Consider the following 57,671-nt stretch of genomic DNA (forward strand, 5'->3'; position numbering starts at 1 on the left):
TCTTCAATGATGGTTTGCCATTGCTCTTGGCTACGCGATATTCTCATGCTTATCTCCTAAATTAAGTGAGGAGATAATGTATATGAGATCAAGTTCTAGAGGCAGGTGTCGTTAGCTATACCCTTACCTCCCTTCGGCAGCGTATGCATTGAACAGCTAAGTAGTGTCCGATTTCTGCTCATGGTGCGACGTTCAGTGTTAAGGCTTTAAGGGTAGGCCTATACTAGCTGTATCTTCAAGTTTTTTATTGAAAATATCACCCAATTAAGCACATTCATATACACACTTGCTATATTGAAATGTAGCTGCATTTTTTACGACACAAGTACTTCCTTTAAGCGATGTAGGTTATTTACTAGTCCCCCCCATAGTTATAAATAAGCTGATAGTAAAATAGAAGTAAGTACAGCTGAAATTTAATTAACCTGATTTTGATAAGTACACATAAGTACAGCTATCTCTAAAAATAATCCCCTAAGAAATAAGCTGTTATTCTATTTTGACAGCTTAATATTACTCCATCTGTTGCTGCTGATGGTTAACTGCAACCATATCGACAACTTCACTTTCAATATTATTGTTACGTTAACAAGGAAGGTTATTGGTTAATACTTAAATTGGGTGAGAAATAGACTGGTATAGTAAGAGGTTAAAATAGTATATGTATATTTGTTCTAAGTTTATTTCTGTGGTTACCTATAAGTTACCCAGGCACAAAAAAGCCACTTGAACAGTCATGTCGACTATTACTAAGTGGCTGATTCATAATACTAAATGTGGTCGGAGTAGCAAGATTCGAACTTGCGACCTCACGTCCCCCAGACGCACGCGCTACCAAGCTGCGCTATACCCCGAATCAGTAAACATTAAGAGGGTTAATTTGTTTACTGTTGGTATAATAATGGTTTAATCACTGATTGCAATATAAAATACTGAAAATCAATCTGTTAGTTTATTTATTGCTCAATATCTCTGCCTGTTTACTAAATTGTTTAATAAAGTTGACCCCATCTATCATTAATGGAAAATCTGAGTTAACCATTATCGGAGCGGCTAATTGTCGTGAGTAACTTTGAAAGTTACCATTTTGGTCAATAAACACCGATTTATCTTTACTAAATACCATCATGCCATCATCCATAGTGTTGGCAATAATACGGTCCTTAGTTAACTTCAGCACATCCTTGCCGTTACTATAGGTTTTTTCATCAATGTCACAGTTTAACCATTGATGCATCAGTGTTGGCTGAACATCCATATGACTGGTTAAATGGCTCACTGTTTTACTTTCACTTTCAGGTAAGATCAGCAACGAAGGTTTGATAGCTAAACTAGTCGCTTTCGTTTTATTGCCAACGGAGGTGATCCAAATAATGTCTTTAGTTTGTTTTGTTTTTTGTGCGAGCAAGAGTGCATCCATAAACAATTCAAATTGGTAAGTATTACTGTCAGCAAAATAAAATAAATGTAATCCCGCAGGTAAACTATTAAGTTTATCAGCAAAGACTAATGTTGAAATATTATCAAGTATTGTTTGCTGGTTAAATAAATGTTCAAACCCTTGTGAATCAGGCGTTAGCGCATTTTTTATCTTTTCATTGCCATGGATCATTGTATACGAGCTGGCTAACTTATTTCTTTCTATTAATTGAAATAACAAAGGAATAGCATTTTGTTTTTCCAACCCTTCTTGATAAATACTTGGCAAGCTGTAAAACAAATTAAACCAAGCGTTTTTTGGTAAAGCATTATCAATATGATGTTCGAGTGTTAACTGATTTTGGCTATTTCTCTGTTTAAATTGCTTGATCTGCTTATCAGTTAACGTTACATCGTTAACCACCATAAATACTGATTTTTGTGTTGGTGTTTGGGAAACACACGCTTCGCTCAACAGCGGGTATTGAGGAATAGCATTGGTAAAGGCTAGTGGGCTTGTTGTCCGTTCGATATAGGCTTCACGATCAAACATACCGTATTTGGTAAGTAATGTTTTTGCGGTCGATGGGTACGACAAAGGTAATACAGTGTCTTGTCTTAAAATATCATATTCTAAGTTCGCATCAGCCCAAATATGTAATAAGTGACTAAAGAAAAAAGAACAGACTAAACCGATAACAACAAACTTGGCGAGCACAACTTTTTGTAAGTCTCTTAAATGTTTCCACGCATAATTACTCAGAATTAATTCGAATGCCAAGATAACCAAGGTTAGTAAAATACTTACAAACCAAAAGATACGACTGTTATGCTGAATTTGTGTGCTAATTAAATCAACAATTTGTGCACTTGACGAAGCATTTAGATGGTAACCCAAACTGTTATATATATAAGCATCTAGTAGCAATATTAATAATTGCAGGGTAAAGACCACCGAGGCTGTTGCCCGGATAAAACGGGTATGTGGAAATATTAAGGTGATCGGGAATAATATTAAAACAAAAGTCATAAAGGTTAAAAATCCCATATGACTAAACCAAGTAGTGATTAAATAAAATTGGCCAAGAAATGTCTCCGGACCACCTTCGCTAAAAATATAAAAAGATGATAATCCAATGGCAGCAATTATATTAAAAAAAGTGAACCAATGGCTCCAACTGATCAGGTGTAACAGGCGCTTGCTATACGTTTTTGAGTCAAATGCAACCATAGTAAATTATCATTCTCTTATTATTTTAGTTTATCAGCACTATATTTTATAAATATAGTGATAATTATAGGACTGATTTTTTTAAAGCATTGGTGAAATTGGTTACAATATCAGCTCTTTTCGCTTCTGGAATATTTTTATTAATAATTTCTGTTAAGGTATTTCCTAAGCACATTAGCGCTAGATCAGGGGTTGCAGACTCATTAACTAAAACATCATGCAAATCTTGGATAATTTTTTCTACACGTTCATTGGAATACTTGGATACAATAGGCATCTTAACTACTTAATAGGTTATTTGATAGATTAGTACAAGTTTATCAAATGCCTGAACAATATAAAACTGGCCTTTAACTATGAGCTTAATTATTTCAAACATTGCCCTACATTTTTTAACTAAAAAAGAAGAAACCGGTGAAGTTGTACTGCGTTTAGGGCCAGAATCTATCGAAATCAGCAATAAGATTGAAAACTTTGTTGATGGACTGCATAAAATCTATAATGCTAAGGCTAGTAAAGCTTACGGACATTTTACCACCATGCCAGCAGCAGGAGACGCTGCCCGTTTTATTGATATAATGGAAAGCTATTTAGGTGACTCACAAAGTTTTTATGCTTTTAGTAGTCAAGCGGCTAATTTATTAAAAAATGAATTGGAAAAATATAACCTAGCTGAAACAGGCTACCTGGTTGTTTGTCATTATGAATATATGGGCGGGCGTTATTTACTTGCTACAGTGATCCCTGTTTCTGAACATTACTCTGTTGATGGTGAATTAAATATCTCTGCTGACAAACATCTCGATACTGCGCGTATGCAATTAGCTGCGCGTATTGATTTATTTGATTATAAAGAAAATCAACAAGGTAATAAGTACGTTTCGTTTATTAAAGGTAGAGCGGGTCGTGTTGTTTCAGATTTCTTTTTAGACTTTTTAGGTTGTGAAGAAGGCTTAAATTCCAAAGAACAAACTCAAACATTAGTGCAGGCTGTTGAAGACTATGTTGCCGTTAATCAACTTGATGCGACAGAGAAGCAGAATACCCGCAAAGAGTTATTGAGTTACTGTAAAGAGCAAAAAAGTGCCGCTCAAGATGTCTCAATTCAAGAGATAGGGCAAGTGATCAAGCAAGAGGGCGCCACTCAAGATTTTCATCAATTTTGTCAAGAGCAATCTTATCCGCTTGAAGAATCTTTTCCACATGATCAAACAGTTGTTAACAAAGTCACTAAGTACTCAGGCTATGGTAACGGTATTAGTTTGAGCTTTGAACGCAGCCACTTTGGTGAAGATGTCATTTATAATGCAGCAAATGACAGCATTACTATCTATAAAGTGCCACCAAATTTAAAAGACCAATTATTAGCGTTATTGCAAACAGCTGATAAACAAGAGCAAGAAGCTCATCAATCTGAAAATACAGAATTTTAAAGTTTATAAACAAATTTATAGGTATAAAAATGACAACATTAACCATTACTCGCCCAGACGATTGGCATGTACATTTACGCGATGGCGAAGCATTAACAACCACAGTTCCTGATATTAGTCGTTACTTTGGCCGTGCGATTATTATGCCAAATTTAGTTCCACCCGTTACCAATGCTGAATTAGCGACACAATATCATCAACGTATTATGGCCGCTAATGTTAATGGCTCGACACAAAACACCACGTTTCAACCATTAATGGTGCTCTATTTAACGGATAAAACAACAGCCCAAGAAATATTCGACGCTAAAGCGACGGGTATTGTTTTTGCTGCTAAGTTGTATCCTGCTGGAGCAACGACAAACTCATCTTCTGGTGTTACCAATGTTGATAATATTGCTGATGTGCTGGCAGCAATGCAAGAAGTGGGTATGCCATTATTGATTCACGGTGAAGTAACAGACAGCCACATTGATATTTTTGATCGTGAAGCGATATTCATCGATACTATTTTAACGCCTTTGGTGGCAAAATATACTGACTTAAAAATAGTTTTAGAACATATTACTACTAAAAATGCGGTTGAATTTGTTGAACAAGCGGGCAACAACGTAGCGGCCACAATAACTGTTCATCATTTATTATTTAATCGTAACGATATGTTAGTCGGTGGTATTCGCCCTCATTACTATTGTTTACCTATTTTGAAACGCAACATTCATCAACAAGCGTTAATTGCTGCAGCAACCGGTGGTAGTGTTAAGTTTTTCTTAGGTACCGATTCTGCTCCTCACCCACAAAATGCCAAAGAATCTGCTTGTGGCTGTGCGGGATCTTATACGGCTCATGCCGCAATTGAGCTTTATGCTGAAGCATTTGAAGCAGCAGGGGCCTTGGATAAATTAGAAGGCTTTGCAAGTTTACATGGTCCAGCATTTTATAATTTACCCGTTAATAACGACAAAATAACTTTAGAGAAAGCCCAATGGCATGTGCCAGCGACGATGTCGTTTGGTAAAGATGTTGTTGTGCCTATCCGTGCTAACGATACTATTGCTTGGCAAGTAAAAGACTAGATTTGAATAGGAAGTAATAATGCAATTATTTGTAAATGATTTAACCGTCATTGATTTTTCATACTGTTGCCCGGAACGAGGCATAGTCGGCGAGAGTTGGATCGTTGATGTATTACTTGATGGTGCTCTTAATGAAATGAGCATGGTGCTTGATTTTGCTGTGGTTAAAAAGCAAATTAAAGCCATTATTGATGATGCTGTCGATCATAAATTATTATTACCGATGAAAAACGAATGTATTACCGTGACTGATTCATTACATCAGGAAAACCACGAATACGTTGATTTTATCAGTGAGCGTGCCAGTTACTATTTGCAGTCACCAAAATGTGCTTTTGCGAAAATTATTAGCGATACGATTGATGTAACATCAGTTACTGGGCATTTAACCGCCATAATTCTTGAGCAATTACCGCAGAATGTTCAAGGGCTTAAGTTAACACTTCGACCAGAGAATATTAGTGGCGATTATTATCATTACACCCATGGCTTAAAATTACATGACGGAAATTGTCAGCGTATTGCTCATGGTCACCGTTCAACTATTCATATCTTACAAAAAGGTCAACGGGTCGCTGCATTAGAAAAAGCGTGGTGTTTACGTTGGCAAGATATTTATATTGCATCAGATGTTGATCGTGTAGAAAAAGCAGATATTGAACTGTCAAATTTTGCTCAGCACAATTTGACGTCCGATCACCACTACTTTTCTTACACTGCGCCACAAGGTCGTTTTGACATTGCCGTTGAGAATAAAGTACTAGACGTTGTCGATTGTGACTCAACCGTAGAGCTTTTAGCCGACTTTATTGCCAGACAATTAGTGGCTGATAATCAAGGTGAAGTAACAGTTGTTGCCTTTGAAGGTGTTGGTAAAGGTGCTATTGCAAATGCTTAATGCTAAAAACATTAAACTGATAGTCTTATGTTTAAGCAGTTTCTTCTTTAGCCAAAACGCGGTTGCTGATATTAAGCTTTCAGGAGAAATAAAGCAGGGCGCTTTGGTCATAGGTAAAACGGCTAATAATAATATCGTTACTTTTGACGGTAAAGTGCTGCCTTTATCTGAGCATGGCGATTATGTTTTTGGTTTTGGCCGCGATGATGAAAAAACCCATCAATTAGTGATCACTCAGCCAAATGGTGACAAAGAACTAAAGTCTTTAACACCAGCAAAGCGTCAATACGATATACAACGTATTGAAGGCATAGCCAAAAAAATAATGAACCCAAATCCAAAAGCGGTTACTCGTTCTCAACAAGATAGCGCGCAAGTAAGTGCAGCGAGGAAAACCTTAAGTGATAAAACTGATTTTTCAAAAGGTTTTATCGCACCGATAAAAGGTATTATTACTGGTGTCTATGGAAGCCAACGGGTTTTTAATAGCGTACCTAAACGACCTCATTTTGGTTTAGATTACGCAGGAAAAACAGGCGATCCAGTCAAAGCTCCAGCAGCGGGCACTGTGGTAATGTTTGTGCCTGATATGTTTTATTCAGGTGGTACTATGATAATTGACCACGGTCATGGAATTACTTCTAGTTTTTTACATTTAAGTAAATCTTACGTTCAAACGGGTGATGAAGTTAAAAAAGGACAAGTTGTTGCCGCCGTTGGCTCAAGTGGTCGAGCAACCGGTCCTCATTTAGATTGGCGTATTAATTGGTTTAATATGCGTTTAGATCCCGCTTTAGCGTTAAGAGCTGTTCCAATTAAATAGAAAATATTAACGCTATATTAAGGTCTACATTCATTTATTAAATCGATAGTAAGTTATACAAATAAATGAGTGTAGGGTTAATTAACCTGTCGTTTTTTACCACTTTCAGCACGTTTCTTATTTTCACTTTGAACATATACCGTATCGGTGGTCGCCATACTTGCATGACCAAGATCTTCTGAAATATCTTTAAGAGGTCGCCCGCGTTCAATTTCCATACTTGCACCGGTATGCCTTAACCAATGGGCAGAAGCTTCTTTCAATTTTAATGCCTTATTTTCACCTTCAGATCTGCGCATATTTTCATGTGCTTGATCGAAAACACTTTGAACTAAACGGCGCAAATGTCGTGATGTCATACCACCTTGGCCACGAATTTTCTCAACAAGGATTGAATTTTCATTACTTGATGGCAAGCCTAATAAACCTCGGGAAGAGCGGTAACGCTCTAAAAAAGGTAAAAAATCAAGAGGAACCGTGATATCACGTAATTTACGGCTTTTTCCAAAAACTTTAAGCCACCAATTTTCATCATCATCTTGCCAAAAGTGTCCCATGGTAGGTGACCAATTTGGACGATCCGATAGCTCAGAAATCCTTAAAAAGAGGGTTTTTAATGCAGAAATAACAAATAAGTTTCGTTCAAATAATGGGTTTTCATCAGCCATTTCAACGGCTGTATCTAAAACATATTGCCATTGGCTAGCGGTTAAACGTTTAACTTCTTTAACTTGAGAGTCGATTATAAAATGTCGGCAATCTTTTTTTGCTATTTGTGCGGGATTACCAATGCAAAAATCCTCAGCCATTAAATAGTTGTAGAAAACGATAATTGCGGTAAACATTGATGAAAGTGTTTGTTGTGATGGACGATATTTTTTCTTATCAATGATATATTCAGATTTTAGACTTTTAGGTGCTTGGATTTTATATGGGAACCAAAGTTCATTAGCCAATGAATAGCCATTAGATATTTTGAAACGTTCTTGATTTGATGTACCAATCCAAGTAACTGGTGGCTGCCAACAAAAGTCAGCATATTCAAGTAAGTCTGATTTACGTAATTGATCTATTGGTTTTTTCTTTTCAATAAATGACCACAAAAGAAAACGTTCAACGTCATTTCTAAATCGGTCATAAGTATGTGTAGATTTATTTCTACCTATATAAGTAAGGAAAACTTTCCCCCAATCAAATTGTTCAAGCCACCAAGGTTCATTTGATGAGAATATTTTATCTAACTCTGGATAGTCATCAAAATCAAAATCACACAAATCAATATATGGTGGATATAAAGGAACAGGTTTATTTAACAACATTATTTTGAAAACCAAGTAGATAGCACGTATAAAGGCAGTCTAAACCATTATACTCACTATGTCCAATACTGAAGAGTATCGGACATAGTGAGGTATATGGAATCTAGGGAAGTGCTCCCCGTAATTGCTCGTAGAATTAAAAATTTCTGAATTGCTATTTTAGTCTTAATCTACTCTTATTCATTTCATACACTTGTCGTCTAGCAACGCTATAAATTACGAACGTTGTTTTAAACTTATGCCGCTAGCCCTAAATGTTGAAATGCAAAAACAGCAATACCTATTAGCACGACTATTAAGACAAGTTTACTTTTAACGGCTGAAGTACTTCGGTAAATACGAGGTTTGTTTTCTTGTCTAACTTTAGTTTCAACACCTTCAATACGACAATTAACGGCTTTGCTTTTACCGTTAGCTTGCTCTTCAACTTCAAAGTAAATTAAATCACCTACTTTAGGTTTTCTACTCATCTCTTTTAATGATGATATATGAATAAAGGTATCTTTGGTTAGCTCACTCGATTGAATGAATCCAAAGCCTTTATTATCTTTCCAGCTGGTTAACTGTCCTTTGTGCATTACGATTCCGTTATAAATGTTGGTTATAAACTATTAAAGTTTGTTTGAGGATAAATATCACTATGATTATCATTAAAAAAGGATCAGTCGAACTTGGTCCGACTGATCCTTTCACAATATCATCATGTTAATAATATTACATATGGTCAATAATACAATCACCAAACTCTGAACATGTAACGAGTGTTGCACCATCCATCAAACGTTCAAAATCATAAGTTACTGTTTTAGCGTTAATAGCACCTGACATACCTTTAAGTAATAAATCAGCCGCTTCAACCCAACCCATATGTCTTAACATCATCTCAGCAGACAAAATAACAGAGCCAGGATTTACTTTGTTCAAACCGGCATATTTTGGTGCTGTGCCATGTGTTGCTTCAAAAATAGCAATGTCGTCATTCATATTTGCGCCTGGTGCAATACCAATACCGCCAACTTGAGCAGCTAGTGCGTCAGAGATATAATCGCCGTTCAAATTCAATGTTGCGATAACACTATATTCTGCTGGACGTAATAAAATTTGCTGTAACATTGCATCCGCAATAACATCCTTGATGATGATCTCTTTACCGGTTTTTGGATTGACTAATGAACACCATGGACCACCAGCAATAAAGTCAGCGCCGAATTCATCACGTGCCAATTGGTAACCCCATTCTTTAAAGGCACCTTCGGTATATTTCATGATATTACCTTTGTGTACTAAAGTTACCGACTCTCTGTCGTGATCAATAGCATACTGAATGGCTTTTCTCACTAAACGCTCGGTACCTTCTTTAGATACCGGCTTAATACCAATACCACAGTTCTCGGTGAAACGAATTTTGGTAGCACCCATTTCATCGATTAAAAAGTTAATCATTTTCTTAGCTTGGTCTGAACCCGCTTTATACTCAATACCGGCGTAGATATCTTCTGAATTTTCTCGAAAGATAACCATATCAACTTCACTTGGCTTTTTAACCGGGCTAGGTACGCCAGTGAACCATTGTACTGGACGTTGGCAGACATATAGATCTAAAATTTGTCTAAGTGCTACGTTTAATGAACGCATGCCACCACCTACAGGTGTAGTTAACGGCCCTTTTATTCCCACTTTATACTGCTTAAACATTTCTAATGTTTCATCAGGTAACCATGTTTCTGAATCGTAAACTTGGGTCGCTTTTTCACCGGCATAAACTTCCATCCAGTGGATCTTACGGTCATTGCTATAAGCTTTCTCAACAGCGGCGTTAACAACTTTTATCATTGGCGGTGTTACGTCAATACCAATACCATCCCCTTCAATAAATGGGATGATAGGATTGTTAGGGACACATAGTTGCCCATTATCACAGGTTATGGCTTGACCTTCTGTCGGGATTGTTACGTTCGTAGACATATATGATTCCTCTTCTTTAGCACAATAATGTTAACAGGTATTAACTTTACAGCTATATTGTTTGAGTTATGGATAAAACTGCTTATTTTAGTATAGGTTATCTTCACTTGAATGTTAAAAATAAATGAAAAAGAGCGCCAACACTAATACAGAATAGATGATATTGACTATAACTGAGGTGAATATTTTAAACAAGCGTTTAAAATATGTGTTTGAAAGACATTAATACCCATTAATGAAATAAAATAGCTTGGTGAAAGTAAACTATCTTGAGATAATTACTTTTAATATTATTTTTTAGGATTGTTGATGAAACTATTAGTACGTAACTTATCTCGCTCTACAACCGAACAAGAAATTCGGATTTTATTTTCAGCTCATGGTGGTGTCACCGAATGTACTTTAGTTTTAGACCAAGCAACTGGAAAATCTAAAGGTTTTGCTTTTGTGGCAATGCCTAATGAAGCAGAAGCTAAAAAAGCCATTAAAGCATTACACGAAACTAGAATTGGTAGTAATAGAATTAGAGTTAAAATATCTAAGTAAGACTAATGACTATTATTAGTGTTCAATAAAAAGGCTGAGTATCTATTAAGATACTCAGCCTTTTTTATCTTTATAACGTAACGAATGTTCCGTTACAGTAAGCTAGACAATATAGTATTAAACGTTTCGCTTGGGCGCATCGCTTTACGTGCGAGTTCAACATCAGCATAGTAATAACCGTTGATGTTCATTGACGGACCTTGAGCAGCATTTAATTCAGCAATAATTTTAGCTTCTTGCTTAGTTAATGCTTGAGCAATAGCAGTAAAACTCGCTTTTAACTCTTCATCATTTGTTTGCTCAGCAAGTGCTTGTGCCCAGTACATAGCAAGATAAAAATGGCTGCCACGGTTATCTAATTCACCTACTCGACGAGATGGTGATTTATTTTCATCGAGGAACTTACCTGTTGCCGAATCTAGAGTATCAGCAAGTACTTGTGCTTTGTTATTCTTGGTATGAACGCTTACATGTTCTAAAGAAGCAGCAAGTGCTAAAAATTCACCTAAAGAATCCCAACGTAAATGATTTTCTTTCTCAAATTGTTGAACATGCTTAGGTGCTGAACCGCCTGCACCTGTTTCAAATAAGCCGCCGCCATTCATTAATGGCACAATTGAAAGCATTTTAGCGCTGGTACCTAATTCTAAAATTGGAAATAAATCAGTTAAGTAATCACGTAAAACGTTACCCGTTACTGAAATAGTATCTTCACTGTTAGCGGTACGCGCTAAGGTAAACTCACAGGCTTTAACCGGCTCTAATATCTGAATATCTAAACCTGTCGTGTCATGGTCAGCTAAATAAGTATTTACCTTTTTAATCATTTCGGCATCGTGGCCACGATTTTCATCTAACCAGAAAACAGTAGGTACATTAGTGGCTTTAGCGCGAGTAACGGCAAGTTTAACCCAGTCTTGAATCGGTGCATCTTTGACCTGACACATTCTCCAAATATCACCTTGAGCAACGTTATGCTCTAACAAGGTTTCGCCGTTGTCATTAACAACACGAACAGAACCTTTGCCTGTCATGGTGAATGTTTTGTCATGTGAACCGTATTCTTCAGCTTTTTGTGCCATTAGACCTACGTTTGGTACTGTACCCATGGTTGTTGGGTTGAATGCACCGTTTTGACGACAAAAATCGACAACTGCTGAAAAAACACCGGCGTAGTTACGATCAGGGATCATAAACTTAGTATCTTTCTGGTTGCCATCACGATCCCACATCATACCTGAAGCTCTTAAAGCAGCAGGCATTGAAGCATCAATAATCACATCACTTGGTACATGGAAATTAGTAATACCTTTATCTGAATCAACCATAGCAACTTCTGGACGAGTGGCATATACAGCGGCTAAATCGGCTTCTATTTCTTTTTGTTTTTCACTGGGTAAACGAGATATTTTTGCATAAACATCGCCAATACCATTATCAGCATCGACACCAAGTTGTTCAAAAATAGCGGCATGCTTTTCAAAAACATCTTTATAGAAAACTTTTACTGCATAACCAAACATGATTGGGTCTGAAACTTTCATCATGGTTGCTTTTAAATGAAGAGAAAGTAGAACGCCCTCTTCTTTAGCTTTAGCCGTTTGTGTTTCGTAGAACTCAATTAATGCTGCTTTACTCATTACTGCCGCATCGATAATTTCTTTGTCTAATAATGGTAAGTGCTCTTTTAATAAAGTGACTACGCCATTTTCAGCTACAAATTCAATTTTTACATTGGTTTTGCCATCGATAGTGGTTGATTTTTCACTACCGTAAAAGTCACCCGCTGACATATGAGCAACATGTGATTTTGAATCTTTTGACCAAGCACCCATAGAATGCGGGTTTTTACGTGCATATTGTTTAACTGAGCTAGGCGCACGTCGGTCTGAGTTACCTTCACGTAAAACAGGGTTAACCGCAGAGCCTAAAACTTTTGCATAAGTAAGCTTGATTGACTGTTCTGCTTCATTTTGTGGTTCAGCTGGATAGTTAGGTAAGTTATAACCTTTAGCTTGAAGCTCTTTAATTACCGCTTCTAACTGTGGTATTGAAGCTGAAACATTAGGTAATTTAATGATGTTAGCTTCTGGTGTTTTAGCTAACAGGCCTAATTCTGATAAAGCATCACTGACACGTTGCTGTGCAGTTAAGTATTTTGGAAAGTTCGCTAATACACGGGCCGCAAGTGAAATATCACGCGTTTCAACGTTAATACCTGAAGAAGCCGTAAATGCCTGAATAATTGGTAATAAAGAGTGAGTCGCCAATGCAGGCGCTTCATCGGTAATCGTATAAATTATTTTTGTTGAATCTGAGCTCATTTACTTTCCTATTGCTAATTGCCTAATAAAGTGAAAACACCGCTTACTGGCATTATTTATCACTCTATTACTATTAATTTTTCCGCGAGAACGCTAAAGCGTATTAAAAAATTCTGACTATTTATTCGCGATATATGTGCCTGAGTTAATGCAGACATAAAAAACCAGTGGCTGCACCACTGGTTAACCTGAGTATTATAAACCTTCAAGTAAGCTTCGTAAACAATATGGCTATAATTACAAATAACTATGTTGTATATATAGCGATTATTTATTCTAACCAACCTTTATCAATCGCTATCGAAAACAATAAGGGCGAAAAAGTTTTGTATTTATCATCGTTTGCCGGACACTTTGCATTCTCTATATAATGGGCTTTCCATGGGTCATTGATTAGCCAAATATTATTATTCGCCACTGCAACGCCTTCTAGTGAAGTATTACCGATAGGCTCCCAATCACTGCATTCGTTATTTTTAGCATTCACTGGAGCTAAAAAGTTCATCGCAATAACTTTTGTTGGCTGTTCCTTTGCCAGGTCGATAATCCATAATTGATCATCATTCCTAGCGGCAGCAATGATATAACCAGGGTGATTATCTTTCGGTAGATAGTCCATACCATTTATAGGGTGATTACCCTGACTAAATGTCGGTAATAAAACCTCAGTATCAATGACTGGGGCAAATTCATCAGTCGCCCAAAAATTGTCGTCTAATAGCAACGAAAAGATACGAGCTAAACCTTTACTGTCTTTTTCTAAGCCAAGGTATAAAGTGTTGTTCTTACCAAAAGCCAGTCCCTCAATACCATCATTAGAAAAATCACCCACGTTATAACTTGCGTCAAATTGTAAGGGTCTAACATCTGTCATTGATAATATATTATTATCATCAAGCGCTAATCTCACAATTAGAGTTGGGTATTTGGTCGAGCCAGTATGTTGAAAGCGTTGTTGACATGCCGATGAAAGTTCATCGCCATTACGGGCATCTTCGGTCACTATAATGAAAACTTTATCATTGTTAGGGTCAACCGCTAAAGCTTCAAAATCGGGCTCACCTGCTAGATATGAGGAAAAACAGCTGGCTTTTACCTGACTAGACATGGTCATAAGCATTGATTTTTCTTCGACTAAGCCACTCGTGGGCTCAATAATATGCAATTGTTTCTGCTGAGACTTATCAGCTGAACCATCAGAGAGAGTAAGCAACTTGCCGCGCCATAGCTTTAACGCGGAAGTTTGAGGATCGAACATAACTTGCTGATCAGCTTCTACCAGCCACTTTCCCTTTAAAGTAACTTGCTGATGAATGTTATTATCAGCAAGCACAGTAAAAGCAGAGAGATAGATAGCTATAAAGGGTAGCAGCTTCATTAACAACTCAACCTGTAATTATTTTAAAAGGTGTAATATATTGGTAAGGTCAGATTTGCCTTCAGCAATTTCTTCTTGTGTTAATCCTGACAACTCATGTGGAAAGACCAACCATTCATCAGACTCGTGAACATAATAGTCCGGTTTAATATCAACCACGTTATTGGTTGGCTTATACCAAGGACAAGCAATGCGAACATCAGTTGGCATGTTATTACGGGCTAATTTTTTAAGTTGTTTTATTAACGCATCAATACTACGACCTGAATCAAAAACATCGTCAACAATCAACAAACCATCAGTTGCATTGGCATTTTCTATAATGTAATGCAAACCATGGACTTTAATTTCTTTACTTTGTTGGTTAATGCCGTAGTAAGAAGAGGTACGGACAGCGATATGATCTGTTTCAATATTTTTAAAATCAAAATACTCCTGAACAGCAATACCAACAGGCGCTCCACCACGCCATATACCTATGATAAATTGTGGACGAAAACCATCTTCAAAGACTTTTGCGGCCAGTCTAAAAGAATCTTCTAGTAATTCTTGTGCGGTAATAAATTTTTTATTCATAGTGGTTGTTTCTTACTGTAAAAGTAGTGTAATGTGGCGAATTATATCAATTCTTGACCGAATGGTTAAGTAAATTATTCAGTGAATTAACGTTTATTATTTACCTGTGCTCAAAAAGCTTGAGTTTAACTAAGAGAAGTATTAATGCAAAAAACAATATTAACAACTGCTAGTTTACTATTTAGCTTAATGTATGTTTCACCCAGTTACTCTCAAGAGCTTAAAGTAGCTTCATGGAATATCGCTTGGTTAGGTTCACATGAGTATAATAAACGAAAAGCTAATGATTATCAGCAATTAGCCGTCTATGCTAAACAACTTGATGCCGATGTGATTGCTTTACAAGAAGTTGAAGATGAAAATTGGGCAAAAAAGGTCTTTGGTAACGAATATGATTTTTATTTTTCGACTAAAGATTGGGTACAACGTGTTGGTGTGGCCGTTAAAAAATCAGCGGGCTTAACGGTTGTTGCCAAAGAGTATAAAGCATTAAATGTTACCCGTGTTAGACATGGTATGGATTTAACCTTATCTCGAAATGGTAAAGAAATTAGATTACTTGCCGTACATTTAAAGTCTGGTTGTTTTGCTTTACCGCTCGATAGCAAAAATCTCGCAGCAATGCCAAGTAGTACGGATAAAGAATTAAGAGTAAAAGAGGCCTGCACTACATTAAGTATGCAAATAGACCCGCTTGAAAGTTGGGTTGATGAGCGTGCTAAAGATGACGAAGCTTTTATTGTGCTTGGCGATTTTAACCGCAGATTCTCACAAGATGTAAGTCAGAAACATGCTGAAGATCAAGGCTTATGGCAAGCACTAGACGATGAAGGCAATGAAGCGCTTTGGACACCAACAATGACCAAAGAGTCTGCTTGTTGGGGCGGTTACTACAAAGATTATATCGACCATATTGTTTTTAACCCTAGCGCTAAAAATATGTATGTCGAAAACTCTTTTGAACAATTAGTTTTCAAAGAAAAATATACCCGAGAGCTTGCTAATACATTAACAGACCATTGCCCTATTTCGGTTAAAGTAAAGCTTTAAACATTTAACAAGGATTTTGAGCTAAAATAGACAACAGACATAAACCGTTGCTAGTGTTAACTAGCAACACTTTATATAATCAGGACAATACACCCACATGTATAATAAGCAACTGCCACTTATAGACCTTCACCGACATTTAGACGGAAACATTCGCCCTAAAACTGTTTGGCAATTAGCTCAGAAAAATAATATTGCCTTACCTGAAACTAATTTCGAAGACTTTCTACCCCATATTAAAATTACTGACAATGAAGCCGACCTCCTCGCTTTTTTAAAGAAGTTAGATTGGGGCGTGCAAGTACTCTCTTCATTAGATGATGTTATACGCATTGGTTATGAAAATGTTGAAGATGCTTATCTGGCTAATATTGATTATGCAGAATTACGTTTTTCACCTTTTTACATCGCTATGACCCATCAACTTCCTATTGAAGGTGTTGTGGAAGCGATTATTGAAGGGGTTAATCAAGGCCGTAAAAAGTATCCGACCAAAATAAATTTAATTGGTATTTTGAGCCGTACTTTTGGAGTAGACAATTGCGAAATTGAGCTCAACGCCCTTTTAGCTCACAAAGATAATATTGTTGCGCTTGACTTAGCTGGCGACGAGTATAATTTTCCTGGTAGCCTTTTTGAACATCATTTTAAGAAAGCATCGCATGCTGGTTTACAAATAACTGTACACGCAGGTGAAGCTGCCGGACCAGAAAGCGTTTGGCATGCGATAGAAAAACTTGGAGCAACCAGAATTGGTCACGGTGTCGCTTGTGTAAAAGATCAAAAACTTATGGACTATATGCTTAAGCATAATATTGGTCTTGAGTCTTGCCTGACGTCTAATTATCAAACAGGTACAATAAAAGATTTAACTCAGCACCCGGTAAAAACCTTTTTAGCTAATGGTCTTAATGTTTGTTTAAATACCGATGACCCTGCTGTTGAGAACATTGAGCTTGAAGATGAATTTAACCTTGCCAGTAACTTACTTAAACTTAGTCAGGCACAAATCACGCAATTACAAAGTAATGCCATTGAAATGAGTTTTTTAAGCCATGAAGAAAAACAAAAATTACGCCAATTAAAACTATAGCGCAAAGGTAATGTCGCGATTATCAATTTTATTGGTTGTTGTTAACCCTAATGATTAATAGATAATTGATCGTTACTGTACTTAGTATTATCATAACCATATTAACTTTTAGGCGATATTTAAAATCGCCATAAACATTTTTCAGTAAAAAATCCTTGATAGCAGTTTGATCCCATCAGGTCTGGCTAGAAACTTACTGAGTTACACTTAAAAACTAAAGGATAACTCTTATGCCAACACCACATATTGAAGCTCAAGCAGGCGATTTTGCAAAAACTGTATTAATGCCAGGCGACCCACTTCGCGCTAAATATATTGCCGATAATTTCTTAGAAAATGTTAAATGCGTAACACGTGTTCGTAACATGTTTGGCTACACGGGTACCTATAAAGGCAAGCCTATCTCAGTAATGGGTTCTGGAATGGGGATCCCTAGCGTTTCAATATACGCGACTGAACTTTACAAAGACTACGGCGTTGAAAGTATTATCCGTATCGGCTCTTGTGGCGCTGTTCGTGATGACATAAAAGTGCGTGACATTGTAATTGGTATGGCAGCAAGTACCGACTCTAACGTTAATAGACAGCGTTTTCATGGTGTTGATTTTGCAGCATGTGCAGATTTTTCATTATTAAAAAGTGTTGTAGATACTGCTGAGCGTTTAAATAAACCTGTCCGTGTTGGTAATATTTTTACCGCTGATTTATTTTATACCCCACAGCCTGAAATGTTTGCCACCATGGAAAAATATGGGATTTTAGCGGTAGAAATGGAAGCCGCTGGTCTTTATGGCGTTGCAGCCGAATACGGTAAAAAAGCATTAACAGTTTTAACCGTAAGCGATCATATTAAAACGGGTGAACAAACTACAGCAGATGAGCGCGAAACCACCTTTAAAGACATGATGGAATTAACCTTAGAAAGTATTCTATAACGTTGTAACCGTTCATCCTGAACATTGTCGTTCTTTCATCGACGTACATGGAAGCACTAATGCACGTCGATGGCATGGATGCCTAAGAACTGCCATGGCACCACGACTTACCATTCATCCTGAACATAAAAAGGGGTTAGCATTTTTGCTCCCCCCTTTTTTATAACAATTATTTATAACAATAAAAGCTTTTAATCAATCACACTTCGCTACTTATTATTAAAATTAAGCTCGGTTAAAAAGCTAGTACCATATTCCATTTTTTCGACATTAAACATCTCAGCTATGGTTTGCCCTAAATCAGCAAAGGTTGCTCGTTTACCTAAATTTACCGAAGCAATATTGTGATGATAAGCTAGTACCGGCACATACTCACGAGTATGATCGCTACCTGGCCATGTGGGGTCACACCCATGGTCAGCAGTTAAAAACAGCACGTCGTTATCGGTCATCGCATTAAGTACTTCAGGGATGCGGAGATCGAAGGCTTCAAGCTCTTGTGCATAACCAACAGGATTACGTCTATGGCCAAAGTCTTGGTCAAAATTAACCAAATTAGTAAATATTAACGAATTATCTACTGCGCTATTAATATGTTTAATACTGGCATCGAGTAAAGCATCTAAGCCGGTTGCTTTGGTTTTTTCGCTAATACCTTGATGTGCAAAAATATCAGCAATCTTACCAACGCTGATCACATGTGTACCGGCATCAAAAATTTTATCGAGTACGGTTGGTGCTGGAGGTAATACCGAATAATCACGGCGGTTACCTGTTCGAGAAAAGTTGTCGGGGTTGTCACCGATAAAAGGTCTCGCAATAACGCGTCCTATATTAAGCCCTTCGAGTTCGGCTCTCACCGTTTCGCAATACTTATAAAGATTATCTAGACCAAAATGTTCTTCATGTGCGGCAACCTGAAAAACACTATCCGCTGAGGTATAACAAATAGGTAAACCGGTTTTTATATGCTCCTGTCCTAATTTCTCTAAAATAACGGTACCTGATGCATGACAATTGCCGAGCATATCGCTAAAACCAGTAGCTTTATTAACTTTATTAATCAGGTCAACAGGAAAGGCATTTTCTTTATCTGTGAAATATCCCCAATCAAATAAAACGGGTACACCTGCCATTTCCCAATGACCACTAGGGGTATCTTTGCCGGTACTTATTTCTTGTGCGAAACCATAAGCCCCTTTTTGAGGTTCACCACCTTGCTGTGGAAAATCGGTGTTTGATGCTTCATGGCTAGCTTTAAATAATCCCAAACTTGCCAAGTTAGGTAAGTTTATCGCTTTGCCTGTCTCTGCATAATATGCTTTAGCGAGGTTAGCAAGGGTATTTGCGCCTACATCACCAAACTCAGCTGCATCAGCAGAGTAACCGATACCAAAACTGTCTATTACTAAAACTATTGCGCGGGCCATAGCATTTCCTTTATGATCATATTTTCAATATATATTGATAAATAGCAGAATAAAACATGACCACATGGTCAAGTTGTGCTAATTTACCACCTTTTGAAAATGGGGTAAATGATGCTTTAAAATATACGCGAATAAAGTAACGTATTTTTGATCATTTAACCGTAAAAGTATAAAATTAGCGTTAATTACTATCACATTATCACTAATGATAGGATTAAAACCATTTCTGAAGCTGAATTATCGACAGGCATAAACAATTGAACGCAAATAAACCGACAATCATTACAATCACAGGTCCATCAGCATCGGGTAAAACCCTTTTTGCGCATACTATTCACGACGAACTTATCGATGAATTAGGTGAAGACGGTATTTCCATTCTTAGTGAAGACGCTTACTATCGCGACCAATCACATTTGTCGATGTCTGAACGTGAACAAACAAACTATGACAACCCCAGTGCTTTTGAGCATGACTTGTTAACTGAGCATTTAAAAAAAATCACTGAAAACAAATCAATAGACGTCCCGATTTATTGTTATAAAACACATACACGTTTAAATGAAACACGGGTGTTTACACCAACAAAAATTGTGCTGGTTGAAGGTATTTTACTCCTGTCAAATAAAGCACTTAGAGATCAGTTTGACATAAAAGTCTACATGGATACGCCACTTGATATCTGTTTGGTTCGTCGAATTAAACGTGATCTAATAGAACGAAACAGAAGTGTTGAGTCAGTAACAAATCAATATCTAGAAACAGTTAGACCTATGTACTATCAATTTATTGAACCCTCCAAAGCTTGGGCTGATATAGTGATCACCCGAGGCGGAAAGAACAGAATGGCGATAGAAGTACTTAAAGCAAAAATTCGTCAACTGTCAAAATTACCACTACAAAAATAACAATAACAATAACAATAAAAATATTAAGGGGTATCCATGGATTTTGCCGCATTTAGAGGGGTAATAGGCATATTTGTTTTATTAGCGATTGCCTATGGAATTTCGAAAAGTAGAAAAGATATTAACTTTCGCACAGTAGGTTTTGCATTTTTGCTACAACTGTTACTCGGTGCTTTTGTTTTATATGTCCCCTTTGGCAAAGACGTGTTAACCACGATCACTTCAAGTGTACAAAGTGTTATTGATAGTGCCAAGGTCGGTATAAACTTCCTCTTTGGCGGCTTAGGCACCGACGCTATGTACGATAACGGTGTCGGCTTTGTTTTTGCTGTGCGTGTGTTACCTAATATTATTTTCTTCTCTTCATTAATCGCCGTACTTTATTATCTTGGCATTATGCAGTGGGTTATCAAAATTATTGGTGGTAGTTTACAAAAGCTATTAAAAACCAGTAAACCCGAATCGCTTTCAGCGACTGCTAATATCTTTGTTGGCCAAACAGAAGCGCCTTTAGTTGTCCGTCCTTATATCGCTAAGATGACCCAGTCTGAGCTGTTTGCCATTATGGTTGGCGGCTTAGCCTCTGTTGCTGGTTCTATTATGGCTGGTTATGCGGGTTTAGGCATAGAGCTTAAATACCTAATAGCGGCGTCGTTTATGGCGGCACCGGGTGGCTTACTGATGGCTAAAATCATTTGCCCTGAAACAGAGCCTGAAAAAATTGTTCAAGACTCGGTAGACTTTGATGAAGGTGATGAAAAACCCGCTAATGTTATTGATGCCGCAGCATCTGGCGCAGCATCTGGATTAAAACTCGCGGTTAATGTTGGTGCGATGCTTTTAGCTTTTATTGCTTTAATTGCTCTCCTTAATACGATTGTTGGCGGTATTAGTGGTTTATTTGGATACGATAATATTACCATCGAACTTATTTTAGGCTACGTGTTTGCCCCTTTCGCTTTCATAATTGGTGTACCGGTTAATGAAATGCTACAAGCAGGTAGTTTTATTGGCCAAAAAGTTGTGGTCAATGAATTTTTTGCTTATGTCAATTTTGTTGAGATAAAAGATACACTTTCACCGGTAACCCAAGCCATTGTCACCTTTGCATTATGTGGCTTTGCTAACTTATCTTCCATCGCAATTTTATTAGGTGGTATTGGTTCAATGGCGCCGAGTCGCCGACGTGATATCGCACGGCTTGGCATGCACGCGATGTTAGCGGCAACCTTAGCTAATTTAATGAGCGCAGCTATTGCTGGCGTATTCATTTCTTTATAAATAATTGATAGGAAAATAAACGTTATGTCTGACCTTAAAGCCATCGCTCAACGCGCACTTTCGTTAATTGATTTGACAAGTTTAACTGATAGTGAAACAGAAGAAGAAATTATAACCTTGTGTAGACAAGCAAATTCTATAGGTGGCGTGACGGCTGCTATCTGTATTTATCCTCGCTTTGTGCCTTTGGCAAAAAAGACTTTAAAAGCGCAACAAACACCACAGATAAAAATTGCTACCGTCACTAACTTCCCACACGGTAATGATGATATAGATATCGCTTTAGCTGAAACACAAGCGGCTGTTGCATACGGCGCCGACGAAGTCGATTTGGTTTTTCCTTACCGAGCATTAATGCAAGGTAATGAAGCCATTGGTTTTGATATGGTCAAAGTATGTAAACAAGCGTGTGGCGAATTTGCTAAATTGAAGGTAATTATTGAAACGGGTGAGCTTAAATCAGCGGCCTTGATTGAACAAGCCAGTGAAATTGCAATTAATGCCGGTGCTGACTTTATCAAAACCTCAACGGGGAAAGTTGCGGTAAATGCAACACCAGAAGCCGCCCAAATAATGCTTGAAGTGATTAAAAACAAAAATATCAATGTTGGTTTTAAACCCGCAGGCGGTGTTAAAAACGCAGCAGATGCAGCAGTTTATCTTGCTTTAGCAGATAGCATCTTAGGTAATGAGTGGGCTGATAATAATCACTTTCGCTTTGGTGCAAGTAGCTTACTTAACAGTTTACTTGACACGCTAGGACACAGCACAGAAAACACCTCAGCAACTAACTACTGATCTCCTTTGATAAAGAAGTAACTCATGGCACAACTGTATTTTTATTATTCATCAATGAATGCGGGTAAATCTACTCATTTGCTGCAATCGTCTTATAATTACCGAGAGCGGGGGTTAACTACCGCAATTTATACGGCGCAGATTGATGATAGATTCGCCAAAGGCAAAGTCGCTTCGCGCCTAGGTATAGACGCAGATGCTTTCTTATTTGATGATAACATCAATATGTTTACTGAGATAAAAGATAAACATCAAGCTGCTAAAATTGATTGTGTATTGATTGATGAGGCACAGTTTTTGTCAACTGAACAAGTTAAGCAGTTAACGGATGTTGTCGATCTCTTACATATTCCCGTGTTAGCTTACGGAATAAGAACTGACTTTCTTGGTGAAACTTTTTCAGGCAGTGCTGCCCTGCTTGCTTGGGCCGATAAACTCGTCGAGTTAAAAACAATTTGTCATTGTGGTCGCAAAGCCAATTTTGTTATCAGACAAGATGAAAATGGTGTGCCAGTTAAAGTAGGTCAGCAAGTAGAAGTTGGTGGTAATGAACGTTATGAACCATTATGTCGAGCCCATTTTAAGCAATTAGTCTGGTGAAAAAACCAGGCTGCGCTTATTACTAACAATATATTCAACTAGATTTCCCCCTGTACCTGTAAAACAAACAAGGAATATTCCATGTCAGTTTTTGAAAGTTCTCATCCACTGGTTAAACACAAAGTCAGTTTATTACGCGATAATAATATTTCCGTCAAAGCCTTTCGAGAGTTGACCAAAGAGATATCAATGTTATTAACGGTTGAAGCAACGCAAAACCTTAGTATTAAAAATATCCCTTTAACCTGTTGGTCTGGTGAAATTTCAGTGCCAATTCTTGCTGATAAACAGCCGACACTCGTACCTATTTTACGTGCTGGTTTAGGTATGCTTGAAGGTTCACTGTCAATACTGCCTTGTGCAAAAATCAGTGTTGTTGGCATACAACGTAATGAAGAAACATTAGAGCCAGAAAGTTATTACGAAAATATTATCTCGGATATAGAAAGTCGAACAGCGATTATTATTGATCCTATGCTAGCAACTGGTGGCACCGCATTAGCAACCATAGAATTATTAAAAGCATCAGGATGTAAAACAATTATTGCACTATTTATGGTTGCCGCACCGGAAGGGATAAAGTTGATCCATGATGCTCACCCAGATGTGACTTTAACGATTGGTGCAATTGATGAGAAACTTAACGAGCAAGGTTATATTTTGCCGGGTCTAGGCGATGCAGGTGATAAAATATTTGGTACTTTATAATAAATGATACCTGTTTAAACTAATCACTTTTGTAAGAAGTGATTAGTTAGCATGAAATTATATATTGTAGCCTTGTTTATAACGGTCTTATTTAATAAATAACCGGCGGTAATTCCGGGCTATCTTCTGAATAAGTGATAGCCTGTTTAAATTGCTCTGCTGCTAATAACGCTGAGTTTTCGTCTTTGGCGTGAACACGAGCAATAACCTCACCATTATTAACTTGCACACCTAGCGGTAAAATCCTGTCAAAGCCGACACTATGGTTAACTTTTTGTTTTGGCGCAGTTCTGCCGCCGCCTAACCCTACCACTGACATACCGATATCACGGGTATTCATTTGAGCTAAATAACCATGCTGGCTGGCTTTGACTTCCATAATAATGGCCGCTTTATTCATCGAGCCCCATGGATTTTCAACAAAATCTTTTGGTCCACCCAAAGCTGCTATCATGCGCTCAAATATCTCAGCCGCTTTACCTGAATGAAGGGCTTTATCAATTTTAAGATAAGCGGTTTGCTCATCACTGGCTAAACCTGAATTCACTAACATCGCACAGGCCAACGTTTTAACGACTTTATGTAAACGAGGTTCGCGTTGTTTACCAGTCAGATATTTAGCGGTTTCATACATTTCGATGGCATTACCGGCACTGGTGCCTAATACTTGATTCATATCGGTGATAATCGCTTGCGTGTTAACTCCTGCACCATTGGCGACACTAGAAATACTCTCGGCAAGTGCTTTAGCATCTTCAAGAGATGACATCATCGCACCATTACCAACTTTTACATCCATCACTAAAGTATCAAGACCTGCGGCAAGTTTCTTAGATAAAATTGAAGCGGTTATCAAAGGAATAGATTCAACCGTCGCGGTAACATCACGAATACCATAAAGACGTTTGTCTGCTGGCGCTAAATTGTCAGTTTGCGAAATAATGGCTACGCCTACGTCTTTAACAATGCGCTTAAACTCACTAATTGTTGGCTCGACATTAAAACCAGCAATACTTTCTAATTTATCTGAAGTACCTCCGGTATGCCCTAACCCTCTGCCGGAGATCATCGGTACATAAGCACCACAAGCAGAAACAATTGCAGCCAACATAAAGCTGACTTTATCTCCTACGCCACCCGTAGAGTGTTTATCAACGATGGGGGCATCGTAGCCCTCCCAAGAGAGTACATCACCCGAGTTCATCATTGCGGTGGTCAGCGTTACTTTTTCTTCAACTGATAATCCTTGCTGAAAAATTGCCATGGCCATTGCACCCACTTGGCTGTCAGAAAAACTACCGTCAACTAAACCATTAACAAAGTCATGGATTTGGCTGTCATTGAGGATTTTGCCATCGCGCTTAGTGCGAATAATTTCTTGGGGTAACATCATTGATGAATATCCTTAAATGTCTAATAAATCTTTGGGTGTAAAAGCATCAGGTAAAAGTTCTGCGACACTCCACACTTGTTGCTGGTCTTTGTGATTAAAGGCAATAACAGGTGCTGACTGTTCAAAAAACTCAGCAATAACTTGTCGGCATGCGCCACACGGTGGTGTCATTCTTTCTTGCTCGGTATAAATAACGATCATTTGAAAGCTTTGCTCACCTTTAATTACCGCATGGCTAATGCAATTGCGTTCTGCACAGACCGTTAAACCGTATGAGGCATTTTCAACGTTACACCCTTGGACAATAGTACCGGAAGTGGTCAAAGCCGCAGCACCAACATGAAACTTACTATAAGGCGCATAAGCGTTAAGATAAGCCTGTTTTGCGGCTATTTTTAATTCAGCAGGTATTTTTATGGTTTGTTTATTCATTATTGTAAAGGTTCAAGAGTTATTTAGGCTGTCAGAATACCATAGCTGACCAAGTGGTCAAGTAATGCATTAAAGGTATCGCTAACCTGTTTGATTTTTTTGTAAAAAAAAGCCCTTTAGTAAACTAAAGGGCTTTTATATCAGTATTTTAAGGTGTTATTAGAACTTGTAGCTAACACCTACTTTTATACGCCATGCTGAATCAGTCGTATAAAATTTATTATCTGCGTAACTACCATCATCATTTTGTGAGATAGGTCGGCCATATACATATTTTCTTGTCGCTGGGTCAACAGTAAATTCAACTAACTCTTGAGTACCAAAGTCACTTCCGTATACTTTACCTTTGCTGCTATCAATAAGATTTAATAGGTTATCAACAGTTAAGTAAACCATACCTTTGTGATCTTCTTGAAATCCTGGGATTTCTTGACGAATACTTAAATCAAGTGTTGTTACCCATGGTGTAGTTATTACGCCTTTTGGTAAGTAACCACCCGCATATTTGTCTAAACCTAGGTTATTAATCGCTTCAAAGAAGTTAGCTTCATTTTCTGGTGAAGTGAAAACAACATTAGTATCACCTGGTGTAGGGATATAAGGTAAGAACGAATCGTTTGTAGTACCTGGGCTTAATAAGTCATAAGGGTCGCGACCTGGACCACTTCTTCCATCTACGTCATTTCCGTCAGCATAGAAAGTTACTGGCTTACCTGAACGGCGTTCGAAGAACAAGTTGATGTTGGTTTTGTAGCCAGCAACAAATTCAGTTTCATAACCTAAGTTAACAACAAATCTGTGTTCTGTTTCAAAGCCAGAGCGACCTACTTCAGCGTCATTACGGTTAATAACCGTATTATAACCAAAGTTACTGCCTGCAGTTGCACTTGTACTTGTATGCGCATCAGTGACGTCTTGATTAGTGTAAGATGTTGTTAAACGAACACCACTGTCCCAATCTTTGTTTAAAACCATGCTAAAGATTTTAGAACGGCCATCTTTACCAGCATTTGTTAACATTAAGTCGGTAATTGAACCATCGGCATCGTCATAGATAGTACGACCGCCGTCTGCTGTAGTGCCATCTTCATCACCCAACAAACTTGCATCTTGCCAAAAAGCAGTATTCTCTGACTTTTTGTATAAGTATTCAGTGGTTAATAAAAAGTTGTCACCTAACACTGGAATATCAAAGCGGTAATCAAGAGCTATCTGGTAGCGCCAATCAGACGGCAAATCAAAGCTTGGGTCAACAAAGTTTGTACCTGCATATGTGGTTGAATTAGCTACTGCGTCTTTATCTTCTTGACGTGGACCGCTAATATCTACATTTTCAAAGGTACCGTTTGCAAAAACTTTACCGATGCCAACGCCTGGGTTTGAATAAGAGTTAGATACCCAAACAGTTGGTTGACCACCAGAATAACGACCAACACCACCGCGAACGATAAGGTCATCACTTGCATCCCACTTAATACCAAAGCGTGGTAAGAAGATACCTGTGCCATCTAAGTTATCAGTATTGTCGAAACCTGTACGCGCTTTAGATTGTTCGTTATAGATAGGCGTGTCGCTAGACGCTAACATTTCATATCTTAAACCCATGTCGATAGTGATATCGTCATTGAACATCCATTCATCCTGAATGAAAAAAGCATGCTCATCACGGACAAATGAAGCGGCTGCGTCATTTGGATCTAAGCTCGTTGCATTTTGGTAGATAACTCTGTTTGCAACTTTGTTTTCAAAGTCTTCAATACTACCAAATCGGTAATCGCCTTTGGTGTTTTGTAAAAACAAGTTAAAAATATCTAAACGTTTAAACTGGTAACCAAAACTTAAACTGTGGTCGCCCACTAAGTAATCACCGTCTAAAGACATGATAAAAGTCTTTTTACGTAAATCGTTAGAGTGGCGAGAGTGATCTGCACCAATGGCGATATCACCAGAGTCAGCTTGGATTACGGTATCAGAAAAATCACCTAATGATGCTTGAGTCGTTGGGTTATCAAGGTAAGTTAAGCTAAGTTGTGTTGAAAAATCGTCATTCCAATCAGAGTAAAGTTTAAACGCGTAGTTGTTTAACTCTTCAGTTCTATCATACCAATGCGAAGATAAACGTAATTCACGGCCAAATGTAGATTGGTTACGTGTGCTGTTACCTTTAGTGTATTGGTAAGTGAACGCTGAACGATGGTTTTCGTTGATGTTCCAATCTAACTTCAACAATAATTTTTCATCGTCGACTTTAGGAGATAAATCCCATTCGCCTGGCTCTACGCCATAGACTTCACGAGCAATTCTTTGTACTTCTAGAACGTCAGCTACGTTGGCTTCAGTTGGGTTAGGTACATTAGCGCCATCTGGTCCCCACTCTACAGTCGATGTTGCTTCGTAATATTCGTATGAAGCGAAGAAGAATAATTCATCTTCAATAATAGCGCCACCTAGGGTTGCACCAAAAGTTGTTTCATCAAAATCTAATGGCGCTTCGTCTTCGCCATTTTTTGGCGTACCGGCCATGCTGTCATTTTGAGTTTCATAAAAGAATGAACCTGACAACTCGTTAGTACCTGATTTTGTTACTGCGTTAATTTTAGCGCCTTGGAAACCACTGTCCTTTGCGTTGAAAGGAGTAACATCAATAGTTACCTGTTCAATCGCGTCAAGAGAAATAGGTGAACGCGTTGTAGGGTAACCATTGGCATTCAGACCAAAGTCATCATTTTGGCTAATACCGTCAACACTGATGCTGTTAAATCTTGGGTTAGTACCGGCAACACTTAACTCGCCATCTTTAGAAGATAAAACGGCTAAAGGGTTATTACGAACGATATCTTTAATATCACGATCGAAACTTGGAGCATTAACAATATCATCAGCACCAAAATAACTGTTACTACCAATATTGTTAGAAAAAAGCTTGCTACCTGTTACAGAAATACGCTCAACATCATCCATAGCTTCAAGTTTTGCATTTAAACGAAAAGTATCGCCAAGTGTTAAAAAGATGTCTCTATAAACAGTAACACCTTTTTCGCCAGTGATTTTAATCGTGTAAGGACCGCCTACGCGAAGACCTTTACTTGAAAAATTACCAGCGTCGTTAGAAGTAGTAAGCGTTTTTGTGCCTGAAGGTTCGTGGATGATTTCAATTTTTGCATTAACTGAAATAGCACCCGCTGAATTTTCAATACTACCTCGAATAGCGGAGGAGGTATCGTTTGCCATAGCAGAAGTCGATAAGCCAAGTGCAAAAATAACTGCACTTGAAATAAGTGAGAGACGTTGAGTGTTCATCGGTTATTCCTTGATTACGTTTTTAAGTGTTGACGACTTATTATTTTTTTAGCAACCAAAAAACCTAACCAGTTGCTCTGTTTTTAATTTCGGATGAAATTAGACCAGATTTTTATTACATTTTCATTACATATTTTCAGAGTTTTTGAAATTCAAATGGTATCTGTTAGCGATTAAAAAAAACAAAATCAAAAGAGGACAATAAAAAACATTAAGAAACAACAAGATGTGTTGTAAAACTAGCACTATCACTGACATTGATAATGAAGATGCTCTTTATATAAGATATTATTATTAACAGGCATATTTACTGGTCATTTAGTTATAAGGTTTTATGTCTGATGAAGATAAGAAATACAACATAATAAACAATTAGTCATGTATACATAGCTTTAAGCTCAATACAGTTCACTAATCAACGAGAATTCACCTGCAGGTGAATTAAAAAACATCAACTAAAGCACTAAAGTTCCCTTTCATATAAATGGCTAAACATTTATAGTAGAATTCCATCGAAAAATGGAATTTAATGACTTAAGTCAGTGATAAAATAAAGATAAGTATAACAAACCATAAAAGTTAACTATTTGGTCAACAGGTAGTATAAAAGTAAAATTATAATAACGATTTAACTTAAAAATGTTTTATTTATGCATTTTAAATATTGAGCAACTTAATGAAAAATAACAAAGAAATAAAGAAAACAGGGAATATTCGAGCGCTGAGCCAACACAAGATATTAATTGCGGCTAGTACTGAATTTGTTTTACAAGGTTATAAAGGCGCTACGGTACAGTCAATTGCAGATAGGGCTAGCCTGCCTAAGGCCAATATACTTTACTATTTCAAGAATAAAGAAAACATTTACCATGCCGTACTCGAACATACCTTACAAATGTGGGATGAAGGTATTGGTGATATAAATCCTGAAGATGGCCCGAAAGCGGCGATTGAAAAATTTATTGAAGCGAAAGTAAGGATGTCTTTTAAGCACCCCGAATCTTCAAAAATATATGCGATGGAGATTATTCAAGGTGCGCAACACTTGAAAGATTTTGCCCGTACCTATCAAAGAAAGTGGGTCAGAGAGAAAGCTCAACTTTTCCAGCAATGGATAGATAATGGCGAAATGCGAGATGTTAACCCAATTCATTTGATTTTTCTTATTTGGTCAGCAACCCAACATTATGCTGATTTTGAAACACAAATATTAACCATCATGAATAGGGCTGATTACGAAGATGAAGATGTAGAAGATGTTATCGCTTTCTTAACTGACATGATTTTGCGTGGCTGTGGTTTACATTAAAGTTGACATAAAAACCCCTTTACCTATTACAATAACATTAGCGAACTTATATGAGCACATTACAAGCAACCCCACTCAAAGTCGCAACATTTAATGTAAGTATGGAGGCTTTAAATTATCAATCTCAGCAAAGTTCTGAACCTAGTACCCTTTTAAATAAAGCTCTGCAAGTAGCTTTAGACAGTGATCATCAACAAATTAAAAATATTGCAGAAATAATTCAGCGTAATAATCCAGATATTCTTTTACTAAATGAATTTGATAATCCAGAGAATAGTGAAAATAATCACCACCACTCCTTAAAAACTTTCATTAAAGGTTATTTGAACAAAAGCCAAAATGGACAAAAAGCAATTGATTTTCCTTTTTTTTATCAAGGGCCCGTTAATACGGGTGTCAACTCAGGCTATGATCTAGATGGCAATGGCAAACAAGGCGTTTTACCGGGGGATGGTTTTGGTTACGGACACTTCTCAGGCCACTTTGGTATGGTACTATTGTCAAAGTACCCGATTAATATTGCAGACATTCGCACCTTTCAGTACTTTAAATGGCGAGATATGCCCAACGCCCTGCAACCTTTTGATCCTAAAACTTCAACCCCTTGGTTTAGTGATGACGCTTGGCAAAATATGCGCTTATCGTCTAAATCTCACTGGGATATTCCGGTCCAAGTTAACGGGCACGTAGTTCATATCTTAGCAAGCCACCCTACACCACCAGTATTTGATGGGCCAGAAGATAGAAACGGTAAACGTAACCATGATGAAATTCGTTTTTGGGCGGATTACCTCTCGCCTGAAAAATCAGCTTATATCTATGATGACAAGGGTGATAAAGGCGGTTTAACCCTCCCAGCACCTTTTGTTATTCTTGGTGATTTAAATGCCTCTAATGTTGATGGTAATGCTATAAGTTCTGGGATTTCAAGCTTACTAAATCACGATAAAATTCAAGATGCACTACATCAAAGTGAAGGGGGAAAGCGGCACAGTAAAAACAACCAAAATGCTAAGTGACATACCGCCTTTTGGCGAATGAGAGCCGATTACGCGTTACCATCAAAATTCGGTTTTATTATCGAAAAATCAGGTATTTATTGGCCAACAGTAAATAAAGAAACTTTTAGGCTAATAAAAGACAGAGCAGCATCTTCCGATCATCGTATGGTGTGGATTGACCTGTTATTGAACAATGAATAGTTAGCTAAAATTATCACAAATCCTTATTAATTATTAATACTAATAAAAGAAGAAAAAAATGAAAAAACTCCTTTCAGCTGTCAGCATCATACTTGCATTAACAGCCTGTGAAAAAATAACAAATGAACCAGTCGTTACTTTATCTGAAGTAAAGGTTATGGAAAACATACCAGCACCAAAAAATATTATTATGGTGATAGCCGATGGTATGGGACCCGCTTACACAACATCATACCGATACTTTAATGATGACCCAGCAACTGACATTATAGAGGAAACAGTATTTGACCGTTTGCTTGTGGGCTCGGCAAGTACTTATCCAGCAAGTATTTCTGGTGTGGTAACCGATTCAGCCGCGGGTGCTACAGCACTTGCTACGGGTTTTAAAACCTACAACGGCGCAATTGCTTTAGACGTTAATAAAAAAAGTGTCGAAACCGTACTTGAGTTTGCTAAAAAACAAGGTAAAAAGACGGGTGTGGTCGTTACATCACAAATAAACCATGCAACCCCTGCAGGATATTTAACACACAATGAAAGTAGAAATAATTATAATGCCATTGCTGATAGCTATATAGATAACGGTATAAAGGCTGATGTTTATTTTGGGGGTGGCTGGAAGTACTTTCTTCGTGAAGATAGAAATTTGATTGAAGAATTTAAAGCTTCAGGCTTTCAGTATATTGATAACTACCAAGCATTGAACACGCTTAAGGCAAATATGCCTGTTATTGGTCTTTTTGATGATACGGGTTTACCGTCGGCCTTAGATGATAGTGACCCATATCGTTTATCGGTCATGACAAAAGTTGCCATTAAACAGCTAGAAAATAGTAACGGTTATTTTATGCTTGTTGAAGCTAGCCAAATAGATTGGGCCGGTCACTCTAATGATATTGCCACAGCAATGGCGGAAATGTCAGATTTAGCTAAAACGATGGAATACTTAGAAGAGTATGTAAAACATAACCCTGATACCTTAGTCATCTTAACAGCTGATCACAGTACTGGTGGTTTAACAGTCGGTGCTAATGGCAAATATGAATGGCACCCTGAAATTCTACGAACCATGAAAAGTTCGCCAAGCACAATAGCTAAACAATTAACTGATAGCAAAATAACACAACAAGGATTAAGTGAATTACTTAACTTCGACGTAACAAAAAATGAAGTTGAGCAAATACAAGCAGCAAAGGTATTCGCTATTGCTGAAATAGCCGCTTACAAATTGCTTGCTGAGCAAGAAAAGCTAAAAACTAAAAAACCAACCATAAATGACATCATCGCAAGTGCAATTAAAAACATTATAGATATTAGAACAAACACTGGTTGGACATCAGGTGGTCACACCGCAATAGATGTTCCTTTACATACACTAGGTAAAGGCAGTGAAGTATTAAAGGGCAAAGTTGATAATACCGATATCGCCAAACAAATATTTATATTACTCGGTAAAAACTAACCGCTAGCTTTATAAAATAAAACAGCGGCTAATGGAGATTAGCCGTTTTTTTTGTGCTTAAAAACTAGACTCGCCTTTTATAAAAACACGCATCTCATCAAAAAACATTTTGTTGATTAGAGAGTATCGATACCTTTACTATCTTATTTTATTTGGATAACCCCGCTAGAAAGAGCAGCTAACCCCTCTTCCTCATTGTTAACCTCTCCTTAAACAGCGTAGTCATAGCAACCCCAAAGACCCTGTATTAGCTTGGTTATAACATTATTGCTTATCTGTAACTATATAATTTAACTTTTCATTGTTTCCTCATTTATAAAGAGTCTAGCAATAAGTAACCAATCACTTCCCCTTGCACCTGGAGTTACCGGGGTTGCTATCACAGTGCTTTGCGGGGTTGCCAGGGTTATCAATTATGGAATCACGGGGTTGTCAGAGTTATTAAGTTATTGCCACAAGGGGTTGTTGGGGTTACACTTAAGTAGGCTAATAAAAGAGGTAATAACAATGAAATACCCTATCGTATTAAAGAAAATAATTGGCGTTGAAAACTACAAGACGTACGTACCTGATTTACCCGGTTGTGAAGGTAACGGGGTAAGTATTGATGTCTCTTTAAATAATATTAATGACAGTATTGCTGCACATCTTTCTATATTGGCTGAATATGGTGAAGCCATTCCACACGCAACAACGATTGAAAATCATCTCGCAGCCTACCCAAATGTTATCTGGTGTATTATTGATATCGACATAACACCCTATTTAGGCAAGAGCCATAAAATCAATGTCACATTGCCGGAATTGTTGATCAAACAAATTGATAACCGAGTCAGTAAATCCTCAGCCTATAAAACACGTTCTGGCTTTATCGCCAGTGCATGTATCAGTGAGTTAAATAAATAAGAATTTTTCCTGAATTATTATTTATAAATTCAGGAAAAAATAAGAAGGAGTAAGACGTAACAACGTTCATAGAGATAAACGCTGCCAGGTGAGTTATGAGGATTATTAAAGCAAGTGCTATAAATTGATAATAGTATTTTATTGTTAGGCTTGTTTGATAAACATCACAGCCCGATAAACTTTATCAATAAAACAAGCAACAAATAGGTTAAACCAACCAACTTATTTCTCGTTCTATCTATGCTTGAGGGTAAAGCTATGCCGTTAAGTCCGGGCAGTTATTGAAGATACATCGACGCTCGAAACGGCTTTATTGATGTCTATTTCAAAACCAAGTTGAGCAATCATAGGTGCTGGAATAAGTGTTTTGAGTTGAGCTATATTTTCAGTAAGATAATTCATTGGCTCGGCGCAATTTGCTACCCATCCAATACAATCAAGACCATCGGCTACTATTGCTTCATAGGTGAGTACCGCATGATTTAAACACCCTAGTTTCATATTCACCACTAATATGACCTGCTGTTTTGTTTGCTGTACAAATTCAGACAAAAACTTACCTTTACCTAAAGGTAATCGCCAACCTCCAGCACCTTCGGTAATGACAATATCGCAGGCCCTAGCAATAACACTATCGTAACCTGCATTTATATCAGCAAGTTTAATGTCAACACTCATTAAAGCAGCGGCGATGTGTGGAGCTATCGGCTGTTCAAATGCAATAGGGTTAATTTCACTAATACCTTGTCCACAGTTTGCTTGTTGCAACAATAATTGTGCATCTTCATTTACCAGTATTTCACCCTGCGCTGTATGCTTAAGCGCACACCCTGCAGATATAGGTTTAAATACAGCAACTTGATAATCTTTTTTGACTAAAGCTGCGGTCAGTATTTGCGCAAAATAGGTTTTTCCAGCATCAGTATCTGTGGCAGTAATAAAAATTTTAAGCATTTAATTTTACCAGAATTGCAGAATACACTTTATAAGTTGCCGGATAAATACCACTAGGCTCTTGAAAGTTTTGGTAACTGTTAGTCATTTTTTGCCATTTATCTTTACCCGCTAAACCTTTGCCTTTCTGTTTAGGGACATGATTTGCGCCAAGCCCTTTCAGTTCTCGCGCCAGATGTATAACATTTTGATATTCTAATACTAGGTCCTGAGATTTTTGTTCAAGTAATTTACATGAGGCCTTATCAAAAATAGCTTTTAGGTCTGCCTGTGTTTTAAAGTCAATCACGTGTTGTTCATCATCGACTTGTGCCCAAGATGATTTTAATTCATGTAATGTGCCATCGAGTAAGGTTGAAAATATAAACAATCCTCCTGGTTTGAGCACCCTTAAAATTTCTTCAATAATAACATCGAGTGGATCACACCACTGAATAACCAAATTAGAATAAATAACATCAATCGTGTTGGCTTTAAAAGGCAAGTAATAAGCATCAGCTTCTAACCAGCAGATCTCCTTACTCCGATTTTCCTGAGCAAAAGACAGCATTTTAGCTGAAATATCAACACCAATAGTTTGCTGAAATTTACTGGCGAGAATATCAGTAAAAAAACCGGTACCTGAGCCCAAGTCAACGACGGTTAGATCTGAACGATTGGGTAATAAAGACATTAAGTTTTTACCCGTATAGCGTTGTAATCGAGATGAAATATCATACGACTGACTGGCTAAGCCAAAGGACTTGGCTATTTTAATTCTGTTTAATACTTCAGGCATTAACCTAAGACCTCATTTAAACAATCGGCTAAGTAATTGATATCGCTTTCCTTATGGCTGGCCGTTATGGTTACGCGTAACCGAGAGCTATTTTTAGCAACCGTTGGTGGGCGTATCGCGGTTAGCCAAATACCTCTGTTTTTCAAATATTGACATATTTCTAGTGTTCTTTTTTCGCTGCCAATTACAATAGCGTGAATAGAAGACGACGACGGAATTATTGTTATTTGACTATCAAGTTTAGTTGATAAAAGTGCACTTAATTCGATGATGTGATCTCTGCGCCAAGACTCATTTTGAACAAGCTTGATGCTGGCCTTCGTCGCCCAAGCAACAGCTGGAGATATCGCTGTTGAATAAATATAATGACGAGAAAAATTGACTAAGTAATCATAAACATCTTCATCACAAGCGATAAATGCGCCACTGGTGGCTAAAGCTTTACCAAAGGTTGCCATAACAATATCGACCTGACCAAAGCTACTACTGCCCTGACCGGTATGACCAACAATACCAATACTATGCGCATCATCCATGTAAAGCATAGCTTGTTGCTGCTTGGCAATATTAATTAACTGAGTAACGTCTGCACGATTGCCATCCATGCTAAAAACACCTTCAGAAATGATAAGTTTATTTTCAAAAAGACTTTTAGCGAGATGTTGCTCAAGCTGTTGGTGATCATTATGTAAATAACGCTTCACGGAAGCTTCACTTGCCAGTGCACCATCGATTAAAGAAGCGTGACTTAATTTGTCTAAAATAAATTGGCAGTCTTTTTTACCCAATGCTTGTAATACACCGGAATTAGCCGCAAAACCACTGCTATAAAGTAAGCACCTTGGTTTATTTAACCACTGACAAACTTCATCTTCTAGGGCTTGGTGTGCATAATGAAAACCAGTGATCAAACTTGAAGCGCTCGCGCAGCTGCCGTATTTATCGACACCTTCTTGCAAGGCTTTATTTATTAAAGGATGATGATTTAAGCCGAGATAATCATTAGAAGAAAAATTTAAATAACGTTTTCCTGCAACAACAACCTCCCGACCATTTTGCTCACTGATACATTGGCGTTGGCGATATTGTGATTTTTCTTTTTGCTGAGCGACTTGCTCAGCAATAAAGTTAAAAGACATAGATTTCAGCTTGGCTCTTGGTCTGTAAATTAACGTTAAAGCGCAGCGTCGTAAAAAAGTTCTTTATTTTGCTGATTGACAACCGCAGTCGTTATCTTTTGCTCGGTGTCTATATCATCAGTGGCCACTGTTTCAGTGTTAATGCCCAATTTTGCAAATAACTGCATATCTTTATTGGCTTCAGGGTTGCCTGTCGTTAACAATTTGCAACCGTAAAATATTGAGTTGGCACCGGCTAAGAAACACATTGCTTGCATTTGCTCATTCATTGCATCGCGTCCAGCTGATAAACGCACATGGCTTTTAGGCATCATGATACGAGCAACCGCAATACAACGAACAAAATCAAAAGCTTCTAAATCGTCAACATCTGCGAGTGGTGTTCCGGCAATTTTTACCAGCATATTAATAGGAACACTTTCTGGATGCTTAGGCAAGTTGGCTAATTGTGCTAAAAATGAAGCTCTGTCTTGAGCATTTTCACCTAAACCAACAATACCACCGCTACAAACTTTCATGCCCGAATCACGGACATTTTGTAGTGTATCTAATCGGTCTTGGTAGCTGCGCGTGGTGATAATAGAGTTATAATGTTCAGGCGAAGTATCCAAGTTGTGGTTATAATAATCTAACCCGGCTTCTTGTAATTCATCGGCCTGACCACCGTTAATCATACCTAATGTCATACAGGTCTCTAAGCCAAGTGCCTTAACACCTTTAACCATCTCTAGTACAAAAGGCATATCGCGAGCTTTAGGATTTCTCCAGCCTGCCCCCATACAAAAACGCGTCGAACCTTGTTCTTTTGCTACTTTTGCAGCTTCTAATACTTTTTCAACTTCCATCAAGCGTTCTTTTTGAACATCAGTATTATAACGTGCACTTTGCGAGCAATATTTACAATCTTCCGGGCAAGCACCGGTTTTGATTGATAATAAGGTACTCACTTGTACTTCATTGGGATTAAAGTGTTCACGATGAACGGTTTGAGCTTGAAACATAAGGTCACTAAAAGGTATAGCAAATAATGCTTCCACTTCTGCTATTGACCAATCATGACGAGGTATATTCGTTTGTGACATGTGAAACCTTTACTGTAAAATGTAAATGTGAAAATTGCATCGCTAAATATTAGCAGGTAATCTATACGCCAGTCATTAATTGTCAACATAAAAAACATTGCAAGCTTTACATATGAATAAAAAACATACAGATTTGATCGATTTTGATAAAAAACATGTTTGGCATCCCTACACATCGATGTCTAATCCACTGCCTTCCTATTTAGTTGAATCGGCGAAAGGCGTCTATATAAAGCTCGCCACAGGTGAAGAACTTGTTGATGGCATGTCGTCGTGGTGGTCAGTATTGCATGGCTATAACCATCCAAAGTTAAATCAAGCACTTATTGAACAGACGCAAAAAATGGCACATGTTATGTTTGGAGGTTTAACGCATGAACCGGCCATTAATTTGTGTAAGAAGCTCATAGATATTACGCCAGAGCCGTTACAAAAGGTTTTTTTATCTGACTCTGGCTCTGTATCGGTAGAAGTTGCCATTAAAATGTCATTACAGTACTGGCACAGTCAAGGCAAAAGTGAAAAACACAAATTGTTGACCGTTAAAAATGGCTACCATGGTGACACTTTTGCTGCGATGTCGGTGTGCGACCCTGTTAATGGCATGCACCAGATTTTTGAAAGTGTCTTAATGAAAAATATTTTCGCTCCCGCGCCACAAAGCGACTTTTATCAGCCATGGGACAACACTGAGTTAGCGACTTTAACAGCCTTGTTTGCACAACACCATAACGACATTGCTGCCTTTATTATTGAGCCTATTGTCCAAGGTGCTGGAGGTATGCGCTTTTATCATCCTCAGTATTTAAAGGCCTGCCGAGCATTATGCACCCAATATCAGGTGTTATTTATTGTTGATGAAATTGCTACCGGTTTAGGTCGAACAGGAAAAATGTTTGCTTGTCATTGGGCGGATATAAGTCCTGACATTATGTGTTTAGGGAAAACCCTGACCGGCGGTTATATGACCCTTGCCGCTACATTATGTACACAAGAAATTGCAAAAACCATCAGTGATGGAGAAGCCGGATGTTTTATGCACGGCCCAACGTTTATGGCTAACCCTCTAGCTTGTGCGGTAGCAAATGCAAGTCTAGATCTTTTGGCAACAGGAGAATGGCAACAGCAAGTGAGTTTTATAGAAGATTATTTAACGCGACATTTATTAGCGTTAAATCAACACTCAAGAGTAAAAAATGCCCGGGTATTAGGCGGTATAGGTGTGGTTGAAACAAAGGTCGCGGTTAATATGGCAAAGATACAAAAAAGATTTGTTGAATTGGGTGTCTGGATCAGACCGTTTGGTAAACTTATTTACATTATGCCGCCATTTATTAGTGACGAACGAGCGTTAGCGACACTTGTTAAGGCGATAAGCACGGTACTCGATGAACAGCAGTGCTTTGAAGATTGAGCTAAACTTATTTGCTGCTAGTTAAAACGGCGTAAAAGTTATTAATAATTTTACGCCAAGTTAAGCTTCACTAATATATAGATGACCCAAGCAACCGTTATCGTCAGTAACAAGACGATATTAAAGTGCTTACTGTCTTGTTTTCTTCTCGTGCGATAATGATCAACAATTAAACAAAGGTAACTACAGAGTGCACTTACCCAAAGTACGATATATAAATAACCGGTTAATGGCGTTAGCCAAAATTGCCTTATTTCAATATCTCTAAAGCGCAATAAACCATAATCTTGCTCTGGTGCCGCATAATAAGACATAACAATAGCAAAAATGAATAATATCCAGCCGCTTAATGCCAAAGTTCGGCTTAATATGATCCAAAAATCTGTTGAATGTCGCCTGTTTTTTAATCCCAATATCATTGATTCAAACCCTCTAAAGTCAATATTACTGTTTTTTGTTTTTATATAGACCGGATCAGCAACTTTTACTTGTTAAACACCGCAGTAAAGGTAACATATCACACCTTAAAGTTAGTGCAAATAAATTCAGTATTCTACACTGGGTCTCTGCATCGACAAAATCTATGACAATAATTAAACAAAGAAAAGAGGTTGATAATGTCAGTTATCTCAATCACTGATGTACTTGCTGGTAAGTACCCAGTAAGTGAAGCAGTTACAGTACACGGATGGATCCGCACACGCCGTGATTCTAAAGCAGGTATTTCATTCCTAGCGGTTCATGATGGATCATGTTTTGATGCTATTCAAGCTATCGCACCAAGTGATCTCGATAATTATCAATCAGAAATATTAAAATTAACTACGGGTGCTTCTGTAAAGGTCACCGGTATTTTGGTTGAATCTCCGGGCCAAGGACAATCCTTTGAAATTCAGGCGACTAAGGTAGAAATACTTGGTTTGGTTGATGACCCTGATACCTATCCTATGGCAGCTAAACGTCACAGTATTGAATTTTTACGTGAACAAGCCCATCTTCGTGCTCGTACTAATATGGGTGGAGCTGTTGCTCGTGTTCGTAATACGTTAGCACAAGCGGTTCATCGTTTTTTACACAGTAAAGGTTACTTTTGGATCAGCACGCCGTTAATTACCGGCTCAGATTGTGAAGGCGCTGGCGAAATGTTCCGTGTTAGTACACTTGATATGGAAAACTTACCTCGCACCGATAAAGGTAATGTTGACTACGCTAAAGATTTTTTTGGTAAAGAAACGTTCTTAACCGTTTCAGGTCAATTGAACGTAGAGACTTACGCGTGTGCCCTTTCAAAGGTTTATACTTTTGGACCGACCTTCCGTGCTGAAAACTCTAACACAACACGTCATCTTGCAGAATTTTGGATGATTGAACCAGAAATCGCTTTTGCTGATTTGTCTGATGCTGCTGACCTAGCAGAAGAAATGTTGAAATATGTTTTCCAAGCTGTGCTTGATGAACGTAGTGATGACATGAATTTCTTCCAACAGCGCATTGATAAAACAGTTATTGACCGTATGAATTCTGTTATTAATAATGATTTTGTCCGTTTAGATTACACTGACGCTATTACGATATTAGAAAATTGTGATAAGAAATTTGAAAATAAAGTGGCTTGGGGTGTTGATCTTAACTCAGAGCACGAGCGTTACTTAGCCGAAGAACATTTTAATGGCCCAGTAGTGTTACAAAATTACCCGAAAGATATTAAATCATTTTATATGCGCTTAAATGATGATGGCAAAACCGTTGCTGCTATGGATATATTAGCGCCAGGCATTGGCGAAATCATTGGTGGCAGTCAACGTGAAGAACGTCTTGACGTCCTTGACGCACGATTAGCAGAAATGAATTTAAATCAAGATGATTACAGTTGGTATCGCGACTTACGTCGTTACGGCACTGTTCCTCATTCAGGTTTTGGTTTAGGTTTTGAACGTTTAGTCGCTTATGCAACCGGTATGCAAAACGTTCGTGACGTAATTCCTTTCCCAAGAACGCCAAACAACGCCGCGTTCTAACGATAGAAGACGATTTTAATAAAAAACCTCTTAATTGAGGTTTTTTTATTAGTGAAATACCGAGATTACTTAATCAGCTCTTTGACCATAAAATATTTACAGCCCGTTTTTGGGTAATTTTCTTGTACCCATTTCGTTTGATAACCCTGCTTTTTATAGAATGGCATAGCTTGAAAGTTCAGGGTATCGAGCATACTTAATGTGCATCCCCTTGCCATTGCGGCTGTTTCAAGTTGCGTTAATATGTTAACACCAATATTCTTACCTCTAAGTGACTCGTCGACCCAAAGCGTATTAATTAATAGCCAATTACCAAAGGTGCGTGCTGATGAACCGGCAATAATATTACCGAGTTCATCCTTTATTTGAATAGCTAATGGCTTTCGTTCACTTACTTCCCAATGAGCCCAATTGAATTCGGCGATCTTTTTATCTAAAAAATCGATTAGTGCCGGTTCAGGCGCATCTAAAATTTCAATATTCATCCACTACCCTTAGCTTTATAAATACGACACGTGAGACGCTATGGTTTTAGCGGGTTTAATAGGTCGCTGGTTTTCCGCTGTACCTATGTAAATAAAGCCAACGATATCATTGTTTTGGTCAATAGCTAAGTCGCGTTTTACTGCAGGATCATAGCTAAAATCTCCGGTTCGCCACACGGCACCATAACCTAAACTAAAGGCAGCCATTTGCATTGCATGAGCGCAACAACCTGCTGCTATGGCTTGTTCACTTTTTGGAACTTTGTCGTGCGCTTGATATTGTGTGCTAACAACAATAATTAACGGTGCACGATACGGCATGTTTTTAGCTTTTTGTATTTTGGCTTCAGTAAACTGCTGAGCTGTTGCTGCTTGCTCAAATATCTGGCTTAATTTATCTAAACCTTGTTCTTTGATAACGGTAAAAAACCAGGGTGATAAACATCCGTGATCGGGTACGCGCATTCCAGCATTCAATATAAACTCAAGATCACTAGCAACAGGCGCTGGTGCGATTAACCTAGGATTAGATTGTCGTTGTAATAATAATTCTTTGGCATCCATTAATTATACAGACTCTTTGGTAATTTCAATACTGTGGATTATATACCCGTTCTTATTCAAAGTGCACGCTGATAGCTCAATCTTGCTTGAATACCGACATAGATAATAATCAATAGGGGAAACCAACCGACCTTAAAAAATTAAAGCGGCAGTAAATAAGAGAAAATGTTCACCAATAACACATTTATTTACTAATCAGACTACATAAATGATCAATAATTAAGTAGCATAGCCAGTAATTACCATTACATACTTACCGTGCCGGATATTATGACAGAACCCACATCGTTAGCTAACGCTCCAGTAAAGCAAAGTGCTTTAAAACGAGTAACTTTAAAATTTTTTAGTTTATTAAATTCATTTAGAAAAATAATTGTAAATCTTGTTTTTTTTATGGTGTTATTTTTATTTATCGCGGCACTAGGGAGTGACGAAGACAAGATTGTTATACCTAACAATACTGCCTTAGTGTTGAATATCACCGGTGATATCGTTGAGCAAAAGCATGCGATTGACCCCATGGATGCTTTGATCTCGGAAGCCTTAGAAGAAAAAGAAAAAAACCCAGAAGTTTTACTTAGCGACTTATTAAATGTCATTGAAAGAGCAAAAAATGACAGTCGTATAGAAATGATTGTATTACAGCTTCAAGGCCTTAACAGCACTGGTTTAAGTAAATTACAAGACATTGCCCAAGCTTTAGAGACATTTAAAGCCGCCGGTAAAAAAATAATTGCTGTTGGTGACCAATATTCACAAGACCAATATTACTTAGCAAGCTCAGCTAATGAAGTATGGCTCAATCCTCGTGGTTGGTTATTACTTGATGGTTATGGCCGTTATCAACTTTATTTTAAATCAGCATTAGATAAACTTGCTATTAGCCAACATATATTTAGAGTCGGTACTTATAAATCTGCTGTTGAACCCTATATGCGAGACGATATGTCTGCGGCAGCAAAAGAAGCCAACAAGCTATGGTTGAGTGATTTATGGTTACAATATAAAACTGATGTTGCAGGCAATAGAAAGTTTTCGATTGATAATTTTGATGAAAACGCTGATGTGTTAGTGGCAAAGCTTGAGCAAGCTGATGGCAATATTGCACAATATGCTTTAGATAACTTATGGGTTGACGCATTAAAAAATCGTCAAGAGATGAAGCTGTCTTTGATAAAACTTGTAGGAAAAAATGCTGCAGGTGATAGTTATAATCATATTAGTTTTAAACATTATTTGTCGGCCACTAAGCCTATGTATCCAATGGTTAATCCAAATACCGATAAAGTCGCCGTTATTGTTGCTAAGGGGACTATTTTAGATGGTCACCAAAAACCAGGAACCATTGGCGGGGATAGTACCGCATCACTATTAAGAGAAGCACGTTTAAACCATAATGTGAAAGCGGTAGTTCTTCGTGTCGATAGCCCCGGTGGAAGTGCTTATGCCTCTGAAATTATTCGTCAAGAAATTGAACTGATCAAGTTAGCAGGAAAACCTGTTGTTGCTTCAATGGGCACTTATGCTGCCTCTGGTGGTTATTGGATATCGGCACCTGCTGATAAAATAATAGCTTCTCCTGCGACCATTACTGGCTCAATTGGTATTTATGGATTTTTCATGACTTTTGAGAATTCATTAAGCAAACTTGGCGTCTATACTGATGGTGTTGGTACCACGGATATAGCAGGATTTGGTGTAACACGACCACTGACTGATGGTATGGCAAGAGTCTTTCAATTAAATATTAATAGAGGCTATCAAGACTTCATTAGCCTTGTTGCTGAAAACAGAAATATGAGCCTTGAGCAAGTAGATAGTATAGCCCAAGGGCGTGTATGGTCTGGTGTAAAAGCAAAAGAGTTAGGGCTTGTGGATGAGTTAGGCAACTTAACGACCGCTATTAATGCTGCAGCAGAATTAGCCGAGTTAGCAACGTTTGAAACCTTATTGATTGAAATAGAAAAAACACCAAAAGATCTTTTCCTACAAGGATTATTAGGGCAAGCGACTAGCTTCTTTCCTGAAACTCAAATAGTAACTTTAAGTAATACTGATAAATTATTTTTAGAAATGAAAGCACAACTGTCTCACCTAAACCTACTTAACGATCCGCAAGGGGTTTACTCCTTATGTATGGCGTGTGAAATTAATTAGCCCGCTGTGACTTAAGCCGCTTTGTTATATTCACATGGACGTGAATAAAGAATAGGGTTTGGTAAGCGCACGTGATTATCAGTAAAAACGACAAGACAGTAATAATTCTAAGGTAAAAGTATGAAAAAACGCATTTATATCGCCTACACTGGCGGTACAATCGGCATGAAAAATAGTGGTGAAGGTTGTGTTCCGGTAAAAGGACATTTAACCGAGTCTATCAATGGTACGCCTGACTTTCATCGACAAGAGATGCCTGAGTTTACGATTAATGAATATTCACCATTAATTGATTCATCTAATATGACGCCGCAGGATTGGCAACGTATTGCCGATGATATAAAAGCTAATTACGATAATTACGATGGCTTTGTTGTTCTTCATGGTACAGATACCATGGCTTATACCAGCTCTGCGCTTTCGTTTATGTTTGAAAACCTATCTAAACCTGTCATTGTCACCGGCTCACAAATTCCATTAAGCCAATTACGCTCTGACGGACAAGTAAATTTATTAAATTCACTTTATATTGCGGCAAACTACCCCATTAATGAAGTGGGCTTATATTTTAATAATAAATTATACCGGGGTAATCGTTGCATTAAAGCTTACGCTGATGGCTTTAATGCTTTTGATTCACCCAATATGTCGCCACTTTTGGAGGCTGGAATTAATATCAAACTCCTTGAAGGTAAACTCAACGTTGCCCGTCCTGAACCATTCTCGGTTGCACAAATAACCCCTCAACCGATAGGTGTTGTGCATTTGTATCCAGGGATCTCTAGTGAGTTAGTCGCCAATATTATCAAGCAACCGGTAAAAGCCTTAATTATTCGCAGTTATGGTGTTGGTAATGCGCCACAAGATGAACAGCTACTTGCTTGTTTAACACAAGCTTATCATCAAGGGATTGTAGTGGTAAATTGTAGCCAATGTATAAAAGGAACTGTCAATATGGAAGGTTATGCAACGGGTGTCGCATTAAGTAAATGTGGTGTTGTTGGCGGCGGTGATATGACGTTAGAAGCAACATTGACTAAGTTACATTATTTACTTAGCAAAGAATTATCTCAAGCTGAAATTTGTCGTCTCTTACAAGAAAATTTACGTGGTGAACTCACTATTCATTAAAACCTTATGGTGTGGCTGCTGTGATTAAGAGACATAACAGCCTCATTTACTGTATTTTATAACCTGGCTGTATTATCGAATCGCCCGTGAGCGTCTGGCTAAATGCATCTAACAAATGATCCTTGGTTTACGTAAATTACTTCAAAACAATTTTGGAGAAATTTATGGGAACTATACGCAGCCAAGATCAATGGCAAAACATTTTCAAAGAACAAGAAAACAGTGGCTCAACCATTGTTGGTTTTTGTCGGCAACATCAAATACCCACTGCAACATTTTACGCTTATCGCAAAAAGTTAGGCGTAAACCAAAGTGCTTTTATTCAAGCAAAAATAACGCAACAAGTTGAAGTTTTTTCCAGCCCTGAGCCAATGTCCTTAAACGTTGGTAATATATCTTTGAGCTTACCCAGTACAACTCCTGCCTCTTATTTAGCGCAGTTATTACGTGAGTTGATGTGATGAACATATTTTATGATGCACCCGAGGTGTTCATTCATCCTCAGTTTGTTGATTTTAGAAAATCTATTAATGGCTTAGTGGGCATTGTTGAAGCTGAACTCGCTCGTGATGCATATACCGGCACCTTATTTGTCTTTTGTAACAAAGCCAAAGATAAACTAAAAATTCTTTATTGGGATAAAACAGGGTTTGCTCTTTGGTACAAACGCTTAGAAAAACAAAAATTCAAATGGCCAACTAAGCTATCGAGCCAGGAATTTGAATTAACATCTCAACAACTGAGCTGGTTATTATCTGGATATGACGTACTCGGCCATGAGCCATTGCACTATCAATCAATGATCTAAAAGTTCCTTTTTTCAGTCAACGATCGTGTACGTAAGCCCTTATGCTATTTGCGTTACAAAGGTGATTGGTTGTGTTTAAATTGCTAAACTGAGTTGATGAAAATTGATATTAACTCACTCACTAATGATCCAGAGCAACTCAAGAGAATGCTTTTTGAGTTGCAGCAAGCATTAGTCGCCAAAGATAAAATAATCACCTAACAAACCATCCAAATTAATCAGTTTATTGAACGCTATGAAATAGCCAAACGCAAACAGTTTGGTAAAAGCTCAGAGCAATTCCCCGGTGCGGGTGAAACCTTCAATGAAGCCGAAGAAATCATCGATGAGGCTGATAAAGCGTTATTAGCCGAGACCGATAATAACAAAAGCATTTCCATTAAAAGTAGTCCGAAGCGCAAGCCGCTACCTAAAAGCTTACCTCGAAAAGTGGTGACGATAGATTTATCACTTAACGAGCAAGTGTGTGATTGTTGCCAAGGCTCGCTGCATAAAATGGGCGAAACCCGCAGTGAGAAACTCGAATTTGTGCCTGCGCATATCAAAGTGATTGAAACTATTCGTCCCAAATACACCTGTAAGCAATGCGAACAAACGGGAACAGGCAATCAGGTGAAGATTGCTCCTATGCCTGCCACACCTATTCCAAAAGGTATTGCGACGTCGAGTTTGCTCAGTCAAATCATCAGCGCGAAATATCAATACGGATTACCCCTCTACCGACAAGAAAAGATGTTCAATGAGTATGGTATTAAGCTGAGTCGAAAAACCATGTCAGATTGGGTCATTCGGTGTAGTGAGCTACTTAGCCCACTGTATGATGAATTAAAAACCAAGCTGCTTAGTCAGCCTGTGATACATGCTGATGAGACCCCCTTAAAAGTTATCAAAGCCGAAAGAGCCAGTAGCTACATGTGGGTGTATTGTTGCGGTAGCGATACCGAACGAAACAAGGACGTGAAAAATATTGTTTTATATGATTATCACAATTCACGCGCCGCGGCTTGTGTGGTTGATTATCTTGATGGCTATGAGGGTTACCTGCAAGTTGATGGTTATGCGGCGTATGGAAAAACTGAGGCCATATTGGCTGGCTGTATGGCGCATGCGCGTCGCAAATTCATTGATGCTAAAACAGGTCAAGGAAAAAACAAAACTGGCAAAGCTGATGTTGCTTTAAACCTAATGGGTAAACTCTACGGCATTGAAACAAGTTTGAAAGGCAAAACGGCTGAAGAAAAATATCGAGTGAGGCAAGAAAAATCCAAAATCATCATTGATAAGCTTCATGGTTGGGTTATCGACAATAAAGATAAAGTACCACCGAAAAGCAAATTGGGGGAAGCGATGACTTATTGGTGTAATCAAGCGCATAAGCTCACCACCTACTTAAAAGATGGTCGTATAAACATTGATAATAATCGTGCTGAGCGAGCAGTAAAACCGTTTGTTATTGGCCGAAAGAACTGGTTATTCTCCAATACGCCTCGGGGTGCAACGGCTAGTGCAATACTCTATAGCATTATTGAAAGCGCAAGAGCCAATGGCTTGCTGGTCGATAACTATTTACAAATCTGTTTAGAGGAACTTGCTAAGAAGCCGGAAACCCATACTCATCTACTGCCTTGGAACTTCAAGCAAGGCTAGATGCATTTCCCCAGACGCTTACAATCGCCCTATCCCGATTTTACAAATAAAACTAGACTAATCAATCGCTTAATATTGAGTTCTTATTTTTATTTAACCATGTAATGGAAAAAACCTTAAAATTATTAGTTACGCGTTACTGTATTTCAAGGTGAATTTAAGGTTAAATAATAGCGTAGCAACCTTTTATGCCCTTCGATAAATTTAATCAGATCAGTTAACACCAGAGATTAAAAAGCCACTAAATTAATCAGTGGCTTTAGCTTATTGTAAACTGTATTTATTGAAATAAACTCACGAAAAATTAACAGTAAATAGTTTTAACTCTGGCAAGTAATGGCAAGTCAGTTGTAGACAACCCTCCTAATTTTAACCATTCAACAAGTGATTTAGTTAAGTCGATAGGTTGTCCAGACAGCATTTGATTTTGTAATAATGTAACTTGTACTTGCATCCGCTCGGCTTTAAATTCAGCAGGAGATTCCTTACTTGCTAAGATTTCGAGCTCAAGTGTTTTGTTACTTCTGTCAATCTGCTTACTGTTTTGGTAACACTCTTGTAAACGTTTCTGCCAAATATTGGGTAAATCTACTAATATTTCAGAAAATTTCTCGGAGGTTTCTGGTTTATCAGTCGCTAAACTTTCTAAGCAACCGAAAACTAATTGCCAAGTCTTAGCCTTTTTATTTTCAGTCATTTGCACAAGTTGTTGAGTGATTTGTGTAAGTAATTTTTCAGCTAAGGTCACGGCGCTTTTTATTACTGGCCGCTGGCTGATAATATTTGCGCGTAATTCATCAATACTTGCTTGTAAACTTAATAATGCTGTTTCTGATATACCCGCAACTATTTGTTGCTGGTAGCTTTCTAATTGCTGTGATAATTCAATTTGTTGATTTTCACGGTTTGATTGTTCAAGCAACTTAGCTGCATCACGCTTTAAAAATAGCTGGTCATTAACTTTTCTAAATTTTTGCCAAAGTTGATTTTCTTCACGTTGGCCACTGTAGCCAATGGCTTGCCATTGTGTTTGCAATTTTTTAACACTTTCAATCGCCGAAAAAACGTCATCGTCATTTAATGCTTGAGTAACTTGCTCGATAAGTAAATTTTTACTGTCGCTATTACGCTGATGATAATTTCTTAATTCAGCTTTTACAGGCTGTAAGCTTGCCGTAAACGATTGGCTAAGTAACTGAAACTTAGTTTTATCAACTTGACCAGAGTTTTGCCATTGCTGTATTAATTTATTGAGTGTTGCATCGGTAAACTTCCAGTCGATGGTTTCACTATCAATACCTTCATTAAGCTTTGTAGAAAAGTCATCGGCAAAGCTTTGAGCTTTACTGATAAGTTGGTGGCGAGATTCAAGGTGCAGTTCACGCAATTTTTCTTGTTCTGCATAAAATAACCGACATGGAGCAAAAGCTTGTTCGCAAAGTGCGTTGAATTGATAATTTAACTCTTTTTCAATCGATTCTTCAGCATGTCCAAGTGAATTCCACGTAACACGAAATTGTTTAACTTTCGCTGCTTGCTCATTGGGGTTATCAATTGGTTGATTAACGAGTAACTGAATATCAGCAAGTAGTTGATGTTTTCTTGGCGTAGCAATAGATTGTTCTAAATCACTTAACTCGGCAATCTTATCTGCTATGTCATCAAAGTCACGTTGAACACGTGACTTTTGATCATCAGATAAACCGTCAAAATGTTTTTTAGCCTTTTTGAAAACACCAAAAGCGGCATTGTACTTACCCGTCATTATTAAGCGTTTTACGTCAGCAATTTTTTTCTGACATTGTGATAAGAGTAGGCCTTGTTCTTTAATTAATGATTTAAGACCTTGCTGCCATTGTTGTCTAATTTCTTTAAAAGCATCAACAATCGATTGTGGTAATACCCCTGCCGCTTTTTGTTCAACCGTTTTCCATTCTTGTAGCCATTGATCAAACAAAGGTTTACGAAGGTTTAACTCCTCAATATTTTTAGGTAAAGCAACTTGTGATATTTTTGAAATTAAATGTGTTGCGTCACTCACCGATTGTGCAATCTCTGGTAATTGAGCTAATTTTTTTACCTGGGCTTTTACCAGAGTAATAAAGTGCGCTTGTTCTTTACTATTTAATATTGAAGACGTTATTTCTCCGCGTAATAGTTCAAGTTGATCATGATACTGGGATTCATCAAGGTCACCGCTTTCAAAAATTGTCGTGGTAAGCTTTTTACTCATTTCATTAAGCACGCTGTTAAAGTGTTCGTTAGCTGCCTGTTTGTCTGCTACTAATTTATCAGCAATAATTTCTTGTTGATGAGCTTCATGTAACGGAGAGAAATGTTTAATCAATTGATTATTAATAACGTTATACTTGTCAGTAAAGTTTTCAGCTTCTGCTTTAGATAGACAAGAAAAATCTTGGAAATAACTTTGCCACTGTGATTCTAATTCAGTTTGCTTTTCTTTTAGTTGCAGATAATCATTTACCTCTTTTAAAGCGAGTAACTTTGCTAAAACTAACTGAACACCTTTTTTAATTTTATCGGGTTGTTCTGCCAACTCATTTAAGTGTTGTAATTGGTGCTCAATATTAATTTTTATTATTTCATTACACGACTTTTTCAGTAATTTATCTAACACATCAATAGGTAAGGCTTGTTGAAGTAAATGGCTTTGTACAACTTCATCTTGCTTATGGGTAAATATTGAAAGGGTTAACGACGGCTTATTAATTTTTTCAAATAAAGCGATAACAACATCGGCTTGTGTTTCATTTTGCAACCATAGCTCTAGAGAGGGTAACTTATCATTGCTTTTCAATAAGATTAATTTATCTTGATTACTGATGGTGATGTCGTGCTGACCGAGCAGAATTTTTTCTACTTGCTTAAGACAATATTCACGGACTTTTTTATTATCGTTGTCGATACTGTTTTTATGCCAAACGCTAAAGTCAGCCATTTTAATAAGGGCGGCGCGACGCACTAATTCGTTAGCGTCTGTTTGTACAAGGTTTGTTAATATAACTAAGTCGTCAGGATTACTAAGCGATAAATCTTCACTGATTGCTGTTAACCGAACATTGTGTTCTTTACTTTGCCATTTTGCTTTGAAAAATTTAGAAAAAATCATAAATCGGAAAACCTTGCAATATTATTGTCTGGGTTGTTTTTAAGATCAGCGAACTCGCTTTTCAACTGGCGTTTAGTTTTATCTACGATAAGACCATCTGCGCCAACGCTTAAGATTTCATCTGAATTTAAATGTCTTGATTGATAAGCCATGGTAATTTGTAGAGCTGATGTTTTTTGTGCCGTATCAACTATAGTTCCCTCTGGCCATTTACCCGTTTCAGCGGCACACTTTAAGCGCAAGTACATTTCTTCTGACATATCGTCTACTAATGAAATAATATCCATTGTTATATTTACAGCCTTTGTTTCTTAATTTTTACGAGAAAAGTTAATGTTAATTTCGGTATTTAAGCATCAGTAAACGAATGCGGGTTGCAATATACCAAATAAAGCCAACCACCGCTGTACCAATACTGATAAAATATTGCCATGTGCCCTGCTGTGCATCTTGCCAATACAAAAACAGGAAACCGCCACAAAAAAGCAACATCGCGATAAAGGAATGGTTTATCAGGTTTTGTGATTGATTTATTTTGCTCAATTTCTTCATTGATGCTATTTGATTGGCATCAACTTTGGTTAAATCTATTTCACAATGAGAGCAAGATTTCGCTTTGTCAGATATCTTTTTCTTACAGTTTGGGCAATTAATTACAGCCATAGGAAGATAACGCTCCATAAAATGATTAGTGTTAATATTCTACCTAAATTTAAGCAAAAAAAAACGTCCTATTAGACGTTTTTTAAAGTAATTGTGTTTTTATTGTAAATTATTAAAAGTAAATCAATTATAAACAAAATTACTTGTTTTTATTAAAACGATCTTCCCAGAATTTAGCTTTTTCAATACCAAGCTTTTTAGGGTCAAAGGTAAATTTTGTTACCCCTAATTTTTGCTGACGTTCATAATCTTTTAGCGCTTTAATAGCGGGTTTAGCCATAAAGAAAATGGCAATAAGTGCAAAGATATTCAACCATGCCATTAACCCAACACCAATATCACCAAGACTCCAAGCAGCACTCGGTTCTGCAACAGTACCATAAAAGACTGCTGACATTAGAACCACTTTAAGGAAAAACCTAAGTACCGGCATTTTAATGGTTTTATTAATATAAGAAACATTATTTTCCGCAATAAAGTAATAAGCTAATACTGTGGTAAAGGCAAAGAAAAACAAAGCAATTGCAATAAAGGGTTTACCGAAACCGGTTAAAACACTATCGACCGCAATTTGCGTAAAAGCAGGGCCACTAATAACAACGTCACTGGCTAAGTTGCTAACAACAAAACTAGTCGCGCCTTCAGGCATAACATTGTACGACTGTGTGATTAAGATCATAAAGGCGGTGGCAGAACAAACAAACAAAGTATCTATATATACAGAGAAAGCTTGTACTAATCCTTGTTGCGCTGGATGTTCAACTTCTGCAGCCGCCGCCGCATGTGGCCCAGTACCTTGTCCCGCTTCATTTGAATAGACTCCGCGTTTAACACCCCAACCAATCGCTGCGCCAAAACCCGCCATTGGCGTAAAAGCATCGGTAACAATTAACATAAAAACACCAGGTAATTGATCAATATGTAATGCAATGATAGTACAGGCAATAATAATGTAAGCCAGCGCCATAAAAGGCACCACAATTTGGGTGAAGTTTGCAATACGCTTAACACCACCAAAAATGATAAAACCAAGTAATAAAACAATAAATACCGCGGTATATACTTTAGTTAAAGGTAAGTCGCCCATAAAAGAGCTGACTGAACCACCGGCGCCAAACACATTGACCATTGCATCACCGATGCCGTTTGATTGCACAACAGGTAATAAAACACCACAAGCAAGAATAGTTGATAAGGCAAAAATCCAAGCATACCATTTTTGACCTAAGGCTTTTTCAATGTAATAAGCTGGGCCACCACGGTACTGGCCATCTTCTTCTTCTTTATAAATTTGAGCATTGGTTGATTCGATATAAGCCGTTGCTGCACCTAAAAAGGCAACCACCCACATCCAAAATACCGCGCCAGGTCCACCAAAACCGATAGCGGCGGCAACCCCTGCAATATTACCGGTACCAACACGACCAGATAAAGAAACAGCTAATGCTTGAAAAGATGAGATACCTTTATCTGAGCTTTTACCCGATAGCAATAAGCGAAACATTTCTCTGAAATGACGTACTTGTGCAAAACGCGTTAAGACGGAGAAGAAAACCCCGGTTCCTAAACAGAGATAAATTAAGTATGGGCTCCAAATATAGCCGTTAATGGTATTTACAATTGCTTCCACATGACACTCCAGATTTATTATTATTATTATTTAATTTGTTGTTCGACATTTGAGAACCGCTAACCATTTAAGCGCAACGTGATATAGCACTTAAATGATCATCGATTTTTAATTTTTAATTTTTAATTTTTAATTTTTAATTTTTAATTTTTAGATAGGATTAGCGCAAATCATCGACAACATGATAAATAGCCGTTAAGAAATCACGACCAAATAAGCTACTGCGTGTATCTGACCAACCGACACTTCTGTCTGGCAATAAATCATTATCTTTAAAAGGCATTTCTACGGTATAAGACAAACATTTGAAGTTATTACCAACCCAATTAGCACCCACTGTTAAGTTAGCTTGGCCGGGCTCATCTTTATCATAGCCTTTGTCATCTTGAAACTCGGGGGTTACGGCAAGTAAAATGGCTTTGAATTTTTCTTCTAACGCTTGATGTTTAGCATCATACCCAGGTATGCCTTCACAGCCAGCAACAAAGTTAAACGGTAAAGCTTCATCGCCATGAATATCAAGAAACATGTCAACACCGGTAGCTAACATTTTTTCACGTACTAAGAATACTTCAGGGCTACGCGCCATTGAAGGCTCCGCCCATTCGCGATTTAAATTAGTGCCGACAGCATTTGTTCTTAAATGTCCTCGAACTGAACCGTCTGGATTCATATTAGGGATTAAATAAAACACTGAACTGTCTAGAAGTGAGCGAGCTACACCATCATCTTCGTCGAGTAAACGGTCTATAAATCCTTCCATAAACCATTCGGCCATACTTTCGCCCGGATGTTGGCGAGCAGTAACCCAAATAACTTTCTTGTTTGGGCCTTCTTCTCCGACTTTCAGTACTGAAACATCGCGGCCATCGAGAGTTTGTCCTAAGACTTGCAACTGACAATCAATATCTAACTGCGCTTGATGCAGTAAATCTTGATGACGTTCGTAGCTATAAGGAGCAAAATAAGCAAAATAAACCGAATCGTATTCTGGGGTTAACGTAATACTCAGTTTTTCTCCATCAAATTCAGTTGGTACACGAAACCAGTGTTCACGGTCGTAAGAAGCAACCGCTTGATAATCGGTCCAACCTTCGGTGTAAGCAGAAGTACCGGCATTCATTAAATGAAGCGTATGTTCACAACGGTCGGTATTATTAAGTTTAAAATGAAACCACTGATAAAAATCAGATTGGTTGTCTTTAACAATTTCAAGTTGGATATTATCGGCTTGGCTTGCGTCAAGAACGCGGATATTTCCACTATCAAAGTTTGAGGTGATTTGCATGACAGGATCTGCTATTTTTATTATGAATAGCCACAGTGTACACAAACAATGAAAAGATCAGAAGTAATATGCGTTAAAGTGTTCTAAGAAATAGCCCTATTTCAGAAGAATAGCCCATAGATTTTGCAATAACGGTATTTTTATCATCAATGACATAATAACTTGGATAAGCTTCTATCTTGTATTGATGCTTAATTTGCTCTGTGCCCAATACAATCGGGAAAGTTAATTGATGTTGACTAGAAAATTCAAAGACCTCTTTTTTATCGACATAATCTAACGCAATGGCGATAACATTTATTTGTTGGTTCTTTTCATATGTGTCTTGTAAATTACTGATACTGACATGGCATATTTGACACCAAGGCGCAAAAAAATAAACAACCGTAGTTTTCTTAAAGTTGGCGAGTTCAATGGTTTTACCATCAAGCGTTTTAAGTGCAACAGCTTGTTGGCTTATCTGCTCTCCCGTGGATAACATATCTGATTCTTTGAACATTGTCAGTGCTTGAAAGATAGCGAAAAACACTACAGCTTGAATAAATAAACTCTTCAAAAAACTCACCTTTATAACTAATGTAATAACTAATCGTTATATTTATAGACCCGATCATCAGATTAAAAAATTCACATTAAAACAAAAAAAATCCAATATCTAGATATTGGATTTTTATTACTATCAACAAAGGGCTATTACCGATTTGCGTTAACCGATTTGCGTTAAGCCATTCATGTATGGTTGTAATGCTGTAGGAATTTTCACACTACCATCTGCTTGTTGGTAATTTTCTAAAATCGCGACTAATGTGCGACCAACCGCTAAACCAGAGCCATTTAAGGTGTGTAATAATTCAGGTCTTTTCGTTTCTGTGCTTCTAAAGCGTGCTTGCATACGGCGAGCTTGAAAGTCGCCCATGTTAGAACATGAAGAAATTTCACGGTAAGTATTTTGTGCGGGTAACCATACTTCGATATCGAATGTTTTAGTGGCACTAAAACCAATATCACCGGTACATAAAATAACAGTACGGTAAGGTAATTCTAATCTCTCAAGAATTTTTTCAGCATGACCCGTTAGAGCTTCTAACGCGGTAAATGAATCTTCAGGCTTAACAATCTGCACCATTTCAACTTTATCAAACTGATGCTGGCGAATTAAACCGCGAATATCACGACCGCCTGAACCAGCTTCACTTCTAAAACATGGGGTATGTGCACACATTTTGATTGGTAATTCGGTTTCTTCAACAATTTCATTTCTTAATAAATTCGTTAAAGGGACTTCAGCCGTTGGGATCAAAGAGAATTTTTTATTACTTAAATCCGTATGAAATAAATCTTCACCAAATTTAGGTAACTGTCCCGTACCGTAAAGTGAGTCTTGATTGACTAAATAAGGTACGTACATTTCTTGATAACCGTGCTCTTCGGTATGAACATCAAGCATTAACTGTGCAAGTGCACGGTGCATTTTAGCTATTTGACCACGCAAAACGGCAAAACGTGTCCCGGCTAGCTTAGCACCACTTTCGAAATCTAAGCCATTACCAATACCAGCACCAACATCAACATGATCTTTAACTTCGAAATCAAAGATTCGTGGTGTTCCCCAGCGTTTAATTTCAACATTGTCATCTTCACTTGCCCCGTCTGGGACTGAATGATCAATTAAGTTTGGCACCGCCGACAGAATATCGTCAATTTTGGCGAGTACGTCATCTTGTTCAGTTTTTGCCGCATCAAGATCAGCGCCTAATTGACTCACCTCAGCTAATAATGGCTGAATATCTTCTCCACGCGCTTTCGCTTGGCCAATAGATTTTGAACGGGTATTGCGTTGGTTTTGTAATTCTTGAGTTTTAATTTGAAAAGCTTTTCGTTGCTCTTCTAAATCGATTAATAACGCAGTATCTAAAGAAAAGCCACGTTTCGCTAATTGTGCCGCAGTGGCTTCGATATCATTTCTAAATAATTTTGGATCAAGCATTTTATTCACATCTACAAGTTAAGTGGTTGTTTATTTATTTATTTTAGCTTGGCTTACTTAGTGGCATAAGTGACTAAGTAAAGCCCAATACCAGCGGCAAAAACACATAAGCTGACATTAAGTAATATATTTATCATGCCTTTTAAGAATTCACCTTGTTGCATTAACAAAAGTGTATCCAATGAAAAGGTTGAAAATGTGGTAAAGGCTCCGAGAAACCCGATACCTATTAAGGTTCGGTAGACACTTACTTCAATTACACCATTTTCAATAAGACCATATAAAGTGCCCATGATCAATGAGCCGGAAATATTAACCGCCAATGTCGCAAAAGGGAAACCTTTTCCGAGCCAATTCAATATTAATTGTGAAAAGTAAAAGCGCAGACTTGCCCCGCACGCTCCGCCAAGTGCTACAAATAGGTATAATGAAAAGGTGCTAATGGTATTAGTCATAACGTTTATTATTACTTTGGCTATTTAATTCATTGAGGAAATTCTGTTTATCTTTTAGCTGTTTTTCCAAGCCACGGTCTGTTGGTTGATAAAGCGAGGTATATTGTAAAGATTCGGGAAAATAATTTTCTCCTGCAGCAAAGCCATTATCTTCATTATGGGCATACCTGTATTCGCTGCCATGACCGAGTTCTTTAGTAATACTGCTGGTCGCATTTTTTAAATGAAAAGGTACGTCGAGCTCTGCCGTGTTTTTAGCAAGTTCTTTCGCTTGGTTAAAAGCCATATATACGGCATTACTTTTTGGTGCTAAAGCCATGTATACAGTTGCTTGCGCTATAGCTCGCTCTCCTTCACTGGGTCCGACACGCTGAAAAGTATCCCAAGCATTGATAGCGAGTTGCATTGCTCTAGGGTCAGCATTACCAATATCTTCACTGGCGATCGCTAAGAGCCGGCGGGCAACGTAAAGCGCATCTCCGCCACCGGCTAATATTCTCGCATACCAATAAAGTGCGGCATCAGGAGAGCTGCCGCGCACTGATT

51 protein-coding genes, 1 tRNA gene and 1 pseudogene (1 of these 53 running past the window's edge) are annotated in these 57,671 nt (G+C 37.8%); 24 read left to right on the forward strand and 29 right to left on the reverse strand.

All coding sequences use genetic code 11. The annotated features are described in order from the left end of the window. Positions 1 to 777 precede the first annotated feature (777 nt). The 3 genes from ESZ26_RS13875 to ESZ26_RS13885 form a co-directional block, all read right to left on the reverse strand. A tRNA-Pro gene (locus ESZ26_RS13875) sits at positions 778 to 854 on the reverse strand. A gap of 98 nt (positions 855 to 952) precedes the next feature. Beyond that, positions 953 to 2,650: a DUF3413 domain-containing protein gene (locus ESZ26_RS13880; RefSeq protein WP_146800071.1), complete on the reverse strand. Its 1,698-nt coding sequence runs from the start codon at positions 2,648 to 2,650 to the stop codon at positions 953 to 955. Positions 2,651 to 2,714: 64 nt separating this feature from the next. Further along, entirely contained in the window at positions 2,715 to 2,927 is a 213-nt protein-coding gene (locus ESZ26_RS13885) for a YejL family protein (RefSeq protein WP_146800072.1), read from the reverse strand. 79 nt (positions 2,928 to 3,006) lie between these two features. Here ESZ26_RS13885 and yejK point away from each other — a divergent pair, with 79 nt between their 5' ends. From yejK to ESZ26_RS13905, 4 genes are read left to right on the forward strand one after another with little or no spacing between them, the layout of a single operon-like run. After that, entirely contained in the window at positions 3,007 to 4,083 is a 1,077-nt protein-coding gene (gene yejK, locus ESZ26_RS13890; RefSeq protein WP_146800073.1) for a nucleoid-associated protein YejK, read from the forward strand. Positions 4,084 to 4,112: 29 nt separating this feature from the next. Then, positions 4,113 to 5,159 (forward strand): dihydroorotase, encoded by a 1,047-nt coding sequence (pyrC, locus tag ESZ26_RS13895; protein WP_146800074.1) that lies wholly within the window; start codon positions 4,113 to 4,115, stop codon positions 5,157 to 5,159. A gap of 19 nt (positions 5,160 to 5,178) precedes the next feature. Further along, positions 5,179 to 6,057 carry a 6-carboxytetrahydropterin synthase gene (locus tag ESZ26_RS13900; protein WP_146800075.1) on the forward strand — a complete coding sequence of 293 codons (879 nt, stop codon included), beginning with the start codon at positions 5,179 to 5,181 and terminating at the stop codon, positions 6,055 to 6,057. Further along, positions 6,050 to 6,880 carry a M23 family metallopeptidase gene (locus tag ESZ26_RS13905; protein ID WP_146800076.1) on the forward strand — a complete coding sequence of 277 codons (831 nt, stop codon included), beginning with the start codon at positions 6,050 to 6,052 and terminating at the stop codon, positions 6,878 to 6,880. The genes ESZ26_RS13900 and ESZ26_RS13905 overlap by 8 nt, the downstream gene beginning before the upstream one ends. 77 nt (positions 6,881 to 6,957) lie before the next feature. On the opposite strand, the gene ESZ26_RS13910 is transcribed toward ESZ26_RS13905, so the two are convergent. From ESZ26_RS13910 to icd, 3 genes are all read right to left on the reverse strand, one after another. Next, positions 6,958 to 8,199, reverse strand: a complete 1,242-nt coding sequence (locus ESZ26_RS13910) for a tyrosine-type recombinase/integrase (RefSeq protein ID WP_146800077.1) — start codon at positions 8,197 to 8,199, stop codon at positions 6,958 to 6,960. 236 nt (positions 8,200 to 8,435) lie between these two features. Beyond that, the gene (locus ESZ26_RS13915; RefSeq protein ID WP_146800078.1) at positions 8,436 to 8,777 is read right to left on the reverse strand and encodes a cold shock domain-containing protein; all 342 of its coding nucleotides are present in this window, start codon (positions 8,775 to 8,777) and stop codon (positions 8,436 to 8,438) included. Between the two features lie 136 nt (positions 8,778 to 8,913). Next, entirely contained in the window at positions 8,914 to 10,164 is a 1,251-nt protein-coding gene (icd, locus tag ESZ26_RS13920; RefSeq protein ID WP_146800079.1) for an NADP-dependent isocitrate dehydrogenase, read from the reverse strand. A gap of 309 nt (positions 10,165 to 10,473) precedes the next feature. Between icd and ESZ26_RS13925 the strand changes: the two genes are divergently transcribed. Beyond that, entirely contained in the window at positions 10,474 to 10,710 is a 237-nt protein-coding gene (locus ESZ26_RS13925) for an RNA recognition motif domain-containing protein (RefSeq protein WP_146800080.1), read from the forward strand. A gap of 92 nt (positions 10,711 to 10,802) precedes the next feature. On the opposite strand, the gene ESZ26_RS13930 is transcribed toward ESZ26_RS13925, so the two are convergent. The 3 genes from ESZ26_RS13930 to ESZ26_RS13940 all read right to left on the reverse strand — a co-directional run bounded on the left by ESZ26_RS13930 (position 10,803) and on the right by ESZ26_RS13940 (position 14,988). Beyond that, complete coding sequence (locus tag ESZ26_RS13930; RefSeq protein ID WP_146800081.1) at positions 10,803 to 13,034, reverse strand: NADP-dependent isocitrate dehydrogenase; 2,232 nt, start codon at positions 13,032 to 13,034, stop codon at positions 10,803 to 10,805. 271 nt (positions 13,035 to 13,305) lie between these two features. After that, entirely contained in the window at positions 13,306 to 14,412 is a 1,107-nt protein-coding gene (locus ESZ26_RS13935; protein WP_146800082.1) for a hypothetical protein, read from the reverse strand. 18 nt (positions 14,413 to 14,430) lie between these two features. Next, positions 14,431 to 14,988 (reverse strand): phosphoribosyltransferase, encoded by a 558-nt coding sequence (locus ESZ26_RS13940; RefSeq protein ID WP_146800083.1) that lies wholly within the window; start codon positions 14,986 to 14,988, stop codon positions 14,431 to 14,433. Positions 14,989 to 15,132: 144 nt separating this feature from the next. On the opposite strand from ESZ26_RS13940, the gene ESZ26_RS13945 reads away from it, so the two are divergent. From ESZ26_RS13945 to deoD, 3 genes are all read left to right on the forward strand, one after another. Next, complete coding sequence (locus ESZ26_RS13945) at positions 15,133 to 16,038, forward strand: endonuclease/exonuclease/phosphatase family protein (RefSeq protein ID WP_146800084.1); 906 nt, start codon at positions 15,133 to 15,135, stop codon at positions 16,036 to 16,038. A gap of 97 nt (positions 16,039 to 16,135) precedes the next feature. Then, positions 16,136 to 17,131 carry an adenosine deaminase gene (gene add / locus ESZ26_RS13950; protein WP_146800085.1) on the forward strand — a complete coding sequence of 332 codons (996 nt, stop codon included), beginning with the start codon at positions 16,136 to 16,138 and terminating at the stop codon, positions 17,129 to 17,131. A gap of 230 nt (positions 17,132 to 17,361) precedes the next feature. After that, on the forward strand, positions 17,362 to 18,066 hold the full coding sequence (deoD, locus tag ESZ26_RS13955; RefSeq protein ID WP_146800086.1) for a purine-nucleoside phosphorylase: 705 nt from the start codon (positions 17,362 to 17,364) through the stop codon (positions 18,064 to 18,066). A 209-nt stretch (positions 18,067 to 18,275) separates the two neighbouring features. On the opposite strand, the gene ESZ26_RS13960 is transcribed toward deoD, so the two are convergent. Beyond that, positions 18,276 to 19,496, reverse strand: coding sequence for a phosphopentomutase (locus tag ESZ26_RS13960; protein WP_146800087.1), 1,221 nt, complete (start codon positions 19,494 to 19,496; stop codon positions 18,276 to 18,278). A 257-nt stretch (positions 19,497 to 19,753) separates the two neighbouring features. Between ESZ26_RS13960 and udk the strand changes: the two genes are divergently transcribed. From udk to upp, 5 genes are all read left to right on the forward strand, one after another. After that, positions 19,754 to 20,404, forward strand: a complete 651-nt coding sequence (udk, locus tag ESZ26_RS13965) for a uridine kinase (RefSeq protein WP_146800088.1) — start codon at positions 19,754 to 19,756, stop codon at positions 20,402 to 20,404. Positions 20,405 to 20,440: 36 nt separating this feature from the next. After that, positions 20,441 to 21,685 carry a NupC/NupG family nucleoside CNT transporter gene (locus ESZ26_RS13970; protein WP_146800089.1) on the forward strand — a complete coding sequence of 415 codons (1,245 nt, stop codon included), beginning with the start codon at positions 20,441 to 20,443 and terminating at the stop codon, positions 21,683 to 21,685. Positions 21,686 to 21,709: 24 nt separating this feature from the next. Next, positions 21,710 to 22,483, forward strand: coding sequence for a deoxyribose-phosphate aldolase (gene deoC, locus ESZ26_RS13975; RefSeq protein WP_146800090.1), 774 nt, complete (start codon positions 21,710 to 21,712; stop codon positions 22,481 to 22,483). A gap of 24 nt (positions 22,484 to 22,507) precedes the next feature. Next, a complete protein-coding gene (locus ESZ26_RS13980) occupies positions 22,508 to 23,083 on the forward strand; it encodes a thymidine kinase (RefSeq protein ID WP_146800091.1) in 576 nt (191 codons plus the stop codon). 81 nt (positions 23,084 to 23,164) lie between these two features. Next, positions 23,165 to 23,791 (forward strand): uracil phosphoribosyltransferase, encoded by a 627-nt coding sequence (upp, locus tag ESZ26_RS13985; protein ID WP_146800092.1) that lies wholly within the window; start codon positions 23,165 to 23,167, stop codon positions 23,789 to 23,791. Between the two features lie 91 nt (positions 23,792 to 23,882). Here the strand turns inward: upp and deoA are convergent, their stop codons facing one another. The 3 genes from deoA to ESZ26_RS14000 form a co-directional block, all read right to left on the reverse strand. Further along, positions 23,883 to 25,184: a thymidine phosphorylase gene (gene deoA / locus ESZ26_RS13990; RefSeq protein WP_211361233.1), complete on the reverse strand. Its 1,302-nt coding sequence runs from the start codon at positions 25,182 to 25,184 to the stop codon at positions 23,883 to 23,885. Positions 25,185 to 25,196: 12 nt separating this feature from the next. Next, complete coding sequence (locus ESZ26_RS13995; protein ID WP_146800093.1) at positions 25,197 to 25,616, reverse strand: cytidine deaminase; 420 nt, start codon at positions 25,614 to 25,616, stop codon at positions 25,197 to 25,199. Between the two features lie 159 nt (positions 25,617 to 25,775). Beyond that, on the reverse strand, positions 25,776 to 28,916 hold the full coding sequence (locus tag ESZ26_RS14000; protein WP_146800094.1) for a TonB-dependent receptor: 3,141 nt from the start codon (positions 28,914 to 28,916) through the stop codon (positions 25,776 to 25,778). A gap of 676 nt (positions 28,917 to 29,592) precedes the next feature. On the opposite strand from ESZ26_RS14000, the gene ESZ26_RS14005 reads away from it, so the two are divergent. The 4 genes from ESZ26_RS14005 (at position 29,593) to ESZ26_RS14020 (ending at position 33,795) form a co-directional block, all read left to right on the forward strand. Continuing rightward, positions 29,593 to 30,225: a TetR/AcrR family transcriptional regulator gene (locus tag ESZ26_RS14005; protein ID WP_146800095.1), complete on the forward strand. Its 633-nt coding sequence runs from the start codon at positions 29,593 to 29,595 to the stop codon at positions 30,223 to 30,225. Between the two features lie 50 nt (positions 30,226 to 30,275). Further along, the gene (locus ESZ26_RS14010; protein WP_317615692.1) at positions 30,276 to 31,244 is read left to right on the forward strand and encodes an endonuclease/exonuclease/phosphatase family protein; all 969 of its coding nucleotides are present in this window, start codon (positions 30,276 to 30,278) and stop codon (positions 31,242 to 31,244) included. 241 nt (positions 31,245 to 31,485) lie between these two features. Beyond that, a complete protein-coding gene (locus ESZ26_RS14015; protein ID WP_146800096.1) occupies positions 31,486 to 32,889 on the forward strand; it encodes an alkaline phosphatase in 1,404 nt (467 codons plus the stop codon). Between the two features lie 507 nt (positions 32,890 to 33,396). Further along, entirely contained in the window at positions 33,397 to 33,795 is a 399-nt protein-coding gene (locus ESZ26_RS14020; protein ID WP_146800097.1) for a type II toxin-antitoxin system HicB family antitoxin, read from the forward strand. Positions 33,796 to 34,059: 264 nt separating this feature from the next. On the opposite strand, the gene bioD is transcribed toward ESZ26_RS14020, so the two are convergent. Genes bioD through bioB form a run of 4 tightly spaced genes read right to left on the reverse strand, consistent with a single transcriptional unit; the run spans position 34,060 to position 37,748 of the window. After that, entirely contained in the window at positions 34,060 to 34,749 is a 690-nt protein-coding gene (bioD, locus tag ESZ26_RS14025) for a dethiobiotin synthase (protein WP_146800098.1), read from the reverse strand. After that, positions 34,742 to 35,527: a malonyl-ACP O-methyltransferase BioC gene (gene bioC, locus ESZ26_RS14030; RefSeq protein WP_146800099.1), complete on the reverse strand. Its 786-nt coding sequence runs from the start codon at positions 35,525 to 35,527 to the stop codon at positions 34,742 to 34,744. The genes bioD and bioC overlap by 8 nt, the downstream gene beginning before the upstream one ends. Beyond that, positions 35,527 to 36,666, reverse strand: coding sequence for an aminotransferase class I/II-fold pyridoxal phosphate-dependent enzyme (locus tag ESZ26_RS14035; protein ID WP_146800100.1), 1,140 nt, complete (start codon positions 36,664 to 36,666; stop codon positions 35,527 to 35,529). Before ESZ26_RS14035 ends, bioC begins: the two co-directional genes overlap by 1 nt. Before the next feature lie 35 nt (positions 36,667 to 36,701). Then, positions 36,702 to 37,748: a biotin synthase BioB gene (gene bioB, locus ESZ26_RS14040; RefSeq protein WP_146800101.1), complete on the reverse strand. Its 1,047-nt coding sequence runs from the start codon at positions 37,746 to 37,748 to the stop codon at positions 36,702 to 36,704. Between the two features lie 112 nt (positions 37,749 to 37,860). Here bioB and bioA point away from each other — a divergent pair, with 112 nt between their 5' ends. Then, positions 37,861 to 39,162 (forward strand): adenosylmethionine--8-amino-7-oxononanoate transaminase, encoded by a 1,302-nt coding sequence (gene bioA, locus ESZ26_RS14045; RefSeq protein ID WP_146800102.1) that lies wholly within the window; start codon positions 37,861 to 37,863, stop codon positions 39,160 to 39,162. A gap of 50 nt (positions 39,163 to 39,212) precedes the next feature. Here the strand turns inward: bioA and ESZ26_RS14050 are convergent, their stop codons facing one another. Beyond that, entirely contained in the window at positions 39,213 to 39,581 is a 369-nt protein-coding gene (locus tag ESZ26_RS14050; RefSeq protein WP_146800103.1) for a hypothetical protein, read from the reverse strand. Between the two features lie 198 nt (positions 39,582 to 39,779). Between ESZ26_RS14050 and asnS the strand changes: the two genes are divergently transcribed. Continuing rightward, positions 39,780 to 41,180, forward strand: coding sequence for an asparagine--tRNA ligase (gene asnS / locus ESZ26_RS14055; protein ID WP_070373551.1), 1,401 nt, complete (start codon positions 39,780 to 39,782; stop codon positions 41,178 to 41,180). A 65-nt stretch (positions 41,181 to 41,245) separates the two neighbouring features. Here the strand turns inward: asnS and ESZ26_RS14060 are convergent, their stop codons facing one another. Together ESZ26_RS14060 and ESZ26_RS14065 are read right to left on the reverse strand one after the other, a co-directional pair. Then, positions 41,246 to 41,665: a GNAT family N-acetyltransferase gene (locus ESZ26_RS14060; protein WP_146800104.1), complete on the reverse strand. Its 420-nt coding sequence runs from the start codon at positions 41,663 to 41,665 to the stop codon at positions 41,246 to 41,248. A 15-nt stretch (positions 41,666 to 41,680) separates the two neighbouring features. Beyond that, positions 41,681 to 42,229 carry an NAD(P)H nitroreductase gene (locus ESZ26_RS14065; protein ID WP_146800105.1) on the reverse strand — a complete coding sequence of 183 codons (549 nt, stop codon included), beginning with the start codon at positions 42,227 to 42,229 and terminating at the stop codon, positions 41,681 to 41,683. A 270-nt stretch (positions 42,230 to 42,499) separates the two neighbouring features. On the opposite strand from ESZ26_RS14065, the gene sppA reads away from it, so the two are divergent. From sppA to tnpC, 5 genes and pseudogenes are all read left to right on the forward strand, one after another. Then, entirely contained in the window at positions 42,500 to 44,386 is a 1,887-nt protein-coding gene (sppA, locus tag ESZ26_RS14070; protein ID WP_146800106.1) for a signal peptide peptidase SppA, read from the forward strand. 120 nt (positions 44,387 to 44,506) lie between these two features. Beyond that, positions 44,507 to 45,517 (forward strand): asparaginase, encoded by a 1,011-nt coding sequence (gene ansA, locus ESZ26_RS14075; RefSeq protein WP_146800107.1) that lies wholly within the window; start codon positions 44,507 to 44,509, stop codon positions 45,515 to 45,517. Between the two features lie 164 nt (positions 45,518 to 45,681). Continuing rightward, positions 45,682 to 45,978, forward strand: coding sequence for an IS66 family insertion sequence element accessory protein TnpA (gene tnpA / locus ESZ26_RS14080; protein WP_146800108.1), 297 nt, complete (start codon positions 45,682 to 45,684; stop codon positions 45,976 to 45,978). Further along, entirely contained in the window at positions 45,978 to 46,325 is a 348-nt protein-coding gene (gene tnpB, locus ESZ26_RS14085) for an IS66 family insertion sequence element accessory protein TnpB (protein WP_146800109.1), read from the forward strand. The genes tnpA and tnpB overlap by 1 nt, the downstream gene beginning before the upstream one ends. 210 nt (positions 46,326 to 46,535) lie before the next feature. Next, positions 46,536 to 47,972: pseudogene (gene tnpC, locus ESZ26_RS14090) on the forward strand (IS66 family transposase); the annotation flags it as partial. A gap of 304 nt (positions 47,973 to 48,276) precedes the next feature. On the opposite strand, the gene ESZ26_RS14095 reads toward tnpC, so the two are convergent. From ESZ26_RS14095 to ESZ26_RS14135, 9 genes are all read right to left on the reverse strand, one after another. Then, positions 48,277 to 51,102: a DUF349 domain-containing protein gene (locus ESZ26_RS14095; RefSeq protein WP_146800110.1), complete on the reverse strand. Its 2,826-nt coding sequence runs from the start codon at positions 51,100 to 51,102 to the stop codon at positions 48,277 to 48,279. Further along, on the reverse strand, positions 51,099 to 51,389 hold the full coding sequence (locus ESZ26_RS14100; RefSeq protein ID WP_146800111.1) for a YeaC family protein: 291 nt from the start codon (positions 51,387 to 51,389) through the stop codon (positions 51,099 to 51,101). Before ESZ26_RS14100 ends, ESZ26_RS14095 begins: the two co-directional genes overlap by 4 nt. Positions 51,390 to 51,438: 49 nt before the next feature. Beyond that, positions 51,439 to 51,765 carry a zinc ribbon domain-containing protein gene (locus ESZ26_RS14105; RefSeq protein ID WP_146800112.1) on the reverse strand — a complete coding sequence of 109 codons (327 nt, stop codon included), beginning with the start codon at positions 51,763 to 51,765 and terminating at the stop codon, positions 51,439 to 51,441. A gap of 139 nt (positions 51,766 to 51,904) precedes the next feature. After that, a complete protein-coding gene (locus ESZ26_RS14110; RefSeq protein ID WP_146800113.1) occupies positions 51,905 to 53,395 on the reverse strand; it encodes an alanine/glycine:cation symporter family protein in 1,491 nt (496 codons plus the stop codon). A 160-nt stretch (positions 53,396 to 53,555) separates the two neighbouring features. After that, positions 53,556 to 54,683 (reverse strand): M14 family metallopeptidase, encoded by a 1,128-nt coding sequence (locus tag ESZ26_RS14115; protein ID WP_146800114.1) that lies wholly within the window; start codon positions 54,681 to 54,683, stop codon positions 53,556 to 53,558. A gap of 73 nt (positions 54,684 to 54,756) precedes the next feature. After that, positions 54,757 to 55,248 carry a TlpA family protein disulfide reductase gene (locus tag ESZ26_RS14120; RefSeq protein ID WP_223271703.1) on the reverse strand — a complete coding sequence of 164 codons (492 nt, stop codon included), beginning with the start codon at positions 55,246 to 55,248 and terminating at the stop codon, positions 54,757 to 54,759. A gap of 141 nt (positions 55,249 to 55,389) precedes the next feature. Continuing rightward, positions 55,390 to 56,670, reverse strand: coding sequence for a serine--tRNA ligase (gene serS, locus ESZ26_RS14125; RefSeq protein WP_146800115.1), 1,281 nt, complete (start codon positions 56,668 to 56,670; stop codon positions 55,390 to 55,392). Positions 56,671 to 56,723: 53 nt separating this feature from the next. Beyond that, positions 56,724 to 57,125 (reverse strand): fluoride efflux transporter CrcB, encoded by a 402-nt coding sequence (crcB, locus tag ESZ26_RS14130; RefSeq protein ID WP_146800116.1) that lies wholly within the window; start codon positions 57,123 to 57,125, stop codon positions 56,724 to 56,726. Continuing rightward, positions 57,118 to 57,671, reverse strand: partial view of a replication-associated recombination protein A gene (locus ESZ26_RS14135; RefSeq protein ID WP_146800117.1) — the 3' portion only. 835 nt of this gene lie beyond the right edge of the window; only the last 554 of its 1,389 coding nucleotides appear in the window; the start codon falls outside the window, past its right edge; it ends in the stop codon at positions 57,118 to 57,120. Before ESZ26_RS14135 ends, crcB begins: the two co-directional genes overlap by 8 nt.

Source organism: Colwellia hornerae (assembly GCF_007954355.1).
In the GTDB taxonomy this organism is placed as follows: domain Bacteria; phylum Pseudomonadota; class Gammaproteobacteria; order Enterobacterales; family Alteromonadaceae; genus Colwellia_A; species Colwellia_A hornerae.

What these genes read in the sequence shown, in the direction of transcription:
- ESZ26_RS13905 (WP_146800076.1), top strand. Translation starts at nt 6,050, where the DNA reads ATGCTTAATGCTAAAAACATTAAACTGATAGTCTTATGTTTAAGCAGT.
- ESZ26_RS14010 (WP_317615692.1), top strand. Translation starts at nt 30,276, where the DNA reads ATGAGCACATTACAAGCAACCCCACTCAAAGTCGCAACATTTAATGTA.
- deoC (WP_146800090.1), top strand. Translation starts at nt 21,710, where the DNA reads ATGTCTGACCTTAAAGCCATCGCTCAACGCGCACTTTCGTTAATTGAT.
- ESZ26_RS14095 (WP_146800110.1), bottom strand. Translation starts at nt 51,102, where the DNA reads ATGATTTTTTCTAAATTTTTCAAAGCAAAATGGCAAAGTAAAGAACAC.
- ansA (WP_146800107.1), top strand. Translation starts at nt 44,507, where the DNA reads ATGAAAAAACGCATTTATATCGCCTACACTGGCGGTACAATCGGCATG.
- ESZ26_RS13935 (WP_146800082.1), bottom strand. Translation starts at nt 14,412, where the DNA reads ATGAAGCTGCTACCCTTTATAGCTATCTATCTCTCTGCTTTTACTGTG.
- ESZ26_RS14005 (WP_146800095.1), top strand. Translation starts at nt 29,593, where the DNA reads ATGAAAAATAACAAAGAAATAAAGAAAACAGGGAATATTCGAGCGCTG.
- ESZ26_RS14065 (WP_146800105.1), bottom strand. Translation starts at nt 42,229, where the DNA reads ATGGATGCCAAAGAATTATTATTACAACGACAATCTAATCCTAGGTTA.
- ESZ26_RS14035 (WP_146800100.1), bottom strand. Translation starts at nt 36,666, where the DNA reads ATGTCTTTTAACTTTATTGCTGAGCAAGTCGCTCAGCAAAAAGAAAAA.
- ESZ26_RS14015 (WP_146800096.1), top strand. Translation starts at nt 31,486, where the DNA reads ATGAAAAAACTCCTTTCAGCTGTCAGCATCATACTTGCATTAACAGCC.
- yejK (WP_146800073.1), top strand. Translation starts at nt 3,007, where the DNA reads ATGAGCTTAATTATTTCAAACATTGCCCTACATTTTTTAACTAAAAAA.
- ESZ26_RS13880 (WP_146800071.1), bottom strand. Translation starts at nt 2,650, where the DNA reads ATGGTTGCATTTGACTCAAAAACGTATAGCAAGCGCCTGTTACACCTG.
- icd (WP_146800079.1), bottom strand. Translation starts at nt 10,164, where the DNA reads ATGTCTACGAACGTAACAATCCCGACAGAAGGTCAAGCCATAACCTGT.
- ESZ26_RS14100 (WP_146800111.1), bottom strand. Translation starts at nt 51,389, where the DNA reads ATGGATATTATTTCATTAGTAGACGATATGTCAGAAGAAATGTACTTG.
- ESZ26_RS14105 (WP_146800112.1), bottom strand. Translation starts at nt 51,765, where the DNA reads ATGGCTGTAATTAATTGCCCAAACTGTAAGAAAAAGATATCTGACAAA.
- ESZ26_RS14000 (WP_146800094.1), bottom strand. Translation starts at nt 28,916, where the DNA reads ATGAACACTCAACGTCTCTCACTTATTTCAAGTGCAGTTATTTTTGCA.
- ESZ26_RS13925 (WP_146800080.1), top strand. Translation starts at nt 10,474, where the DNA reads ATGAAACTATTAGTACGTAACTTATCTCGCTCTACAACCGAACAAGAA.
- deoD (WP_146800086.1), top strand. Translation starts at nt 17,362, where the DNA reads ATGCCAACACCACATATTGAAGCTCAAGCAGGCGATTTTGCAAAAACT.
- tnpA (WP_146800108.1), top strand. Translation starts at nt 45,682, where the DNA reads ATGGGAACTATACGCAGCCAAGATCAATGGCAAAACATTTTCAAAGAA.
- ESZ26_RS13995 (WP_146800093.1), bottom strand. Translation starts at nt 25,616, where the DNA reads ATGAATAAACAAACCATAAAAATACCTGCTGAATTAAAAATAGCCGCA.
- ESZ26_RS14115 (WP_146800114.1), bottom strand. Translation starts at nt 54,683, where the DNA reads ATGCAAATCACCTCAAACTTTGATAGTGGAAATATCCGCGTTCTTGAC.
- ESZ26_RS13980 (WP_146800091.1), top strand. Translation starts at nt 22,508, where the DNA reads ATGGCACAACTGTATTTTTATTATTCATCAATGAATGCGGGTAAATCT.
- bioA (WP_146800102.1), top strand. Translation starts at nt 37,861, where the DNA reads ATGAATAAAAAACATACAGATTTGATCGATTTTGATAAAAAACATGTT.
- crcB (WP_146800116.1), bottom strand. Translation starts at nt 57,125, where the DNA reads ATGACTAATACCATTAGCACCTTTTCATTATACCTATTTGTAGCACTT.
- ESZ26_RS14060 (WP_146800104.1), bottom strand. Translation starts at nt 41,665, where the DNA reads ATGAATATTGAAATTTTAGATGCGCCTGAACCGGCACTAATCGATTTT.
- ESZ26_RS13915 (WP_146800078.1), bottom strand. Translation starts at nt 8,777, where the DNA reads ATGCACAAAGGACAGTTAACCAGCTGGAAAGATAATAAAGGCTTTGGA.
- ESZ26_RS14050 (WP_146800103.1), bottom strand. Translation starts at nt 39,581, where the DNA reads ATGATATTGGGATTAAAAAACAGGCGACATTCAACAGATTTTTGGATC.
- ESZ26_RS13940 (WP_146800083.1), bottom strand. Translation starts at nt 14,988, where the DNA reads ATGAATAAAAAATTTATTACCGCACAAGAATTACTAGAAGATTCTTTT.
- bioC (WP_146800099.1), bottom strand. Translation starts at nt 35,527, where the DNA reads ATGCCTGAAGTATTAAACAGAATTAAAATAGCCAAGTCCTTTGGCTTA.
- ESZ26_RS13900 (WP_146800075.1), top strand. Translation starts at nt 5,179, where the DNA reads ATGCAATTATTTGTAAATGATTTAACCGTCATTGATTTTTCATACTGT.
- ESZ26_RS13970 (WP_146800089.1), top strand. Translation starts at nt 20,441, where the DNA reads ATGGATTTTGCCGCATTTAGAGGGGTAATAGGCATATTTGTTTTATTA.
- bioB (WP_146800101.1), bottom strand. Translation starts at nt 37,748, where the DNA reads ATGTCACAAACGAATATACCTCGTCATGATTGGTCAATAGCAGAAGTG.
- ESZ26_RS13885 (WP_146800072.1), bottom strand. Translation starts at nt 2,927, where the DNA reads ATGCCTATTGTATCCAAGTATTCCAATGAACGTGTAGAAAAAATTATC.
- ESZ26_RS13910 (WP_146800077.1), bottom strand. Translation starts at nt 8,199, where the DNA reads ATGTTGTTAAATAAACCTGTTCCTTTATATCCACCATATATTGATTTG.
- ESZ26_RS13960 (WP_146800087.1), bottom strand. Translation starts at nt 19,496, where the DNA reads ATGGCCCGCGCAATAGTTTTAGTAATAGACAGTTTTGGTATCGGTTAC.
- bioD (WP_146800098.1), bottom strand. Translation starts at nt 34,749, where the DNA reads ATGCTTAAAATTTTTATTACTGCCACAGATACTGATGCTGGAAAAACC.
- pyrC (WP_146800074.1), top strand. Translation starts at nt 4,113, where the DNA reads ATGACAACATTAACCATTACTCGCCCAGACGATTGGCATGTACATTTA.
- serS (WP_146800115.1), bottom strand. Translation starts at nt 56,670, where the DNA reads ATGCTTGATCCAAAATTATTTAGAAATGATATCGAAGCCACTGCGGCA.
- ESZ26_RS14020 (WP_146800097.1), top strand. Translation starts at nt 33,397, where the DNA reads ATGAAATACCCTATCGTATTAAAGAAAATAATTGGCGTTGAAAACTAC.
- tnpB (WP_146800109.1), top strand. Translation starts at nt 45,978, where the DNA reads ATGAACATATTTTATGATGCACCCGAGGTGTTCATTCATCCTCAGTTT.
- asnS (WP_070373551.1), top strand. Translation starts at nt 39,780, where the DNA reads ATGTCAGTTATCTCAATCACTGATGTACTTGCTGGTAAGTACCCAGTA.
- add (WP_146800085.1), top strand. Translation starts at nt 16,136, where the DNA reads ATGTATAATAAGCAACTGCCACTTATAGACCTTCACCGACATTTAGAC.
- ESZ26_RS13930 (WP_146800081.1), bottom strand. Translation starts at nt 13,034, where the DNA reads ATGAGCTCAGATTCAACAAAAATAATTTATACGATTACCGATGAAGCG.
- sppA (WP_146800106.1), top strand. Translation starts at nt 42,500, where the DNA reads ATGACAGAACCCACATCGTTAGCTAACGCTCCAGTAAAGCAAAGTGCT.
- upp (WP_146800092.1), top strand. Translation starts at nt 23,165, where the DNA reads ATGTCAGTTTTTGAAAGTTCTCATCCACTGGTTAAACACAAAGTCAGT.
- deoA (WP_211361233.1), bottom strand. Translation starts at nt 25,184, where the DNA reads ATGATGTTACCCCAAGAAATTATTCGCACTAAGCGCGATGGCAAAATC.
- ESZ26_RS13945 (WP_146800084.1), top strand. Translation starts at nt 15,133, where the DNA reads ATGCAAAAAACAATATTAACAACTGCTAGTTTACTATTTAGCTTAATG.